The sequence below is a fragment of the Rothia sp. 27098_8_161 genome (genome assembly GCF_041432905.1).
Classification (GTDB): Bacteria; Actinomycetota; Actinomycetes; order Actinomycetales; family Micrococcaceae; genus Rothia.
In genome coordinates, this window is sequence record NZ_JAPWAL010000019.1 from 1 (window position 1) to 41,105 (window position 41,105).

Annotated in this window: 30 protein-coding genes, 1 tRNA gene, 1 rRNA gene and 1 pseudogene; 27 read left to right on the plus strand and 6 right to left on the minus strand. The window is 56.7% G+C overall.

The features are described from left to right. Positions 1-13: 13 nt before the first annotated feature. The 23 genes and pseudogenes from rrf to O3648_RS06975 all read left to right on the plus strand — a co-directional run bounded on the left by rrf (position 14) and on the right by O3648_RS06975 (position 26,539). Positions 14-130: ribosomal RNA gene (gene rrf, locus O3648_RS06865) — 5S ribosomal RNA — on the plus strand. Positions 131-387: 257 nt separating this feature from the next. Next, on the plus strand, positions 388-1,512 hold the full coding sequence (locus O3648_RS06870) for a hypothetical protein (RefSeq protein ID WP_279754718.1): 1,125 nt from the start codon (positions 388-390) through the stop codon (positions 1,510-1,512). Between the two features lie 188 nt (positions 1,513-1,700). After that, a complete protein-coding gene (locus O3648_RS06875) occupies positions 1,701-2,738 on the plus strand; it encodes an HAD-IIA family hydrolase (RefSeq protein ID WP_279754716.1) in 1,038 nt (345 codons plus the stop codon). Then, a complete protein-coding gene (locus O3648_RS06880; RefSeq protein ID WP_279754714.1) occupies positions 2,731-2,898 on the plus strand; it encodes a GTPase in 168 nt (55 codons plus the stop codon). The genes O3648_RS06875 and O3648_RS06880 overlap by 8 nt, the downstream gene beginning before the upstream one ends. 54 nt (positions 2,899-2,952) lie before the next feature. Next, positions 2,953-3,681 (plus strand): TlyA family RNA methyltransferase, encoded by a 729-nt coding sequence (locus O3648_RS06885; RefSeq protein WP_371569239.1) that lies wholly within the window; start codon positions 2,953-2,955, stop codon positions 3,679-3,681. Between the two features lie 217 nt (positions 3,682-3,898). Then, positions 3,899-4,219: pseudogene (gene merR, locus O3648_RS06890) on the plus strand (Hg(II)-responsive transcriptional regulator); the annotation flags it as partial. 35 nt (positions 4,220-4,254) lie between these two features. After that, positions 4,255-5,895 (plus strand): mercury(II) reductase, encoded by a 1,641-nt coding sequence (gene merA, locus O3648_RS06895; protein WP_371569242.1) that lies wholly within the window; start codon positions 4,255-4,257, stop codon positions 5,893-5,895. Between the two features lie 300 nt (positions 5,896-6,195). Continuing rightward, positions 6,196-7,218, plus strand: a complete 1,023-nt coding sequence (locus O3648_RS06900) for an NAD kinase (RefSeq protein WP_279754712.1) — start codon at positions 6,196-6,198, stop codon at positions 7,216-7,218. Between the two features lie 19 nt (positions 7,219-7,237). Further along, on the plus strand, positions 7,238-8,947 hold the full coding sequence (gene recN / locus O3648_RS06905) for a DNA repair protein RecN (protein ID WP_279788798.1): 1,710 nt from the start codon (positions 7,238-7,240) through the stop codon (positions 8,945-8,947). Positions 8,948-9,296: 349 nt separating this feature from the next. Continuing rightward, complete coding sequence (locus O3648_RS06910) at positions 9,297-10,991, plus strand: CTP synthase (protein ID WP_279754709.1); 1,695 nt, start codon at positions 9,297-9,299, stop codon at positions 10,989-10,991. A gap of 145 nt (positions 10,992-11,136) precedes the next feature. Next, positions 11,137-11,811, plus strand: a complete 675-nt coding sequence (locus tag O3648_RS06915) for an NUDIX hydrolase (protein ID WP_314078653.1) — start codon at positions 11,137-11,139, stop codon at positions 11,809-11,811. Positions 11,812-11,887: 76 nt separating this feature from the next. Continuing rightward, positions 11,888-13,192 carry a tyrosine recombinase gene (locus tag O3648_RS06920; RefSeq protein WP_371569246.1) on the plus strand — a complete coding sequence of 435 codons (1,305 nt, stop codon included), beginning with the start codon at positions 11,888-11,890 and terminating at the stop codon, positions 13,190-13,192. A gap of 94 nt (positions 13,193-13,286) precedes the next feature. Next, positions 13,287-14,147 (plus strand): ParA family protein, encoded by an 861-nt coding sequence (locus tag O3648_RS06925; protein WP_371569249.1) that lies wholly within the window; start codon positions 13,287-13,289, stop codon positions 14,145-14,147. 194 nt (positions 14,148-14,341) lie between these two features. Next, positions 14,342-15,337 carry a ScpA family protein gene (locus tag O3648_RS06930; protein ID WP_279754706.1) on the plus strand — a complete coding sequence of 332 codons (996 nt, stop codon included), beginning with the start codon at positions 14,342-14,344 and terminating at the stop codon, positions 15,335-15,337. Then, positions 15,330-16,307, plus strand: a complete 978-nt coding sequence (gene scpB / locus O3648_RS06935) for an SMC-Scp complex subunit ScpB (protein ID WP_279740388.1) — start codon at positions 15,330-15,332, stop codon at positions 16,305-16,307. Before O3648_RS06930 ends, scpB begins: the two co-directional genes overlap by 8 nt. A gap of 171 nt (positions 16,308-16,478) precedes the next feature. After that, positions 16,479-17,609 carry a pseudouridine synthase gene (locus tag O3648_RS06940; protein WP_371569252.1) on the plus strand — a complete coding sequence of 377 codons (1,131 nt, stop codon included), beginning with the start codon at positions 16,479-16,481 and terminating at the stop codon, positions 17,607-17,609. Between the two features lie 18 nt (positions 17,610-17,627). Beyond that, a complete protein-coding gene (locus O3648_RS06945) occupies positions 17,628-18,797 on the plus strand; it encodes a prephenate dehydrogenase (RefSeq protein ID WP_279740391.1) in 1,170 nt (389 codons plus the stop codon). A gap of 54 nt (positions 18,798-18,851) precedes the next feature. Further along, complete coding sequence (gene cmk / locus O3648_RS06950) at positions 18,852-19,544, plus strand: (d)CMP kinase (RefSeq protein WP_371569255.1); 693 nt, start codon at positions 18,852-18,854, stop codon at positions 19,542-19,544. Between the two features lie 111 nt (positions 19,545-19,655). Further along, entirely contained in the window at positions 19,656-21,236 is a 1,581-nt protein-coding gene (gene der / locus O3648_RS06955) for a ribosome biogenesis GTPase Der (protein WP_279754703.1), read from the plus strand. A gap of 199 nt (positions 21,237-21,435) precedes the next feature. Continuing rightward, positions 21,436-21,509 (plus strand) — tRNA-Pro (locus tag O3648_RS06960). Positions 21,510-22,041: 532 nt separating this feature from the next. Further along, positions 22,042-23,679, plus strand: a complete 1,638-nt coding sequence (locus tag O3648_RS06965; protein ID WP_279788784.1) for an L-lactate permease — start codon at positions 22,042-22,044, stop codon at positions 23,677-23,679. Positions 23,680-24,256: 577 nt separating this feature from the next. After that, positions 24,257-25,879, plus strand: coding sequence for an L-lactate permease (locus O3648_RS06970; RefSeq protein ID WP_371569259.1), 1,623 nt, complete (start codon positions 24,257-24,259; stop codon positions 25,877-25,879). Positions 25,880-26,149: 270 nt separating this feature from the next. After that, the gene (locus O3648_RS06975) at positions 26,150-26,539 is read left to right on the plus strand and encodes a DUF1304 domain-containing protein (RefSeq protein ID WP_279754699.1); all 390 of its coding nucleotides are present in this window, start codon (positions 26,150-26,152) and stop codon (positions 26,537-26,539) included. A gap of 142 nt (positions 26,540-26,681) precedes the next feature. Here the strand turns inward: O3648_RS06975 and O3648_RS06980 are convergent, their stop codons facing one another. From O3648_RS06980 to O3648_RS07000, 5 genes are all read right to left on the minus strand, one after another. Continuing rightward, positions 26,682-27,293, minus strand: a complete 612-nt coding sequence (locus O3648_RS06980) for a methylated-DNA--[protein]-cysteine S-methyltransferase (protein WP_371569261.1) — start codon at positions 27,291-27,293, stop codon at positions 26,682-26,684. A gap of 641 nt (positions 27,294-27,934) precedes the next feature. Continuing rightward, entirely contained in the window at positions 27,935-28,201 is a 267-nt protein-coding gene (locus tag O3648_RS06985) for an N-acyl-D-glutamate deacylase (RefSeq protein ID WP_279788781.1), read from the minus strand. A gap of 390 nt (positions 28,202-28,591) precedes the next feature. After that, a complete protein-coding gene (gene glpK, locus O3648_RS06990; RefSeq protein ID WP_371569264.1) occupies positions 28,592-30,148 on the minus strand; it encodes a glycerol kinase GlpK in 1,557 nt (518 codons plus the stop codon). A gap of 42 nt (positions 30,149-30,190) precedes the next feature. Continuing rightward, positions 30,191-30,988: an aquaporin family protein gene (locus tag O3648_RS06995; RefSeq protein WP_279754694.1), complete on the minus strand. Its 798-nt coding sequence runs from the start codon at positions 30,986-30,988 to the stop codon at positions 30,191-30,193. Positions 30,989-31,333: 345 nt separating this feature from the next. Then, a complete protein-coding gene (locus O3648_RS07000) occupies positions 31,334-33,079 on the minus strand; it encodes a glycerol-3-phosphate dehydrogenase/oxidase (RefSeq protein ID WP_279740409.1) in 1,746 nt (581 codons plus the stop codon). Between the two features lie 122 nt (positions 33,080-33,201). Here O3648_RS07000 and O3648_RS07005 point away from each other — a divergent pair, with 122 nt between their 5' ends. Both O3648_RS07005 and O3648_RS07010 read left to right on the plus strand, forming a co-directional pair. Further along, positions 33,202-34,149 (plus strand): sugar-binding transcriptional regulator, encoded by a 948-nt coding sequence (locus O3648_RS07005; RefSeq protein ID WP_279754692.1) that lies wholly within the window; start codon positions 33,202-33,204, stop codon positions 34,147-34,149. A 570-nt stretch (positions 34,150-34,719) separates the two neighbouring features. Then, on the plus strand, positions 34,720-34,905 hold the full coding sequence (locus tag O3648_RS07010; protein ID WP_371569267.1) for a hypothetical protein: 186 nt from the start codon (positions 34,720-34,722) through the stop codon (positions 34,903-34,905). Between the two features lie 187 nt (positions 34,906-35,092). On the opposite strand, the gene O3648_RS07015 is transcribed toward O3648_RS07010, so the two are convergent. Then, complete coding sequence (locus tag O3648_RS07015; protein ID WP_279740414.1) at positions 35,093-36,019, minus strand: LysR family transcriptional regulator; 927 nt, start codon at positions 36,017-36,019, stop codon at positions 35,093-35,095. Between the two features lie 515 nt (positions 36,020-36,534). Here O3648_RS07015 and O3648_RS07020 point away from each other — a divergent pair. Next, positions 36,535-40,026, plus strand: a complete 3,492-nt coding sequence (locus tag O3648_RS07020) for a bifunctional proline dehydrogenase/L-glutamate gamma-semialdehyde dehydrogenase (RefSeq protein WP_279740416.1) — start codon at positions 36,535-36,537, stop codon at positions 40,024-40,026. Between the two features lie 438 nt (positions 40,027-40,464). After that, a complete protein-coding gene (gene gcvH, locus O3648_RS07025) occupies positions 40,465-40,857 on the plus strand; it encodes a glycine cleavage system protein GcvH (RefSeq protein WP_279754690.1) in 393 nt (130 codons plus the stop codon). Positions 40,858-41,105: the final 248 nt, after the last annotated feature.

Here is a 41,105-nt window from a genome sequence, read left to right on the forward strand (position 1 = left end):
AATCCCGTAGGTTTGCGGTGATTATAGCGAGAGGGAAACGCCTGGTTCCATTCCGAACCCAGAAGCTAAGGCTCTTTGCGCCGATGGTACTGCACTTTTGAGGGTGTGGGAGAGTAGGTTATTGCCGCTTTATTGTTCAATAGCCCCGGCTTTGCCGGGGCTATTTTCGTTTGGGGAGGTCTAACGGCCTCCCCATTTGTCTTTAACATCCTATCGGTACGGGTGCACGGAAGGTGCTCTCTATACTAGAATGGTATGGCTTATGTTTAGGCATTAGCGGGTGTATCTAAAGCACCCCTCATAGAGTTGATGCCTCAGGCAGCGGTTCGCCCGAACCGACTGCATACCCTACCCGCCGACACTGGCGGATACCTCCCAAGGAGATTCATGTCTGAGACCCCCCGTCACGAGTCTAACGGCTCCGGCCCCCGCCATCACCGCAAGAACAGCGGAGGAAAGGACATCCGCTCCAAGAAGGGCGGCAAGAACTTTGGCGGTAAGGGCGGTTTCAAGCGTAATGACCGCGGAGGCAAAAAGTTTGACGGTCGTCGCTCCGATTCCCGATCCAAGGCACCTCGCTCCAACGGTCCCGAGGCTGAAGCACCTCGCGAAGAAGTACGCAGCATTGGTGGCCGTGCAGGCTACCGCCCCGCAAAGCCCAAGGCACCGGAAATTGACGATGACATCACCGGTCGCGAGCTGGACGGCGCAACCTTCCGTCAGCTGCGCGCCCTTGAGCCGCGCAACGCAGAAACCGTTGCAAAGCACCTCGCCATGGCAGGTCGCTACCTCGACATCGACCCCGAATTCGCACTAGAACACGCCGTTGCCGCATCCCGTAGCGCAGGCCGTATTGCCGCAGTACGCGAAGCTGTTGGTGTTGCCGCATACGTAGCAGAAGACTTCGAACTGGCACTGCGCGAACTGCGCACCCACCGCCGTATTAGCGGCTCCGTAGACCACCTGGCACTGCTGGTAGACTGCGAACGTGCGCTCGGCCGCCTACCCAAGGCAATGGAAATGATTGCAGAATCCGAGAAGGAAGAACTGCCCGCCAACGTGCGCGTAGAGCTCGCCATCGTTGAATCCGGCATCCTCAGCGATCAGGGCAAGAAGTCCGAGGCTGTCGTAGCACTGCAGATTCCTCAGCTGAACCCTAAGCGTGCCTTCGAATACAGCCCCCGCCTGTTCAGCGCGTACTCCGACGCGCTTGCTAACGCAGACCGTAACCAGGAAGCAGAACGCTGGGCACGCCTCTCATTCATGGCAGAAGCAGCATTGGGTCAGGGTAACTTCGCAGAACCCGAAATCTTCGACATGTTCGGTGAAGCAGGCCTCTTCGAAAAGGAAGAGAAGCCCGTAGAACTCACCGAGTCCGCAGGCGAAAAGTCCGAGGAGATCGCTGAAGCATCCGCAGAAAATGAAGCAAGCGAAGCTCAGGAAGAGGCAGTTGAGGACGAGAAGACCGAACTGCCCAAGACTGAAGAAGCAGAAGAAACCTCCGCAGAATAAGACTGCGGAGAATCTAAGAATTCTAAATACGCGACCTAAGTGTCAGCGTGAAACCGTTGGACGCCACACCCAAGCAGGGAAGAGCGTCCAGCGGTTTTCTATATAATCGCTCGAAGGTGCCAACGCTAGAGTGTCTAACAGGTACGATTAATAGCGACAACCGCCAGAGACCCCGAGAGGAACACTCTATGACCACGAACGCACTCCTATCCCGCTACGATGCCCTCCTCTCCGACCTGGACGGCGTAGTCTACGCAGGCCCCTTCGCCATCGAAGGTGCACCCGAAGCGCTCAACCGCGCTGAAGAAGAAATCAACGTACCGGTCATCTTCGTCACCAACAACGCATCGCGTTCCGTAGAATCCGTAGCAGAGCACCTGCGTGAACTGGGCGTGCACACCCGAGCAGGACGCGTCGTCAGCTCCGCACAGGCAGGCGCAGCACTGCTTGCACAGCATGTACCCGCAGGCTCCAAAGTACTCGTCACCGGCACCGAAGCACTTGCCGACTGTGTTCGTGCAGTAGGCCTCGAAACGGTACGCAAGGAAGAAGAAGGCCCTGTAGCCGTCATCCAGGGATTCGACCCCAAGATTGGCTGGGAAGACCTCGCGGAAGCCGCCTACACCCTCGCAAACCCCGACATCCTCTGGATTGCAACTAACACTGACCAGAGCATCCCCAAGGAACGAGGCCAGGCACCCGGTAACGGCACCCTCGTCGCAGCCGTAGCAACTGCCTCGCGCCGTACCCCGCTCGTCGCGGGTAAACCCGAAGCACCAATCTTCCACACCGCAGCGCAGGCAGTGAACTCCAGCCGCCCCGTCATCGTGGGCGACCGCCTGGACACCGACATTCTCGGAGCCAACAACGCAAAGATGGACGGCGCCCTCGTCCTTACCGGCGTACAGACCTACCAAGACGTCATCGAGGCCGTGCCGAACCAGCGTCCGACCTATATTCTGCGCGCCCTCGAGGACTTCTTCGCACCCTACCCCGAAATTGAAGTGCTCTACGAAGGTTACGAAGTCATCGCAACCGGCCCCACCTGGCAGGCACGAGTTCGCGGTGAAAACCTGAGCCTGACCGGCCCCGAGATTGAAGATACCGAAGCATTCGCGGGCAGCGAGAGCGAAGCCGAAGCATGGCGCGTAGCCTGCGCGGCATGGTGGGCAGCAAACCCCGAACAGGGCGCACGCCCCAACATCCAGGGGATCCCCGGTGCCTAAAGAACCGGACACTAACAGCACGGCTGAGGAAAGCTCTGAGCTTGACGCAGAATTCGAGCGCCAGCTGGCGGCGACCCTCGCCTTGGATCCCGTAGAGCGCGTCAAGCGCCTCGAAACGATGAGCGAGCAGCTGGAGAAAGACCTCGAAAACCTCTCCTAGTTCACCGGCACTAGATAACCCGTCACCAGACGAGAGAAAGAAGACAAGGACACTGTGCGCCTCGATAAATACCTGGTCGAAGCCGGATTCGTGATCTCCCGAACCCTCGCCGCAAAACTTATTGCGGCGGGAGACGTGCAAGTCAACGGCAAGGTTGCACGCAAAGCGTCCATGCTCGTGGGCCCGGAGGATACCCTCTACGTGCGCCAGAGCGAACTGACCGAATACGTCAGTCGCGCAGGCCACAAGCTCGCCGGTGCCCTCGACGCATTCCCCGATATTGAGGTGGAAGGTAAGCGCTGCCTGGACGCGGGAGCCTCCACCGGAGGCTTTACCGACGTGCTACTTCGTCGAGGAGCTGCCCACGTAGCCGCCGTTGATGTAGGACACGGGCAGCTTGTGGAAACACTACGCAAAGAACCGCGAGTTGGCGTGTACGAAGGACTCAATGTTCGTTACATGAAGCCCGAAGATATTCGCGGGCAGGTTGAGCTGACGGTTTCTGACCTCTCGTTCATCTCGCTGACCCTGGTCATGGAGTCGCTAGCGAACGCCACCGAAACCGGTGGCGACCTGGTGCTCATGGTCAAGCCGCAGTTCGAGGTTGGCAAACACCGCATCGGACGCGGGGGAGTGGTGCACGAAGAATCCGCCCGCCGTGAAGCAGTGGAAAAAGTCCAGGCATCTGCGGTAAGCCACGGATTGCGCGTGATGGGTATGGAACCCAGCCCGCTCCCCGGACAGGACGGCAATGTAGAGTACTTCCTATGGTGCAAAAAATAAAGGGTCTTCGGAATATATAGTGGAATTACTTTCTTAATAGTTTAAAAACAACTGGTGTTTAAATCGGATTTTCTGGTGGGATGTTAGGATAATCAATAGTATTATATAAAAGTATCAATCACATACGAGTGATACTTTGGGAAAAAAATAAAATAGTCCAATTTACTTGACCGTGTACTATGGTACATGGTTTATAATATTCAGGGGGTGAAATAAGATGATTTATCGCATTAGTGAGTTTGCAGATAAATGTGGAGTTAATAAAGAAGCGATCAGATATTACGAGCGAAAAAATTTATTACAAGAACCTCACCGAACGGAAGCTGGTTATCGGATATATTCATATGATGACGTTAAGCGTGTTGGGTTTATTAAACGAATACAGGAACTTGGTTTCTCTTTAAGTGAGATTTATAAATTACTTGGTGTTGTAGATAAAGATGAAGTTCGTTGTCAAGATATGTTCGAATTTGTTTCCAAAAAACAAAAGGAAGTGCAAAAACAAATAGAGGATTTAAAACGAATTGAAACTATGTTATAATAGAAACATTAACAAACGAAAGGAGCTTTTTTATGAATAAATTTAAGGTAAACATTTCAGGAATGACTTGTACGGGTTGTGAAAAACACGTAGAATCAGCACTTGAAAAGATAGGTGCTAAAAATATTGAGTCTAGTTATCGTCGTGGTGAAGCAGTATTTGAACTGCCCGATGATATTGAGGTTGAAAGTGCAATAAAGGCGATTGATGAAGCAAATTACCAAGCCGGAGAAATTGAAGAAGTATCATCACTAGAAAACGTGGCGTTAATTAATGAAGACAATTATGACCTTCTTATTATTGGTTCTGGTGCTGCTGCCTTTTCTTCGGCAATTAAAGCTATAGAATACGGTGCAAAAGTTGGAATGATTGAGCGTGGAACGGTTGGGGGAACCTGTGTGAATATTGGCTGTGTTCCGTCAAAAACTCTTCTTAGGGCAGGGGAAATCAATCATTTATCAAAAGACAATCCGTTTATAGGTTTACAAACATCCGCTGGAGAAGTGGATTTAGCTAGTTTAATCACGCAAAAGGATAAATTGGTGAGCGAACTTCGGAATCAAAAATATATGGATTTAATTGATGAATATAATTTTGATTTAATTAAAGGTGAAGCAAAATTCGTTGATGCTAGTACGGTTGAGGTCAATGGGACAAAGTTATCTGCAAAACGCTTTTTAATTGCAACAGGTGCATCGCCTTCGTTGCCCCAAATTTCAGGACTTGAAAAAATGGACTATTTAACTAGTACAACACTTCTTGAGTTAAAGAAAATACCAAAACGATTAACTGTAATTGGTTCAGGATACATTGGAATGGAGCTTGGACAACTATTTCATCATTTAGGTTCAGAAATAACGCTTATGCAAAGAAGTGAGCGACTTTTAAAGGAGTATGATTCTGAGATTTCAGAGTCAGTTGAAAAAGCGTTAATTGAACAGGGTATAAACCTTGTCAAAGGGGCAACTTTTGAGCGTGTTGAACAAAGTGGAGAGATAAAAAGGGTTTACGTAACAGTAAATGGCAGTAGAGAAGTCATTGAATCAGATCAGTTACTTGTTGCCACTGGAAGAAAACCAAATACGGATTCTTTAAATTTAAGTGCAGCAGGTGTTGAAACTGGAAAAAATAATGAAATCCTGATCAATGATTTTGGCCAAACAAGTAATGAAAAGATTTATGCAGCAGGAGATGTGACTTTAGGACCACAATTTGTATATGTAGCAGCCTATGAAGGTGGAATTATTACTGATAATGCTATTGGCGGATTAAACAAAAAAATAGATTTATCGGTAGTTCCTGCTGTTACGTTTACGAATCCGACGGTTGCAACGGTTGGTTTAACAGAAGAACAAGCAAAAGAGAAAGGGTATGATGTGAAGACATCTGTATTACCTTTAGATGCTGTTCCAAGAGCAATTGTAAACCGTGAAACAACCGGTGTATTTAAACTAGTAGCAGATGCAGAAACACTAAAAGTATTAGGGGTTCATATTGTATCTGAAAATGCAGGAGATGTCATCTATGCAGCATCATTAGCTGTTAAATTTGGCTTAACGATAGAAGATTTAACAGAAACCCTAGCACCATATTTAACAATGGCTGAAGGGCTAAAATTAGTTGCACTTACGTTCGATAAAGATATTTCGAAATTATCTTGTTGTGCAGGCTAAGGGAACTTTTTTACAACTCCCTATTCAACGGTGTCGAAAGTAAATTATAGTGCCGAAAATAAATAGTGCTAAGGCAGTCTGAGAAAAACCGCTCGATAACGCAGGACGCGTTGAGGGTAGGGCTTTCTCAGGCTGTCGCGCTATTCGCAGGTATTTTTTACGGGTATTTTAGAGATACCCCAGCTGCACGCTATTCGAAATAATTTTCTAAAAATATGGTGTTTTAGAAAATCTTCGAGAACATATTCGGTATGATAGGTGTAGATACACCATCTCAACACCCAATGGGAGAGAATCCTTATGGCAGAACACGAAAGCCACGCCCCGCAGGAAGCAACCACACAGGTGGCTGCTGTAGATGCGCGCGATGGTTCCGAACGTCGTGGTTCCGAAGACTCGGTGGAACAACGTCACCGTAAGATTCTCGTCTTCGCCCACGTGGGGCGCAAAGAAGCACGAGATGCCGCCCGACAGGCGTGCACTCAGCTCTACGAAGCGGGACTTGCACCCGTCATGACTCGCTCCGATCTGGAGACCCTGAGTGAAAACTGGGACGAGCCCATCCCCGTGCAGGTCGTCCACGAATCCGTGGCGCTCATTGATATTGAACTCGGCGTGGTGCTCGGCGGTGACGGCTCGATTCTTCGCGCCGCCGAAATGGTGCGCCGAACTAGCGTTCCGCTCATTGGCGTGAACCTGGGACACGTTGGCTTCCTTGCTGAATCCGAAGAGAGTGACCTGACTGAAACCGTTCGCTGCATCGTCAACAACGAATACACAGTTGAAGAACGCATGGCAATCGACGTGGAAGTCTGGAACGACGGCAAGCGAGTGCATAGCGATTGGGCACTGAATGAAGCTAGTGTCGAAAAGGGCAACCGCGAAAAAATGATTGAAGTTATTATCGAGGTGGATTGCCGCCCGCTCAGTAGCTTCGGCTGCGACGGCGTGGTCATGGGAACCCCCACCGGCTCGACTGCCTACGCTTTCTCCGGTGGCGGTCCGGTCGTCTGGCCCGAAGTTGAAGCAATTCTCATGGTGCCACTCTCGGCTCATGCGCTCTTTGCGCGCCCGCTGGTAGCAGCGCCGACCTCCACCTTGGCGGTAGAAATGATGCCAGGAAACGGTGCCTCCGGCGTGCTCTGGTGTGATGGCCGCCGAACCGTAGAGTTGGACCCCGGATCCCGTATTGAGGTGCGACGCTCCGAAAAATCGGTGCTGCTTGCCCGTATCCACCCGGCTCCCTTCTCGGAACGACTGGTGCGTAAATTTGAGCTTCCGATTCGTGGTTGGCGAGGTCCACAGGACGGCGAGAAGCGCTAAAGAAAAGGAATGAACGTTCGTGATTGAGGAAATCCATATTCGAGACCTCGGCATTATTACCGATGCAAGGCTCCCCCTCGAACCCGGATTCTCGGTGCTGACTGGCGAAACCGGCGCAGGTAAAACCATGGTCGTCACCGCCCTCGGCATGCTCCTGGGTGCCCGATCCGACGCATCCAGCGTGCGTAACGGTGCCAAGAGCGCCCTCGCCGAAGCAGTGATTCGCCTGCCCCCCGGACACCGTGCCCTTGAGCTTGCCGAAGAAGCCGGCGGCACTGCTGAAGACATCGACGAACAGACCTCCGAACTGCTTCTGGCACGCACCGTCAACGCTTCGGGGCGCTCCCGCGCCCACGTCGGCGGTTGTTCCGCACCCATCGGAACTCTGTCTCAGATTGGTCAGACTCTTGTTGCAGTCCACGGCCAGTCCGATCAGTTGCGCCTCAAATCAGTTGCAGAGCAGCGCCACTCCCTCGACCTGTACGCCGGTGAAGGGCTCGCCAACTTGCTTGAGAAGTACCGCGAAAACTACGAGCGATACCGTGCCGCCGCCGCAGAGCTCAAGGAGGTACGCGAAAACTCTCGCGCACGCGCCCTCGAAGCGCAGACCCTGCAGGGCGCCCTCGAAGAAATTAGCACGGTCAACCCGCAGGGTGGGGAAGAAGAAGAGCTCAAAGCCGAAATGGTGAAGCTCATGAACGTTGAAGCGCTACGCATTGCCTCGGCAACCGCCTCCACAGCGCTCAGTGGTAGTGAATACTCTACCGGCGATGAGCAGAGCGTCATGAGCCTGCTCGATGCAAGCCGCTCCGCGCTACAGTCGCAGGCGGACGCTGATGAAGAGCTTGCCTCCCTCGCGGCGCGCGTCAACGAACTGCTGATTCTTGCCACCGATATTTCCTCGGATCTGTCCTCCTACATGGCCTCCCTGGACGTTGAAGGTCCCGAACGTCTGGCACAGGTACAGACTCGCCGCGCCCAACTGGCAACCCTCACCCGCAAGTACGGCGCCGATATTGCCGAGGTGCTCGAATGGGCCGAAGAATCCCGTGCACGCCTTGAGACCCTGGTGGACGACCCCCAGCGACAGGAAACCCTGGAAACCGAACTGGTACAGCTACGCAAGGTGCTCGGTGCCCAGGCAGAAGAGCTAACTGCCCTGCGCCGTGCTGCCGCACAGAAACTGGCGGATGCCGTCAGCGAGGAGCTCACTGCTCTTGCCATGCCGAACGCATCCCTGGTCGTGGAGGTTGCCGAAGCTGAAAAGTTTTCTGTGCACGGTCGAGACACCGTCACCTTCATGTTGGCCCCGCACCGAACCGCCGTGCCGCGCCCGCTCGGTAAGGGTGCCTCCGGTGGTGAGCTCTCCCGCGTGATGCTCGCCTTGGAGGTGGTGCTTGCCGAGGTGGACCCCGTGCCCACCTTCATCTTCGATGAGGTGGACTCCGGCGTGGGTGGTAAGGCAGCTATCGAAATCGGTCGCCGCCTCGCCATGCTCGCCCGACACGTGCAGGTTCTGGTGGTCACCCACCTGCCGCAAGTTGCAGCCTTCGCGGACCAGCACATCCTCGTGCTGAAAAACGATGACGCGTCCCTCTCAAAGGTCAAGGTACTTTCCGAAGAGGAACGTGTGGTGGAGCTTGCGAGAATGCTCTCCGGACACGATCAATCAGAATCGGCGCGAGAGCACGCCCGAGAGCTGCTGGCAGCCGGTCGAGACGTGCCGTAGGGACGCTGAAAGTAACATGCAAACCTACCGGGAAAAGGATTGGAAAGGTGCTGGTAAAAGCGCCGAAAGGTGGCATCTTTCGCACTAAAGACCATCAAAGGGGCTGAAGCACGCGAGCGTGTCTCAGAAAGTTGTCGGCACAGCCCGTGCCGGTGACCAACAGCGGCGCATGGAGCCCAGAGGATGTGAGATACTCTGTGAATGCTCCTACACCTGCTTCTACACGGCGCGGCGGGAATAATAAATCCCCGGCTCCGTTTACAGTGGTGATAAGGATAAATAGGGGAGGGAAAGCCGCCTGAGAAATCTTCTCGCGGCAAAACCCTCTGCTTGGATAGCAGACAAGAAAATGGTAGGCTTGAATTCCGTGGTGAATGAAAAAAATAACGCTCTGAATGCGTCCTCTAACGACAAGGTAACCCGCCAGATTTTCGTGACCGGCGGCGTTGCATCTTCTCTAGGTAAGGGTCTGTCGGCCTCTTCCCTCGGTCAGCTTCTTCGCGCACGTGGCCTCTCTGTGACCATGCAGAAGTTCGACCCTTACCTGAACGTCGACCCCGGCACGATGAACCCCTTCCAGCACGGTGAAGTCTTTGTCACCGACGACGGTGCTGAAACCGACCTCGACATCGGACACTACGAGCGCTTCCTGGACGAAAACCTCGACCAGTCCGCTAACGTGACCACCGGCCAGGTCTACTCCTCCGTCATCGCGAAGGAGCGCCGCGGTGAATACCTTGGTGACACCGTCCAGGTCATCCCTCACATTACCGACGAAATCAAGGCCCGCATGCGTCACGCAGCGGAAATTGACGACGCGCCCGACATTATTATCACCGAAATCGGTGGTACCGTCGGCGATATCGAGTCCCTGCCCTTTATGGAAGCAGCACGCCAGGTACGCCGCGATGTTGGCCGCAAGAACGTCTTCTTCCTGCACGTCTCCCTGGTGCCGTTCATCGGCCCCTCTGGCGAGCTCAAGACCAAGCCGACCCAGCACTCCGTCGCAGCACTGCGCGGCCTGGGCATTCAGCCTGACGGTCTGATCCTGCGCTGTGAGCGTGAGGTTCCCGTATCGCACCGTACCAAGATTGGTAACGCATGCGACGTAGACAGCGACGCAGTTATCTCCTGCGCCGACGCACCCAGCATCTACGACATCCCCAAGACCCTGCACAGCCAGAAGCTCGACGACTACATCCTCGACTACTTCGGCATTGAGGCTTCCGCACCGGACTTCACCCAGTGGAACCGCCTGCTCGACGCAGTGCACCGCCCCGCGGCAGAGGTTAACGTTGGCCTGGTCGGTAAGTACATCGATCTGCCCGACGCATACCTGTCCGTCTCTGAGGCTCTGCGCGCCGGCGGCTTCGCAAACAACGTTAAGGTCAACATCAAGTGGGTTGCAGCCGACCTGTGCGCAACCGATGAAGATGCAGACCACCAGCTGCGCGACATGGACGCAATCCTCGTGCCCGGTGGCTTCGGCATCCGCGGCCTAGACGGCAAGATTGGTGCACTCAAGTACGCACGCGAGCACAAGATCCCGACCCTGGGTATCTGCCTCGGTCTGCAGTCCATGGTCATTGAGTACGCACGCAACGTACTGGGCCTGCGCGAAGCATCCTCCACCGAATTCGAGCCCGAAACCTCCGTACCGGTCATCGCAACTATCGAAGAGCAGAAGCAGTTCGTCGAAGGTGCAGGCGACCTGGGCGGCACCATGCGCCTGGGCCTGTACAAGGCAAACCTCGTTCCAGGCTCTCAGGTTGCTAAGGCATACGGTGCAACCGAGGTTGCAGAGCGTCACCGCCACCGTTACGAGGTGAACAACGAGTACCGCGAGCAGCTTGAAGAAGCAGGTCTGCACATCTCCGGTACCTCCCCGGACTCCTCGCTGGTCGAGTATGTGGAACTGCCCGCAGAGGCACACCCCTACTACGTGGCAACTCAGGCACACCCCGAGTACCGCTCGCGTCCGACCCGCCCGCACCCGCTCTTCGCTGGCCTGATTAAGGCTGCTCTGGAACGCCGCGGCGCCTAATATCTAGGCATAAACGTTCAGCATCCCGCTCACCCCGCGCAGGGGAGAGCGGGATGCTCTTGTGTAAACCTGAACGTGCTTTAAACCGTGGCCGTACCTGACGCGCCAAATGTAGCGGGGCTAAGAAGCCGCCTACAATGAAAGAATGAGCAACAACCAGCAGATTATTGATGCACCCTCCGAACGTACCATCCGCACCCGCACCGTGAAGTACAGCGGCTACGTCATCGAAACGACCGTCGAAGAGTACGAACTCAATGAAAACACTGCGCTGACCCGCGATGTCGTGGAAATGCCCGGCGCCGTCGCCGTGGCGGTTCTCAACGACAACAACGAACTGCTGATGCTCAACCAATACCGCCATCCGGTGCGTATGAACCTCTGGGAAGTGCCCGCCGGACTGCTCGACATCGACGGTGAAGATCCCCTGGGCGCCGCGCAGCGCGAACTTGCCGAAGAGGCAGACCTGAAAGCATCCACCTGGAACGCTCTGACCGACTACTTCAGCAGCCCCGGCGCAACTAGCGAAGCAGGCCGCGTCTACCTGGCGCGCAACCTCTCGGAACTGCCCGCCGAAGAACGTAGCGAACGCACCGATGAAGAATCCGAAATGACCTATCGCTGGGTACCCCTCGCCGACGCGGTGCAGCTGGTATTAGGCGGAAAGATTCACAACGCGCTCGCTATCCAAGCGGTACTCGCCACCTATGCGGCGGCGCAGAACAATTTTGAAGGCCTGCGCCCTGCCGAGGGTGGCTGGGAGTTCCACCCCTATATGGGGCAGCGCCGCGAAAAGCCGGAGAACTTCCGCAACCACTAAGAACGGAGCATTGGGCGGGGGAGTAGCTCCGCCTACGGCAAACCCACATATCAAGAGAACCGATAGAGGAGATAGCGTGAAGCAGGCAAAAAGTACGGCGAGCAAGACATTCTGCGGCGCGAGTCTGCTCGGCGTGTCCTCTTTTGCCGGTTCCTCCGTGCTGGGTTCTTCTACCTTGGGTTCTTCCCATCAGGAGGGGCAGACCCCGCTACAGAAAGCCATTGACCAGTACCTCATCCACCTGCGCGTGGAGAGAGGAGGCAGCGAACACACCATCGCCTCCTACGGGCGTGACCTGCGACGATACAGCGCCTACATGGCGACCCTCGGAGTCATCGACCCCGAACGCATCACCACCGCGCAGGTGCGTTCCTTCATGCGGGAACTCGCCGCCCCCACCGTGCCTCTTGCCGGATTCGAGGTGGGGGAGAAGAACACCCAAAACGCGCAGGAATCTCAGGAAGCACAGGAAGAAGCCGCAGAATCGCTGGCGCTGATGATTGCCTCCGAATCGGGGCGAGGTACAGGAAACGGGGGCGCTGGAAACGCACGTTCCGGGCAGCCGGAGAAAGCTGGGGCCCCTGAAAAAGAAATGCCAACCGCTGAAGGGGTGCCGAGCCTGCCCCTGCCGCTGGGACCGAACTCCATCGCCCGCACCATGGCGGCAGTCCGCGGAGTACATGCCTTCTGGGTCTCCGCGCTCATCGTGCCCACCGATCCGGCGGCACCGGTCACTCCGCCCAAGAACGTTAAGCGCCTACCCAAAGCAGTGAGTGTAGAAGACATTCAGCGGCTACTCGCCGTACCCGACTGCGAAACCGCCACCGGGCTACGCAACCGAGCCATACTCGAATTCCTCTACGCCACCGGCGCACGCGTGAGCGAAATGCTCAACGCCGATATTGACGACGTACACTTCGAGGGAACCCTCACAGACGAAGACAGCAACCAGATTATCCTGCCCGGCTATGTTCGACTCTTCGGCAAAGGAAACAAAGAACGGCTCGTACCTATCGGAAGTTACGCCCAAAAAGCAATCCAAGACTACCTGGTGCGTGCCCGCCCCACCTTCGTAGCGCACGGTAAAGGCACCGCCGCGCTCTTTGTCAATGGACGAGGCGGCAGACTCGGACGCCAAGGCGCTTGGCTCATCCTCAAAGAAGCCGCCGAAGCTGCCGGGCTCAGCTCAGACTTCTCACCGCACTCCATGCGCCACAGCTTCGCAACGCACCTACTGCAGGGTGGCGCCGATATTCGCGTGGTGCAAGAACTACTCGGGCACGCCTCCATCGCCACCACACAGGTGTACACCAAGGTCACACCCGAGGGGCTCATGGAGGTGTACCGCATGGCGCATCCGCGTGCCCACGAACGGGGATAAAACCCCGTCAAACCGCGGAACAGCCGCTCTTGAGGTAACCTTATAGACAACGCTTAAACTTTAAAACTTCGAATTCATTGATGAAGGTGAACCATTGACTGAAGCTCAGGCTCAAGAACTCGGCCCCACCGGTCGACCCCTGCGCGTATACCCCGACCCGGCTCCGCTGAGCAGCCACGGTCCCGCCCGAATTATCTCTATGGTGAATCAGAAGGGCGGCGTGGGTAAGACCACCTCCACCATTAACCTGGGCGCGGCACTGGCAGAATGCGGCCGTAAGGTGCTCCTGGTCGACTTCGACCCGCAGGGAGCACTTTCCGCCGGTTTCGGCGCGAACCCGCACGAACTGGACCTGACCGTCTACAACGTCATGATGGACCGTAAGGTCGACATCAGGGATGTCATCCTGCCCACCGGCATGGAGAACATCGACCTGCTGCCCGCGAACATTGACCTCTCCGCAGCTGAAGTTCAGCTGGTCAACGAAGTGGCTCGCGAGCAGGTTCTCGCCTCGGCATTGCGCAAGGTCCGCGACGAATACGATGTCATCCTCATCGACTGCCAACCCTCCCTGGGCCTGCTGACCGTCAACGCACTGACCGCCTCCGAAGGCGTCATCATTCCGCTGATTTGTGAGTTCTTCGCACTGCGCGCCGTTGCACTGCTGGTCGACTCCATCGAGAAGGTTCAGGACCGTCTGAACCCCGACCTCGAAATCTCCGGTGTACTTGCCACTATGTTCGATGCCCGCACTATCCACTCTAAGGAAGTTCTGGCGCGCATCGTGGACGCATTTGGCGACAAGGTCTTCGACACCGTCATCAAGCGCACCGTGAAGTTCCCGGACGCATCGGTGTCCGCTGAGCCGATTCTCAGCTACGCCTCCAGCCACCCCGGTGCGGAAGCATACCGCCAGGTGGCACGCGAACTGATCTATAAGGGCGGCGCACGCTAAAGCCCTCTGCGCACCTATACGCCCTCCGCTGAGGTGACTCTCATCCTTGAGTCACACCGGCAGAGGGCGTATAATTGTGTGGATTCTAAAGACCCCGCACACTGCTTACGCCGAAAAATAGGCGAAATAGAAGCCGCATCTGAGACGGCACCAATAAAGCCGGGGAGAATAAACCTAAGGAGAATAGGTCGTTTATGACCACGAACGTCGCTGCCGTGAGGGTACCGACACCGAACGCAGACACCGCCACGAACGCCCGGACTGAGGGCCGCGGCCTGCAGAATCCGGAACGCGGTTTCACCCTCACCCTCAGTAATTTTGAGGGTCCCTTTGATCTTCTACTGACCCTGATTTCGCGCCGCAAACTCGATATTACCGAGGTGGCGCTCGCAGAGGTTACCGACGAGTTCCTCGCATACTTGCACGCCCTCTACGCTGAAGGCACCGAACGTGCACTCGACGAAGCCAGCGAATTTCTGGTCACCGCCGCAACCCTGCTGGAACTCAAGACCGCACGCCTGCTCCCGCAGCATCGTGAACCCCTCGAAGAGGATGTTGCGCTGTTGGAGGCACGCGACCTGCTCTTTGCCCGTCTATTGCAATACCGCGCCTACCGCGAAGTCGCCGATATTTTTGCTGAACGCTGGGCGCAAGAAGCACAGCGTTTTCCCCGTGCGGTAGCCCTCGAAGAACGATTCGCCCAGGCGCTACCCGAGCTGGTCTTTACCGGAGGCGCCGAAGAGTTCGCCCGCATCGCCGCAGCAGCGCTGAGCCGAACCCCCAAAGAACCCGAACCGGAACCCGAAGAAATCGTTGAACAACTCAACGAGCACCTGCACGTTCCGCTCACCACCATCGCGGCTGAAGAACACTATATTCTGCACAGCCTGCTCGATACCGCGGCTCGGGAACTGAGCTTTGCCGAACTGGTTCAAGGATCCGGCGAACTAGAAATCGCGGTGGTTCGTTTTCTCGCCCTGCTTGAGCTCTACAAAGAAGGCGCCCTGCACGTAGAACAGGACGCACTACTCGGAGCCATTCGGGTACGTGCGAGCGCGAGCGCGGCACAGTTCGTAATTCGTGAAGAAACAGACACTCAGGATGCGCACGAAACCAGTGAAGCGCCTGAATCACCCGAAGTGAACGAATCTGAAGCTAACACGGAACCGGTAGAGGAGGATTATGAGTAATCACGGCTCACGCTTTGACCGTGAATTTACCCCTGACGACCTTGCCATCGTGAACATGGGCTACTGGGATCCGAACGCGGATGAGGGTTCGGAACAGGCTGACTCGGCGCCGGTAGAGGCTGAGAGCTCAAAGCCTGCTGGGGCGGACGCTGAGCCGGCTGAGCATGAGGTAGCTGCAACGCCTCTGAGTACTGAGGTTGCCGAAGAAGCTGAGGCCGCTGAAACGGTAGAGGACTCCGACAGCTCTGAGGAATCGCAGGAAACTGCGCCCCGCGAGTCGAAGAAACCGGAAGCGAAACCGGTAAAGATTCCGGAGGGAGGCCCCTCCACCGCACCCAGTGTAGCGGTCGATGCCGAAGCCGAATTCTCCAAGGTCGAGGTAATCCCAGGCGGCGTCAAAAGCGCCATCGAAGCAATCCTCGCCGTTGCCGAAGCACCCGTGAGCGTCAAAGAACTCTCCGCCGCTCTCATCGTTAGCGAACGAGCTGTTGAGCACGCGCTCGACCAGCTGTACAGCGAGTACAACGGCGAAGAAAGCGGCTACGGAGAAGAGGGGGTGGCACCGGAACCGCGCGGATTCCAGTTGCGGAACATCGCAGGAGGCTGGAAGCTCTACGCCCGCGACGACTTCGCCCCCTGGGTGGCACGCTTCGTGACCCGTTCCAAGAGCGCGACGCTGAGCAATCCCGCCTACGAGACACTGGCCGTGATTGCCTACCAGCAGCCGGTGACCAGGGCGAGGGTGGCCTCCATTCGAGGCGTGAATGCGGACGCAGCAATCCGTCAGCTACTCCAACGGCAGCTGATTCGTGAGGCTGGTCGCGAAGCCGGAAGCGGCGCGACCCTCTACGAAACCACGGAGTTGCTACTGACAAAGCTCGGGTTGAACTCCCTGAAGGAGCTGCCGGCGCTTGCGCCCTTCCTCCCCGATGATACGGAGGCGGCGGTCCTCGCCGAAGGTAACGACTAACCCGCCCGCTACAGCCGTTACGGCAATAACGAAACTTTCAACGGTTCTGCTGAAAACCTGCTGCAGAACTACCCCGGATAAGCGCCCCTGGCGCTGATATAAACACCACACATTCGGTGCTGGGGCACAAAGACTAACAAATACTACAACGATAGAAAAGAGAAGAATACCATGGCATATGGAAACTCCTCCCGCGGCGGCCGCTCTGCATCCGGTCGCGCCCAGAACTCCCGCGGTGGCCGTCCCGGCGCCGGTCGTCCCGGTCAGGGTGGTAAGCCCGGCGCTAAGGGTGCATCCGCACGCGGCGGTCGTCCCGGTGCACCGAAGAGCGGCGCTGGTAAGGGCGGCGCAAAGGGCTTCGGCGAGAAGAAGTTCGGCGCAGGCCGCGCAGGTTCCGGCCGAGGCCGCGGCACCGAACTGCCCAAGCGCGAACGCCGCGCACCGGGCCGCCCCTACCGCTCCGGCGAAGCCTTCGCGAACGAGCGCGGTGAATACCGCGTCAGCAACTACGCTGGCCCTCACCGTCCCCGCCGCCCACGTAACGCCCCGGTAGACCACTACGAGTTCTACGACCACGACGGTGTGCGCCTGCAGAAGCTGCTGGCTCAGGCCGGGGTGGCATCCCGTCGCGTCTGCGAAGAAATGATTACTGAAGGTCGCGTCACCGTCAACGGTGAGGTCGTGACCGAGCTGGGTGTACGCGTGGACCCCTCCAAGGTGACCGTGCAGGTGGACGGCATGACCGTTCAAACCAACGACAAGCTCGTCTACATGGCATTCAACAAGCCCGCCGGCGTGGTCTCCACCATGGAAGACCCCGAGGGTCGCCCCTGCATCTCTGACTTCCTGCGTTCCTCCATGGGCGAGCGTGTGTTCCACGTGGGCCGCCTGGATGTTGAAACTGAGGGTCTGCTGCTGCTGACCAACGACGGTGAACTGGCGAACCGACTCACCCACCCCTCCTACGAGGTGCCCAAGACCTATCTGGTGCAGGTTCCCGGCCCGATGGAGCCCGGTGTCGGCGCAGCCATGAAGAAGGGCATTCGCCTGGAAGACGGCGTGACTCGTGTGGACGAGTTTAAGCTGGTGGATTCTACCCCCGGCCATGTGCTCGTTGAGGTGACCATCCACTCCGGTAAGAACCGTATTGTGCGCCGCCTCTTCGACGCTGTCGGATACCCGGTTGAGCGCCTGGTTCGCGTTGAGATGGGGCCGATCCGTATTGGTTCGCAGAAGCAGGGCACTGTCCGTAACCTCTCGAAGGTCGAGATTGGTCATCTGCTCGCTTCGGTGGATATGTAATAACGCTAAGGAGTTGTCATGAGCTCGCCCGCTGAGCTTTCCGCATCTGAGCTGCACATGGACTCAACGCTGACCGGGCCGGTACTCATTATCGGCTCGGGTCTGCTGGGCGCCTCCATTGGTTTGGGATTGCGCGCGGAAGGATGCGAGGACGTGTACGTCCAAGATATTTCACCCACCGCCGAGGCTGTGGCGCAGGATATCGGTGCTGGTACAAGCTTCTCCACCCTGTCGGAGCAGGAGCGTGCCTCCCTCGCCCCGCAGCTGGTGGTGGTGGCTGCGCCTCCGGATAGTGCCGGTGCCGTGTGCGCTCGCGCGCTGAACACCTATGCACCTCGGCCGGAGGTAGGATACCCAGGCGCCGTGGTGACGGATGTTGCCTCCGTGAAGGTGCAACCGCTAGCTGATGTGCTTGCCTCGGGTGCGGATGCGTCCCGTTATGTGGGTTCGCATCCGATGGCTGGGCGTGAGAAGTCCGGCCCGGTGGCTGCACGCGGTGAGCTGTTCCAAGCGCGTCCGTGGATTATCTGCGAGCACGATTCGGTTCGTCCCGAGTGTGTGCGTCTGGTGCGTTCTGTGGCGGTTGAGCTGGGCGCGATTGTGACTTCTCTGAGCATTGAGGAGCATGATCAGACGGTTGCTCTGATCTCTCATGTACCGCAGGCGATGAGTTCGCTTCTGGCTTCGCGTCTGCAGGACACTCCGCTGTATGCGCTGTCCCTGGCGGGTCAGGGTTTGCGCGATACGGTGCGTATTGCGGCTTCGGACCCGACGCTGTGGGTACAGATTTTTGCAGCAAACGCTGACCCGATTGTGAAGACCCTCTACGGGGTGCGTGATGACCTGAATCGCCTCATCGCAACGCTGGAGAACCCGACGGCCTCCGGTGCTCGCCTGGATTTGGCGCAGCTGATGAGCGAAGGCAACGCGGGCGTTAACCGTATTCCGGGTAAGCACGGTACGGCCCCCGCCGCGTTCGCAAAGATGACGGTGCTGGTGGATGACACCCCCGGCACGCTGGCTCGTTTGCTTGCCGAGATTGGTGAGCTGGGCGCGAACCTTGAGGATTTGCGTCTGGAGCACTCGACGGGCGCCCCGGTGGGTATGGCTGAAATCTCGGTCAATCCGTCTATTCATGAGGCGTTGGTCCGCGATTTGTCGGCTCGCGGTTGGCGTGTTGTGAAGTAGAGTTAAAGCTATATTTTCCGGCATAAAGTTTGAGACGAATTTGAAGGAGTGCTGATGCACGAGAACCCTAAACTGACGATTGCTATTGACGGTCCCTCCGGTTCCGGTAAGTCGTCTGTATCTAAGGAAGTTGCACGCCACTTTGGTCTGGCGTACCTGGACACCGGTGCAATGTACCGTGCCGCAACCTACCGTGTGCTGGAACTTGGCATTGACCTGAACGACACTGAGGCGATAGCGAAGGCTGTTGAAGAGATGCCCCTGGTGTTCGGTACGAACATTAAGGAAGAAGAGATTCTGATGGGCTCGACCGATATCCGTGAGGAGATTCGTAGCGAGCGCATTTCTTCGGCCGTTTCTGCTGTGGCTTCGGTTCCGGCGGTTCGTGAGCACCTGATTGGCCTGCAGCGTTGGATGATTGACCACGCTATTAACGGCATGGTCGCTGAGGGCCGTGACATCACCACCGTGGTCGCGCCCGACGCTGATGCGCGCATCCTGCTGACTGCTTCTGAAGAGGTGCGCATGGCGCGCCGCGGCCTGGAAAACGCGGAGAAGTCCGGCGCTTCGGGTGACTTGAGCAAGCAGATCGCTGAGCGTGATGCGAAGGATTCGAAGGTCAATAACTTTATGGAAGCTGCCGAAGGCGTGACCCGGGTGGACAGCTCGGATCTTGATTTTAATGCGACGGTCTCTGCAGTGATTAACGCTGTGAATGACCAGTTGAAGGCGAAGCGCGCGGGTTAGGCCCGCCGAAACGCTGGGGGAGTGGCGTATCCGCTCCTGAGAAGACGTTGAGCCGCGCTCGCGCGCTGACCATTGGGTTGGGCGCGGGGGCGGGTAGAGAAAGGAATGCGCATGGCTGAGGACGCTATCCGCGACGATTACGAAGATAAGTACCTGGGCGGTGGCGAGGACGACGTTACCGAGCGCCTCGCTGAGATTGATGATGAGACCGCTGAACAGCGTGCTCAGGCTCTGCTTGAAGGTCTTGAGGACTATGACCTGGATGAAGAGGACCGCGCCCTGCTGGGTGCCTGGGGCTTCGACATTGAGGAAGAAGAAGAGCAGCTCGCTGATCCGGTAGTGGCGATTGTTGGCCGCCCGAATGTGGGTAAGTCGACCATTATTAACCGTATTCTGGGCCGCCGTGAAGCGGTGGTTGAGGATAAGCCGGGTGTGACTCGTGACCGCGTGTCCTATAAAGCCGAGTGGCTGGGTAAGAGCTTCACCCTGGTTGATACCGGTGGTTGGGAGTCTGACGCCCGCGGTATTGATGCTCAGGTGGCTGAGCAGGCTGAGATTGCTGTGGAGCAGGCCGATGTTGTGGTCCTGGTGGTGGATGCCCGTGTGGGTGTGACCGCTTCGGACGAGCAGATTGTTCGTATGCTGCGCCGTGTGAAGAAGCCGATCATTCTGATCGCTAATAAGATTGATGACGCTCACCTTGAGCCGGAGATTTATAACCTCTGGTCGCTGGGTATGGGTCAGCCGTTCCCGGTGTCGGGTCTGCACGGCCGTGGCCTGGCGGATGCTCTGGACGAGATTCTTGAGGTCATGCCGGAGCACTCGCAGTTTGCTCAGCCGGAGGCGCTGGGCGGCCCGCGTCGTGTGGCTCTGGTGGGTCGCCCGAACGTGGGTAAGTCGTCGCTGCTGAACAAGTTGGCTGGTTCTGAGCGTGCCGTGGTGAACGACCTGGCTGGTACGACTCGTGACCCGATTGATGAGATTATTGAGCTGGGCGGCTACCCCTGGCGTTTTGTGGATACCGCGGGCATTCGCCGTCGTCAGCACATGGCTAAGGGCGCGGAGTTCTACTCTTCGCTGCGTACTCAGACTGCTCTGGAGCGTTCTGAGGTTGCCGTGGTGCTGCTGGATGTTTCCGAGCCGATCTCTGAGCAGGATGTGCGTATCGTACAGACTGTGATTGATTCGGGCCGTGCGATGGTTCTGGCATTCAATAAGTGGGATACCCTCGATGAGGATCGCCGCGACATGCTCGAGCGAGAGATTGAGCGCGACCTGGCGCACGTGCAGTGGGCACCTCGCGTGAACATTTCGGCGAAGACCGGCTGGCACAAGGACAAATTGGTTCCCGCTCTGGAGTACTCGCTGGAGTCGTGGGATTCGCGCATTCCGACCGGTCGTCTGAACGCGTTCCTGGGCGAGATTGTGGCCGCGCATCCGCACCCGCTGCGTGGCGGTAAGCAGCCGCGTATTCTTTTTGGTACTCAGGTATCTTCGCGTCCGCCGAAGTTCGTGCTGTTTACTACCGGTTTCTTGGATCCGGGCTACCGCCGCTTCATTATGCGTCGTCTGCGTGAGACTTTTGATTTCACGGGTACTCCGATTGAGATTTCGATGCGTGTGCGTGAGCGCCGCTCTCTGGGTGAGCGTCAGAGCGCGAAGGCTAAGAAGGGCAAGGGCAGCCGCCGCTAGTAGCGGGACATATCTGCTTGATGCTGTGTTGCGGGGCTCGGCCCCCACGCGCTGGATTCTGTGCAGAAAATCTGCGCGAAAAAGATTTTTAAGATTTTTTCTAAAAACGGGGATTCTGGCTTGCGTGGGGGTTGAAAGCCCGGTATAGTTATTCGAGTGTTCGAGGGAAACCTTGAAAATAATATCGTGAATAACGAATCGGGTTGTGGCGCAGCTTGGTAGCGCACTTGACTGGGGGTCAAGGGGTCGCAGGTTCAAATCCTGTCAACCCGACAGATAAAGCTCCGGAAGGTTTTTCCTTCCGGAGCTTTTTGTGTTGTCTGTTGTTTTGGTGTCTATATATCAATTCAATGGTTTCTTGAATCTTCAGTGGATGTGAAGGATGGATGTAGAGATGGCGCGGGGTAGTAGAGTTTAGGTTAGCGTGCAATTATGAGCTTCGATTTAAATGTTGGAATATGACCGAATTGGTGGGGGACGGGTGGTACATTTGTAATCGAGGAACTGTGTTTTAGGAATCAGAAGCGTCGACTTTGGTACTGATTTTTTCTTTGACAAATCAAGGAATAATTAGGTTTCTATGACTAAAACACAGCTTCAAGCACACCAAATTTCATAGTCGTAAAATCAACACGAACCCAAGTAAAGGTAAATATTCCCGTGGGGTAGCCTCCCCAACGCATAAAGCAACGAGAAAATATACCTGAAGCATGCGGCATACACATGGCTACGCGCACCATTGGGCAGGCTTTACGGCACAACACAATCCCGTCCTTCATGGGCGCGGAAAGGAACACAAAACATCATGTGGCAGCAAGTCTACGACCCGCTACACTCGAGCGCTCTCTCCGCACTCGTGGCGGCAGTCCCGATTATTTTCTTCCTTCTGGGCCTCACCGTCCTGAAGCTCAGCGGTATTAAATCTGCCGTCATCTCTCTGGTGCTTGCACTCGTTATCGGTTGCGGTATCTTCGGCATGCCCGTCACCGCAGGTGCAGGCTCGATCATCTACGGTTTTCTCTCGGGTCTGTGGCCCATTGGCTGGATTGTCCTCATGGCAGTGTGGCTCTACCGCATTTCCGTGCGTTCCGGTGGTTTCGAAATCGTTCGCTCCTCCATCTCCTCCATCTCTACCGACCAGCGCGTCCAGATGCTGCTGATTGCCTTCTGCTTCGGTGGCTTCCTTGAAGGTGCTGCCGGCTTCGGTATCCCGATCGCTATCTGTGCTGCACTGCTCGTGTCCCTGGGCTTCAACCCGCTCAAGGCAGCAATGTTTGCGCTGATCGCTAACGCGAGCTCCGGTGCATACGGTGCTATCGGTATCCCTGTGACTACCGCAGCAACCCGCGGTGGCGTGGACCTGCACGGCCTGTCCACCGAGCTGGTTCTGGTGATTCAGATTATCGCAGCTCTCATCCCCGTTCTGCTCGTTGCTATTCAGGACGGTCTGCGCGGTATCCGCGAAGTCGGTCTGGTAGCACTGATTGTTGGTCTGATTTACTCTGGTGGCCAGTCTGTCCTGCTGGCAGGCCTCGGCAACCCTGAGCTCGTCGACATCATCCCGCCGCTGCTGGCACTGGTCGCTCTGGCACTCATCATGCAGAAGTGGCAGCCCAAGCACATCTTCCGTGAGCCTACCGCTCCCAGCCTCGAAGAAGTTCAGGCTCAGCAGAGCATCAAGCACACCAGTGGTGAAATCCTCAAGGCATGGAGCCCCTTCGTCTACCTGTCCGTCGTGATTCTGCTCTGGTCGACTGCTTTCAAGCCGCTCTTCGCTAAGGGGGGTCTGCTGGCCTTCAGCAACATTACCTTCCCCGTTCCGTGGCTGCACCAGACCATCCAGCAGGCGGCACCGATTGTTGCAACCCCCAAGGCTATTGACGTGAACTACACCTGGAGCATCATTGGTGCTTCCGGTACTGCAATTCTGGTGGCAGCACTTATTACCATCTTGACCTCCTCCATTAGCTGGGGTGAGGCTATTGAGGAACTCGGCGCAACCTGGAAGCAGCTGCAGACCCCGATTATCATGATCTGCCTGGTCATGTCCGTTGCTAACGTCATGAACTACGCAGGTATGATTACCTCCATCGCGCTGGCTGTTGCTGCTGTGGGTGCAATCTTCCCGCTGCTGTCCCCGATTATCGGTTGGATTGGCGTGTTCGTGACCGGCTCGGTGGTGAACAACAACATCCTCTTCGCTGGCCTGCAGGCTACCACCGCACAGCAGATTGGCGTCAGCCCGACCTTGCTAGTTGCATCGAACACCGCCGGTGGTGTGATGGCGAAGATTGTTTCTCCGCAGTCCATCGCAATTGCAGCTGCTGCTGTGAACAGCTCTGGTCAGGAATCCAAGATTACCTCCATGGCTATCAAATACAGTGCAGCACTGTTGGCTATCACCTGTGTTTGGGTTTACGTCCTGTCCCTGGTTGTTTCCTAAACAGCGTAAAGCTCCGATGCGCGTCACCTACCTTCTCTGAAAGGTGAGGTACCCGCGAGGCGGTTTACCAAAAGCCCCCTTCTACTTCGGTAGGAGGGGGCTTTCGCATTATGCACCAATATGTAACTTATCGGCTTGAAATAGTGCTAGAAGTGGGAATATCAGGACAGCTGCTGGTGCCGATAGGGAGTGCATCATAATGACTCTTAACTGTTGTTTCACACTGTAAAAACACTCAATGCAGGATAAAAGATTCATAAAGTGTAGTGATAAAATTCTCAGCGGGCATTGGCGCCGTAGGTGAGAGCACGAGCTTAAGGATTTTTAGCTTCTAGGCCTCCAACGAGAGAACCAACGCCCCGCACCGTGGAAACATCCTTCCCGCGCTCCTGCCTTCAGCCAAGGCTCCAACATATATTCATGATGTTGCTACGCCTTTCACGTTCAGAGATTCTTAGCGATAGAGGCGTCGTGAGGCTACGCCTCGTGCTACCCCATAGGGCAGGCGGACGCACCCTACAGCGGCATCCAAACCGCTGTAGGTACACCCTGCTGCGGGGAAGGACAAACTACTCTCATGTGGTCGCAAACCTACGATCCCCTTAACGCCTCAGTACTTTCTGCACTTGTCGCGGTATCCCCTATAATTCTTTTTCTGCTCTGTCTCACGGTTTTCAAGCTCAGCGGTATTAAATCAGCGCTGATTACCCTGGTCCTTACCCTGGCTATTGCAATGGGCGTCTTCCACTTGCCGTGGACGGCAGCAGCCGGGTCCATTCTCTACGGATTCCTCTCAGCGCTCTGGCCTATTGCATGGATTGTGCTCATGGCAGTGTGGCTCTACCGCATCGCGGTACGTAGTGGAAAATTTGCCATCGTGAGGGCCTCTGTCTCATCTATCTCTGCCGATCAGCGTATCCAGGTGCTACTCATCGCTCTCTGCTTTGCCGGCTTCATTGAGGGTGCGGCGGGCTTCGGCATTCCGATTGCTATTTCCGTGGCGTTACTTGCTGCCCTAGGCTTCAACCCGCTCAAAGCTGCGATGCTTTCACTGGTTGCTAACGCCACCGTGGGCGCATACGGTGCGGTCGGTATCCCCGTGACCACTGGTGCTGCTATTGGTAACGTAGATTTGGGCCATCTATCCAATCAGATGGTGTGGGTTCTACAGATTTTTGCAGCGCTAGTACCTGTTCTCGTGGTCGCTATTCAGGATGGCCTGCGCGGTATCCGCGAAGTTGGTCTGGTGGCTCTAGCTACCGGTATCGTGATTTCTGGTCTGCAGAGCATCATGCTGTGGGTTTTGCAAACCCCTGAGCTGATTGGTATTTTGCCTCCGCTGGTTGGCTTAGTATTCCTGGCCGTTGTTATGCGTTTCTGGCAGCCGAAGACTATCTACCGTGAACCCACTGCCCCCACGCTGGAGGAGCTGGCAGAGCAAGAAGAACCGACGTACAGCCTGCGTGAAATCGCGGATGCCTGGAGCCCCTTTATCTTCCTCTCCATCACCATTTTGCTCTGGTCTACTGTACTGCACCCTGTTTTTGATGTTGACGGACCGCTGGGCTTTATGAATTTGAGTTTCCACGTGCCTGGTATACACCACCAGATTGGTGACGGTGAAGGTTTGGCTATTCATGCGGTCTTCAATTGGAATATTCTGGGTGCTGCCGGTACAGCTATTCTGGTTGCTGCTCTGCTCTCGGCCGTGACCTCGAAGATTACTGCGCGTGCGGCTCTTGAGGAGCTCAACGGTGCGTGGCAACAGCTGAAGAAGCCCATTTATATGATTTGCCTGGTGATGTCTGTTGCAAACCTCATGAACTATGCAGGTATGACCTCGTCTATTGCTTTGGCAGTGGCTACGGCTGGTGCGCTCTTCCCGCTCTTCTCGCCCATCATTGGCTGGATTGGTGTGTTTGTGACCGGTTCGGTGACCAACAACAATGTGCTCTTTGCGGGGCTGCAGGCAAGCACTGCGCACCAGATTGGTGTGGATCCGGCGATGCTAGTGGCTGCCAATACTTCCGGTGGCGTGATGGGTAAGATCGTCTCCCCGCAGTCGATTGCGGTGGCGGTTGCCGCTGTTAATGAGGCGGGTCAGGAATCGAAGGTTACCTCTATGGCAATCAAGTACAGCCTCTTCTTGCTGGTGTTGCTGTGCATTTGGACGTATATGCTCACGCTTATCGTGCACTAGCTGTTTTCGCCTAGTTGCTTTCCTTATTGGGGGAAGAAACAAACAGATGTGTTGAACGCTCGTTGCGATGTCTTGTTGTGACGAGCGTTCAACCTATCTGCGGTATCCAACGTTATACGATGCGGATAATCCACGGGGCTGGAGTAGAATTAGTGTTTGTTCCCACACGCCGGATACGTAGATAGGAGAGGCTATCCGGCTGCTACTCGTGTGTTGCCGGCTGACCTGTGCCACACAGCTAACGGATGACCTACTACTCAAGGAGAAACAATGCAGACGCTCGCAACGGTCACCACCGTTTTTGCCTTTGTAGCAATCGCTATTCATGTGTACATCTGGATTATCGAGTCGTTCCTCTGGACTAAGCCTAGAGGCCGCGAAACCTTCGGAATGACCGAAGAGTTTGCCGAGTCCACCAAGGAAATGGCTGCAAACCAGGGCCTGTACAACCTGATGCTCGCCTGGATTGCCGCAACCGGTCTGCTCGCATTCTGGTTCGGCTCCCCGCAGGTGGGCGTGGCGCTCCTATTCGCAGGCCTGGGCTCCATGGCGGTTGCCGGTGCCTACCTGTTCCTCACCTCCCCGGATAAGCGCAAGCCGGCGCTGATTCAGCTGACCCCGCCGCTGCTGGCGCTAATTTTCCTCTTTGCGACGATTTAATTCAGATTGGAACCTCTCAACGTATAGAAGCCGCGTGTTACTTCTACGAAGTAGCACGCGGCTTTTCTCTGCCCGGGCACACCTTCGCGCCAGAGGCTCAAAGGCTTAGCTGAAAAGACCCGAACAGCCTCGCCTGTAGGCGCTAGAAGAGCCGCGCCTCCCGCACCTCTTCCGGCTCCTCCAAGTCAAGGAGGAACTGCTTACGATCAACCCCGCCAGCGTAGCCGGTCAAGCTACCGTCAGCACCAATAACACGGTGGCACGGAATCATAATAGAAACCTTATTACGGCCGACCGCCTGACCCACAGCCTGTGCCGGAGCGCCGGGACCAACCGCACGCGAAATATCGCCGTAAGTGGTGGTGTACCCGGCAGGAACAGTCTTCAAATGCTCCCACACAATCAGCTGAAAATCGGTACCCTCAGGATCTAACGGCAGTGTAAAAGAAGTGCGCTTGCGCGCAAAGTACTCAGACAGCTGCACCGTAGCCAGCTCAAGAAGCTGCGCCGCCGCATACTCGCCGGCAGGCTCATCATCTTCCGGCGTGCCGTGGTCCCGCAGGTAAGCCCCGGGATTCTCAACCAGTCCACCAAGCTCATGGGGGAGCGGAAAATGCGCCTGATCCTCGTACCAGATGCCAACAATCGCATTCGCTCGGGCAGCAATATAGAGCACGCCGACGGGACTCGAATAGCGAGTGTACCAGCGCGTAAGTGCTTCCGGTGGCTGCGGCGAATCGGTCGCTTTGGTCATGCTCTTCCTCATTGGCTCGTGGGCGTGTACTGCAGATGGTATTAGGTGCAAATATTCCTTTCAACCATCATAGGGGAGGGGCACCTCCGTACCGTACCCGCAGCTGGTTTTTTCTATAACTGACCACTATGTATGAGATGTATATGCACCGTCGTTGAAATATTTCAGGATGCCCGGCAATTTTGATTGAGCCCGAAGAGCTGGCATTCTGTGAAGTACACACCGATACATCGCAATTCAATACTCCGGCTTCTCCACTTTATAGTGATGCCTTCCATAGTGGTACCAATCCTTCTGCTGTGGGAGCTCATAGCGCTGAGCACCTCAGACCACACCCGCGACCCGAGAGCCCTTATCTACCTGATTCCTATTGTTCTCATTACAGCGGTGCTCCTTCTGGGTAGGATGGCTTGTTGAACGACCCCCCCCAGCTGGAAATATAACGCTTTTGTAGTCCATGAGAACACAAAGGCAGAACTAGCCAGAGCCGAAGCACGTCAAAGTACTGGTTCAAACTGTTGAGAAATGGTTGCAGAACCGGGCTCTGAACCACGATTTAATATAAATGTGCCGCCTCACTGACACCGGTGAGGCGGCACATTTTATATTGTCTAGGGGAAAAGAAGCCCACTACTTAGCAACTACTCCGTCAGTGTTGCCCCCCCCGTGTGGTGCAGATGCGGCAGGCGGGTTGAGTGCAGGTCGTGGCCGAGTACATCGTGCGCATCCGGGTCCTCGTTCGGGAGCACATGCGAGTACTTGGAGTAGTCGCGGTACAGCGCGTAGGCACCAATTACGGTCAGTACGATAGCAATACCCAGAGCCCACGGCACAGCGGCGGCTGAATACAGGATAGAGAAGAGCACCAACAACCAGGAAAGAGCAGCAGCAAGAATTGAAATGTTCATAGCAATAATTGCATGCCTGCGGAGACGGACATCAACCATAATCGGTGCGGGATAACCCGCTTCCTCTTTCCGGGAGCGTATGCTCTGGTCTCATGCAAACCAGTAGGTGCTAGAGGCGTAACCAACCACCATCTGCGGCGGCCAGAATAGAATCAATAAGCCTATATATCTATGATATGGCGCGTGAAATAGAGATAAAAGGCGTATATACGCCATAAGAGTAATCCCACATAACAGATGAATTGTTATCTCAACAAGAAGCATGAAATGAGTGCTTTTTACAGTAAGAACTGCCGCAAAAAGCCACGGCTGCTTCAACCCCATAGCGGGGGAGAAGTAGCCGGGGCTTCGTTAGTACGCGGGCCGTGCCGTCAGGCAACGGTGCTGCGATTAGGCGGTCGGAACGTCCTCGTCGACCCACTCGAGGGTGCGCGAGACAGCCTTCTTCCAGAGGCGGTACTGGCGGTCAACCTCTGCGGGTTCCATGGAGGGCAGCCAGCGCTTGTCCTCAACCCAGTTGTCCACAACGTCCTGCTCCCCGGCCCAGAAACCAACAGCGATACCTGCAGCGTATGCTGCGCCCAGAGCGGTGGTCTCAACAACCTTCGGGCGGATCACAGGGACACCGAGGATGTCAGCCTGGAATTGCATGAGGAACTCGTTAGCGGTCATGCCGCCGTCCACGCGCAGCTCGGAGAGCTTAACACCGGAGTCAGCGTTCATTGCGTCCAGAACCTCGCGGGTCTGGAATGCGGTTGCTTCCAGTGCCGCACGCACGATGTGTGCACGGTTCACGTAGCGGGTCAGGCCAACGATGACGCCACGAGCGTCGGAACGCCAGTGAGGTGCGAACAGGCCGGAGAATGCGGGAACAACGTAGCAGCCACCGGAATCCTTGACGGAGGTAGCCAGTTCCTCAGACTCTGCAGCGTGCTCAATCATGCGCAGGTTGTCGCGCAGCCACTGGATCAGGGAGCCGCTCATTGCAACCGAGCCTTCCAGAGCGTAGACGGGAGCTGCGTCGCCAATCTTGTAGGCGACGGTGGTCAGCAGACCGTTGTCGGAGAAGACAGGCTCGTTGCCGGTGTTCATGAGCATGAAGTTACCGGTACCGTAGGTGTTCTTCGCCATGCCCTTCTCGAAGCAAGCCTGGCCGAAGGTTGCAGCCTGCTGGTCGCCCAGGATACCCGCAATGGGGGTGCCTGCGAGCAGGCCGGTTGCGCGGCCGAAGCCGTACACCTCGGAGGAGGACTTGATTTCGGGCAGCATGCTCATGGGGATGCCCATGTCTGCAGCGATCTGCGGATCCCATTCGAGGGTGCGGATGTTCATTAGCAGGGTACGGGATGCGTTGGTTACGTCGGTGACGTGAACGCCGCCCTCAACACCACCGGTCAGGTTCCAGACCAGCCAGGTGTCGGTGTTGCCGAAGAGCAGGTCGCCGCGCTCTGCGCGCTCGCGTGCGCCTTCAACATTGTCCAGGATCCACTTGATCTTGGGGCCGGAGAAGTAGGTAGAGAGGTTCAGGCCGACGATGTCGTGGTACTTGCCAACGCCCTCTTCGCCTGCGAGCTCTTCAACGATTTCCTGGGTGCGGGTGTCCTGCCAGACGATTGCGTTGTAGACGGGCTCACCGGTGTTTTTGTCCCACACGACGGTGGTTTCACGCTGGTTGGTGATGCCGACTGCAGCGATTTCGTGGTGGTTGACTTCGCCGTTTGCCATTGCGGTTGCTACAACCTTACGGACGTTATGCCAAATCTCGGTTGCGTCGTGCTCGACCCAGCCTGCCTTGGGGAAGATCTGCTCGTGCTCGAGCTGACCGTGCGCTACGTTCTCGCCTGCCTTGTTGAACAGGATCGCGCGGGAGCTGGTGGTGCCCTGGTCGATGGAGAGGATGTACTTGCGCTTGGTGTCGAGGGTCGCGGAGTGCAGAGAAGTCGTCATTGATTTTTCCTTAGAACTAAAACGACGGGGTTTTTGAGAGGTTTAGAGGGGCAGAACTGCTGGAATGATCAGGCCAGCGAGGATAGCGCCGATGATCGGGCCAACAACCGGAACCCATGCGTAAGACCAGTTGGAACCGGTCTTACCGGGAATGGGAAGCAGAGTGTAGGCGATACGGGGGCCGAGGTCACGAGCAGGGTTGATAGCGTAACCGGTTGCGCCACCGAGGCTCATACCGATAGAAACAACTACCAGGGCAACAGCCAGGGGGCCGAGCTCGCTAGGGGTCTTACCGGATGCGATGATCCAGCCAATCAAGACGAAGGTACCGAAGACCTCGGTGATCACGTTCCAGCCGTAGGACTTGATGGCGGGGCCAGTGGAGAAGATGCCGAGGCGGTCGCCCGGGTCCTCATCGAAGTGCTTCTTGTAGGTGAGGTACGCACCGGTTGCGCCGGCCATTGCACCGAGCATCTGAGCGACGATGTACAGAGCGATGTTGCCTGCGGTTGCGGGAACTCCGGCTGCCAGATCGCGGCCAGCGGTTGCCAGGCCTGCGGTCACTGCGGGGTTCAGGTGTGCACCGGAGAGGAAGGAGAGGTACACGGCGGTGAACACTGCCAGACCCCAGCCGAAGGTGATAACGACCCAACCTGCGTCCTTAGCGTAGGACTTCTTGAGGGTCACTGCGGCACATACGCCGGCACCGAGCAGAATCAGGATGAAGGTGCCGAAGAATTCGGAAGCGAAGATTCCAAGGGGGGTGGGGGCACCGGATGCATCCACGAGTGCGGGTGAACCGGCTACAAGTACAGTTCCTACGGATGCAAGAAGAGACATTGATGCTCCTTGAAGACGAAGCGTCTGGAAGGCAAGCGAGCCGATGCTTGTTTGTTCCTGTGCCGTCCTCCCCGCAATGCGGTTTTTGGGCACAACGCTGTGCTGAAATGTGTAGCGGTTGCCACGAAAAATGTTGGTTGAATGTCTGGGTGAGAAGCAGATTGCCCTGTGGGCTAAGCCCGTATTTAGCACTCTGCTTCTTGTGCAGGGGATTATCGTAAATGGTTATTTAACCGTCCGTCCACCCCTCACCGGCAAGTATGAGATAGCCCATAACCGGTGAGGGGCGAACCTAAGGTCCGTACCAAATAATTGGTTGCGAAAGGTAGATGGAATCTCTAAGGATTAGAGCTTCACGCGAGGTGCCACGGGGGTAACAGCCTCAATCTTTGCTGACGCTTCAGCGTCAGTGGAGGTGGACTCTGCCTCGCGCATTGCTGCAACGCGTGCTGCGTAGAGGTTGAGTTCTTCCTTGACCTTCTTGTCATCCCAGCCGAGCTCGGCACGCATGATGTCGAGGATCTCGTCTGCTGCCGCCAGGCCGCGGTCACGCTGCTCGAGGTCGAGGCGTACACGGCGGACCAGAACGTCCTCCAGGTGTAGGGCACCTTCGTAGCGGATAGCGAAGACGACGTCTGCACGCAGGAACTGGGGTGCCTTAGCCAGGGGAGTGCCGAGGGAGGGGTCAGCGTCGATGAGAGCGCCGAGGTCCTCAATCTGTGCGCCGTAACGCTCCAGCAGGTGGGTGATGCGGTCCTCATCCCAGCCGTAACGCTCTGCGTAGCGTGCACGGTTAGCAGCGATTGCGTGGTAGCCGTCTGCACCGACCAGACCGATAGTTGCGGTCACGGAGGGGTTCTGCTTAGCCTGCTCACCCAGTGCGAAGTCGACAGCGTCTGCAGCCATGACACGGTAGGTGGTGAGCTTGCCGCCTGCGATTGCGCTCATGCCGGGTGCAACCTCGGTCACGGTGTGCTCGCGGGAAACCTTGGTGGATGCTGCGCCGTCCTTGACCTTGGGCTGCAGTAGCGGGCGCAGACCGGTGTAGGTGCCGATGATATCCTCGCGAGTCAGCGGGTTAGCGATCAGCTTGTTAGCCTGCATCAGGACGTAGTCGATGTCCTTACTGGTTGCGACGGGGCGCTCGCGGTCCTCGGCGTAGGGGGTGTCGGTGGTGCCGATAATCCAGTAACGCTGCCAGGGAATGATGAAGAGAACGGATTTCTCGGTCTTGGTGAAGATACCGCTGGTTGCGTTGATACGGTCGCGGGGAACAACGATGTGGATACCCTTGGAAGCCAGAACCTCCAGGCCAGCATTGGGGTTAGCCAGGGACTCGGACTCTTCGGTCCACACGCCGGTTGCGTTGATGACGTGCTTTGCACGGACGTTCAGGCGCTCGCCGGTCTCCAGGTCGGCCAGCTCTGCGCCGATGACGCGGCCGGATGCGTCCTTGGTGAAGCCGACAACCTGGGTGCGGGATGCAGCCAGTGCACCGTAGCCTGCAGCGGTGCGGATGACGTCGATGACGAGGCGTGCATCGTCAACACGTGCATCGTAGAACTGGATTGCGCCGCTGAACGCGGAGTCCTTGATGTCGGGGAAGACGGTCTTGGTGCCGGTCTTGGAGAAGTGACGCTGGGAGGGGACGCCCTTGTTTCCGCGGGAGCCGAGGAATGCGAGGGTGTCGTACATGCCGATGCCGATTGCCGAGTATGCACGCTCAATGACAGGCATCTTCAGCGGCCATAGGAAGGGCTGTGCGTGCACCAGGTGGGGTGCAATCTTGTTCAGCAGCAGGCCACGCTCGGTCAGTGCTTCAGTCACGAGCTTGAAGTCGAGGTTGTAGAGGTAACGCAGACCGCCGTGGACGAGCTTGGAGGACCATGCGCTGGTGCCTGCAGCCCAGTCACCTGCTTCGACGATGCCGGTGCGCAGACCGCGGGTCGCTGCGTCGAGGGCAATGCCTGCGCCGGTAATGCCGCCGCCTACAACCAGGATGTCAAGTTCTTCATTGACCATGCTCTTGAGTGCCTGGGTGCGGGATTCGGCAGTCAGCTGAGACTGCTGTGCAAAGTGTTGGGAGCTCATGTAGCGCTCTTTCTGCTCGTGCCGCGTGTGCGGCATGGGGTTTCATCTTGCATTTAGTAAAACCCAATGGTGAAATAATAACCAAGTAGCATGAACGGATTTTCACTAGGGGTCTGTAGTCAATGAACGAACGCACTAATCACACCTATGAAGCGGCGCAGCTTTACTACATCCACAACATGACAATGGACGCTATCGCGGCCCGTCTAGGGGTTTCGCGCGCCACTGTCTCACGCCTGCTTAAAAGCGCTCGCGAGAGCGGAATGGTGCAGATTCGTCTGGACGAGTCCTTCCGTACCCGTAGTGAGCTGGAGCGACGTATTGGTGAGCGCTATAAGGTGCGTGTCACCCTCGTGAATGTGCGACCCGATGCAACCCCCATTGCCCGCATGAGCCAGGTATCTCGCACTGCGGCGGCGCTACTTGATTCCCTGGTTGACAACGGAACGAGTCTGGGTGTGGCGTGGGGTTCAACCATGACTGAGATTTCTCGCCACCTACCTCGCCGCCCGCTTACCGGTGTGACTGTGGTTCAGCTGAACGGCGCGGGTAACGCCCACCATTCCGGTATTCCGTACCTGGGTTCTCTGCTGGGGCATCTGGTGAACGCTTACGATGCGCACACGATTCACTTCCCGGTTCCTGCGTTCTTTGACTATGCGGACACCAAGACCGCCATGTGGCGTGAGCGTAGCGTGCAGAAGAACCTGCATGCCCAGCACAATGTTGACCTCGCCATTTTTGGTGTGGGTGCTTTTGGTGGCCCTATTCCGTCTCACGTGTATTCGGGTGGTTATTTTGAGGCGCAGGAGCAGCGTCACTTGCGGGAGCTGGGTGTTGTGGGGGATATGTGCACGATTCTTTTGCGTGAGGACGGCTCTTGGGCTGATTTGGAGCTGAATAAGCGTGCATCCGGTCCGACTCCGAAGGAGCTGGCTCGTATTCCGCGTCGTATTTGCGTTGCGTCCGGTACTCACCGTGTGCGTGCTTTGCGTGGTGCCTTGCGTACCGGCGCGATTACTGATTTGGTTCTTGATGATGCGTTGGCAAAGGCGCTCATGGAGAAGTAGCTAAAAATAATCGCCGCGGGAATGAGGGTCCGTGGTTATGGGCTAAAAAGGTACCTTGAATCTGAAAGGGTAGCGCTGAGAGCTTTCCACGTGAACCTCTCAATCGCCGCCTGAACAATGTTTCAAGGCGCCGTTTAGTATCGTCAAAAACTGCACCGATAATGGCGTGAAGGTCGGTAGCGCCGGCCTGTTTACTACCGGTACCTCTGGCACTGAGAATTCCATATGGGTGGGGGTAACACGATGGTTGGTGTGAGCACCTACGGCTACCCCTACCCGAGGTACCCGGAGGGTGCCGTGCCGGTCCGTCGGTTCCTGAGAACACGCTTTTTGCTCCCGGTATGGAGCATTGGGATATGACTGGCCGCGGCCTACGTAAGATTTGGGACCGTAACGATGTGTACTCTTCGGCTGTTATTCGCTATTGCTCCGCTGATGGCCTGATGTACACGCTGTGAGCGTTGCCGCGCTTCGGCTTTGGTAGCTCCTGTGGGTGCTCTGAATCTCGATGCGCTGCGCCGTTGCGCGCAGACCGGTTAGGCTGGTACTGGCGACGAGAATGTTCTGGAGTTGAGTACCGCTATTCCTCGCGGTCATCGTCTGGATATTCAGCTGAATTATCAGGTGGCTTCGGGTGTTACCGGTTCTGCGTTGAAGCAGGTTCATGTGAGCGCTGTGCTGGATATGACGGCGGCTGGTTTGTCCTCTTCGTGCTACGAGGTGCAGAGCCGGACTGTGGTTGCTTCGCTGAACTAGCAGTTGAGCTGGCCCCGTGACGGATGTGCACGGGGGGGGGTGGAGTGGCTCCACTGTTGCGTGCTTTTATAGCTCTACATATAGGCGCCTGTTGAAAAAGACATATTGAAAGGTCGAGGCCGTTTGTGGGAACGGCCCCGACCTTTGCGTTGGTCGGCTTATCGAGATGGGCGGCAACCAATTTTTCCTATGCGGTTTCGGTCTTGTTGTGTTCACTGAATGCCACCTGCACGGCGTGGTGTAGCGCTTGACGCACCATGGCAATGGCGGGGTTGGCGGCGGACTCTCGGCGTACCGCGGTAAAGATTTTGCGGGAGGGTTTACCGGGGAGCTCTACGATGCGTAGTCCCTCGGTGGTGGAAAGAGAGGAAAGGATGAAACCGGGCACGATGGTGACGGCGAATCCTGCTTTGACGAGGTTGGAGTTCGTGATCATGTCGTTGGCGCTGTAGCGGATGACCGGCTCGAATCCTGCGGTGCGGCACTGGTTGAGTGCCCAGCTGCGGGAGGTGTTCTGCTCCATTTCGAGGACCCAGGGCAGTGCGTGCGCCTCCTCGATTGAGGTGATGGTGGAGGTACTGGGCACGATGAGGCTGAGCGGGTCTTCGGTGAGTAGCTCGGAATGCAGTTCGGGGTATTCGGGGATGTGGTGGTGCGGGTAGGCTTCGGAGAGCACCATGTCGTATTCGCGGCTTCGGGTCAGGGAGGTGCCGGTTTCGGGGTCGATTTGCAGTACCTGCAGGGTGAGCGAGGGGGCATGCTCGGCAAGGTAGGTGAGGGTTTCCGGTAGCAGCGCGAAGGCCGCGGACTGGAAGATGGCGAGGCGGACCATGCCTGCCGGTTCGCCGGTGAGGTTGGCGACGGAGGTTTGCATGCGGTCGAGTTCACGCAGGATGCTTCGGGCGCTGTCGACGATGATGAGTCCGGCGCTGGTGAGCTGTACGCGCCTGCCGATGCGCTGCAGCAAGGGGGTGCCGGTTTCTTTTTCGAGGGTGGCAATCTGCTGGGAGACGGCGGAGGGGGTGAGACTGAGTGCTTCAGCGGCGGCGATGACGGTGCCGCGTTCTTGGATTTCAAGGAGCATTTGCATGCGTCGGATGTCGTAGATTGACACGTTTTTCCTCCCTGGTGCACTCGGTTATTCGGGTAGGCTGCGCTTCCGAACTCTTCCGTGGTGTGTCTCTTATCGTGGACCCTTATCTATGGTACCGTGCGGGCTTCTGGCCGGTTCTTTTTGAGGCGCATGAAGTGGGGTGATGGCATGTTGGCTTGTGTAGCGAGTATTTTCGCGTTGATGGGACGATTCTTGGGTGTGAAGACTCCTCTGGGAATGGTTTTGAGGTGTTCGTTTGTTACGAAATTAGTTCGATATTTGCGCGCTGAAAGTGCTAGCCTGAGAGAGATGAATAGCGATGTCGCTACAAACCTTACCTTATGTCTCTTCGAACAGTAGGTTCGGAGGGGGCGCAGGGTGAAAACCTCACCACGCAATCATTAAGAAAATCTAAATGAGTTTTGGAAAAAACATTCAGTTTTTCTAATGAGGTATTTATTACCCTTTTGTGGTGAAATAGAGACATCGCCAAACGTGGTGTGCGCCGCACACAGTAAGATAGTTAGGAGTCAAGGATGACCCATCCTTTCGCATCTGAGCACTACCAGAAGATGGCTCTGGAAGCTCGTCAGCTTGTTCGTCAGTGGGTAAACGAGTCCCAGTCGATCAAGCCCACCTTCGCAGCTGAGCAGCTCGCCGGTGTTCTGAAGGACCCCAATGGTCTTCCCTTCACCGTCGGCTTTGTTGATGGCGTTATTCGCCCCGAAGACGACAACGTCTCCGGCCGCAACCTCTCCCGCATTTCCGGTCTGGCACCTTCCTTCCTGCCCTGGTACATGAAGTCCGCTGTTGGCTTCGGTGGCAAGCTAGCTGGCAAGGTTGCGTGGCCCACCGTTCCCGTTGCACGCCGCGTGTTGCGCGAGATGGTCGGTCACCTGATCGTTGACGCTTCTGAAGAGAAGCTGGGCGACGCTATCGCAGAGCTGACCAAGACCGGTAACCGCCTGAACGTTAACCTGCTCGGTGAAGCAGTTCTGGGTGACAAGGAGGCAGAGCACCGCCTGGCTGAGACCAAGCGCCTGCTGGCACGTGACGACGTTGACTACGTCTCCATCAAGGTGTCCGCTGTTTCCGGACCCCACCAGCACTGGGCATTCGACGAGGTCGTTGAGACCGCTGTTCGCCGCCTGACCCCCCTGTATGAGCTGGCTGCATCCACCTCCCCCAAGAAGTTCATCAACCTGGACATGGAGGAGTACAAGGATCTGGACCTCACCATTGAGGTATTCACCAAGATCCTGGACCAGCCCCACCTGAAGGACCTGGAAGCAGGCATCGTGCTCCAGGCATACCTGCCCGATACTCTGGCTGCAATGCAGCACCTGCAGGAATGGTCCGCAAAGCGCGTTGCTGCTGGCGGCGCAGGCATCAAGGTCCGCCTGGTTAAGGGTGCAAACCTCTCCATGGAAATCGTGGAAGCTGTTATGCACGGCTGGCCGCTGACCACCTGGGACACCAAGCAGGCTGCTGACACCAACTACAAGCGCGTTCTGGACTACGCACTGCGTCCCGAGCACGTGAAGAACGTTCGCCTCGGTATTGCAGGCCACAACCTCTTCGACGTTGCTTTCGCTCTGCTGCTGTCCGAGGACCGCGGTGTTAAGGACCGCGTCGAGTTCGAGATGCTGATCGGTATGGCTGAGCAGCAGGCTGAGATTATCCGCCGCCGCGTTGGTCACCTGCTCCTGTACGTGCCCGTCGTGAACCCCAAGGAATTCGACGTTGCAATCGCATACCTGATTCGTCGTCTCGAGGAGAACGCATCCTCCGAGAACTTCATGTCCGGTATCTTCGACCTGGCAACCGACGAGTCTATCTTCAAGCGTGAAGAGGACCGCTTCATGCGTGCACTGAACTCCGTCACCGACGAGGTTCCCGCATCCAAGCGCACCCAGAACCGTCTGACCGAGAATGAGGACGACGTCTTCGTACCGGCTGGCCGTTTCGAGAACACCCCCGACACCGACCCCGCACTGGCTGGTAACCGTGAGTGGGGCCGCGCAATCCTTGAGCGCTCCAAGACCACTAAGCTGGGTATCGACACCCTCAAGGCTAACGAGCTGACCAGCGAGGCTGAGGCTGAGAAGCTGATCAAGGAAACCGAGGAAGCTGGCAAGGCTTGGGGCAAGCTCTCCGGTCACGAGCGTGCAGAGATTCTGCGCAAGGTCGGTAAGGCTATTGCACTGCGCCGCGGTGACCTGCTGGAGGTTATGGCAGCTGAGGCTGGCAAGACCCTGGAGCAGGGCGACACCGAGGTCTCCGAGGCGATTGACTTCGCATACTACTACGCAATGCTGGCTGAGGACCTCGAGAAGATCGACGGCGCAAAGCCCAAGTCTGTTGACCTGACCCTGGTTGTTCCCCCGTGGAACTTCCCGACCGCTATCCCCGCCGGTGGTGTTCTGGCTGGTCTGGCAGCAGGTTCTGCTGTCATCTTCAAGCCCGCAACCATTACCGCACGTACCGGTGCCCTGATCGCAGAGATTATGTGGGATGCAGGCGTCCCCAAGGAAGTTCTGAAGCTCGTCAAGGTTGTTGACCGCGCTGCAGGCAAGTTGCTCATCTCGCACCCCGAGGTTGACCGCCTGATTCTGACCGGTGGTTACGAGACTGCTGAGCTCTTCCGCTCATGGCGTGATGACCTGCCCCTGTTCGGTGAGACCTCGGGTAAGAACTCGATTATTGTCACCCCGAACGCTGACATCGACCTTGCCGTCAAGGATGTTGTTTACTCGGCATTCGGTCACGCAGGTCAGAAGTGCTCCGCTGGTTCGACCGTTATCCTGGTTGGCTCCGTGGCACAGTCCGAGCGTTTCCGCCGTCAGCTGATTGACTCCGTCAGCTCGCTGCACGTAGCACACCCGCAGGACATTGAGTCCGAGATGGGCCCCGTTGTTCAGAAACCGGAAGAGAAGCTGTTGCGCGGTCTGACCACCCTCGGCCCGGGCGAGCGTTGGCTTATCCAGCCGAAGGAACTGGACGAGACGGGCCGCCTGTGGAGCCCCGGTGTTCGTGAAGGTGTCAAGCCCGGTTCCGAGTACCACATGACTGAGTACTTCGGCCCCATCCTGGGCATCATGACCGCTGACACCCTGGAAGAAGCAATCGAGCTGCAGAACGCACCCGATTACGGCCTGACCGCAGGTCTGCACTCGCTGGATGCTGACGAGCTCGAGCTGTGGCTCTCCAAGGTCCAGGCAGGTAACCTGTACGTCAACCGTGCAATTACCGGTGCAATCGTTCAGCGTCAGCCCTTCGGTGGTTGGAAGAAGTCCACCGTGGGTTCCGGTACCAAGGCTGGTGGCCCCAGCTACCTGATTGCTCTGTCCGATTGGGAGCCCGCACAGGCAACCGCAACCGCTGTCACCCAGTCCGTGACCGTCCGCGAGACCCTGGCCACCATCGAGAACTCCGAGCTGGGTAAGCGTGAGGACTTCGGCTTCATCAAGCGCGGTGTCTCCTCTGACGCACACGCTTGGGATACCGAGTTCGGCTTCGGTCACGATCCCTCGAAGCTGGGCGTGGAGCGCAACATTCTGCGCTACGTACCCACCCAGGTTCTGGTTCGTGCTGACGAGTCCGCATCCGCAGCAGAGACCCTGCGTGTTGTGCTCGCCGGTCTGGCAGCTAACGCACCGGTCGCTCTGTCCGTCGGTAAGGACCTGCCGGTCGACGTCCGTGGTGTCCTCGAGAACAAGGGTATCAAGTACGAAGTCAAGTCGGACGCTCAGTTCCGTGAGTACCTGGCTTCGAACGCTAAGACCCCGGTTCGCGCACTGGCTGGTACCCCGCTGGAAGGCACCCGTATCCGCTATATCGGTAACGATGAGAAGTCCATCTACTCGGCACTGGGTGGTCGCCCGGACGTTGCAGTGTATTTCGCACCCGTCACCGAGGCTGGCCGTATCGAGATGCTGCCCTTCCTCCGCGAGCAGGCTGTTTCGATTACCGCACACCGTTTCGGTAACCCGAACCGCTTCTCCGAGCGCGTCATTTCTTCCCGCTAAGGCGCTGTGAGAGTTTAGCTCTCTAGTCTTAGGCTCAGGGCCCTACACCTTTATGGTGTGGGGTCCTGAGCCTTTTTGCGTACCCTGCACCTTTTACGCACTGTGCTGTACCCCTTTGTATACGCTGTATCCATTCCGTAGGTTCCATAACCTACGGGAGGTGCCCGGTAATCGGGGGAGTGGCTTGTAGAGTATGCGCGGCGGGGTGATTGATAAATAGTGGGACTATTCGGCTCTTGAGAATGGTTGGAGGGGGTGGGCACAGTATAGTAGATGAAAAATAGTGTCTTAGAAGTAGTACGGGAGTGTTTAGGCATGCCCCGCATTACTTCTTATGTGATAATTGGTGTAGGACGTTTCGCTATCCCACACGCGGAACGACACCGTGCGCGGGATAGTCCGCGCTACGCAAAATCACACTGAAAGGACACCGCTGCTATGAGCAACGTTCCCGCAGAACTCTCGTACACTTCTGAGCATGAGTGGGTTTCCGCTCTCACCGCTGAGGGCACTGTCCGTGTTGGTATTACCGACCACGCTCAGGATGCACTGGGTGATGTCGTCTACGTCGATCTTCCCTCTGTCGGCGACTCTGTAGTTGCTGAGGATAGCTTCGGAGAGATTGAGTCCACCAAGTCCGTCTCTGATCTTTTCGCTCCTATTGCCGGCGAGATTGTTGCAGTGAACGAGGGTCTGGAAGATGATCCCGCACTGGTTAACTCGGACCCCTACGGAGAGGGCTGGATTGTTGAGATTCGCCCCGAGAACGCTGATGATCTGGCAAACCTGCTGGATGCAGAGGCATACAAGGCTGAGCTAGGTAAGCTCTAAGTCGGATAGATTCTAAGACCTTCTATAGGCCTCAGATAAGAGGTATGTAGTGGTGAAACGGCGAGACCTATTGGTCTCGCCGTTTTTCTTTTAAAATGCACACAAACGCAAGTAGCGGGGTGCATTTAAGGTTCTTCTTGAGGGTGTCTAAACCTGCTGAAGAGGCTTGAAAGATAGCTAAACCCTAAGTGGGAATTTCTTTCAAGTTAAATGTGATGAAAACTTCTACTACCGAGAGAAGATAAAAT

Excerpts from the sequence above, each read along its gene's own strand:
- gcvH (WP_279754690.1), top strand. The coding sequence starts at position 40,465 with ATGAGCAACGTTCCCGCAGAACTCTCGTACACTTCTGAGCATGAGTGG.
- der (WP_279754703.1), top strand. The coding sequence starts at position 19,656 with ATGGCTGAGGACGCTATCCGCGACGATTACGAAGATAAGTACCTGGGC.
- O3648_RS06930 (WP_279754706.1), top strand. The coding sequence starts at position 14,342 with ATGACCACGAACGTCGCTGCCGTGAGGGTACCGACACCGAACGCAGAC.
- O3648_RS06900 (WP_279754712.1), top strand. The coding sequence starts at position 6,196 with ATGGCAGAACACGAAAGCCACGCCCCGCAGGAAGCAACCACACAGGTG.
- O3648_RS06910 (WP_279754709.1), top strand. The coding sequence starts at position 9,297 with ATGGTAGGCTTGAATTCCGTGGTGAATGAAAAAAATAACGCTCTGAAT.
- O3648_RS06975 (WP_279754699.1), top strand. The coding sequence starts at position 26,150 with ATGCAGACGCTCGCAACGGTCACCACCGTTTTTGCCTTTGTAGCAATC.
- O3648_RS06875 (WP_279754716.1), top strand. The coding sequence starts at position 1,701 with ATGACCACGAACGCACTCCTATCCCGCTACGATGCCCTCCTCTCCGAC.
- O3648_RS07005 (WP_279754692.1), top strand. The coding sequence starts at position 33,202 with ATGAACGAACGCACTAATCACACCTATGAAGCGGCGCAGCTTTACTAC.
- O3648_RS06945 (WP_279740391.1), top strand. The coding sequence starts at position 17,628 with ATGAGCTCGCCCGCTGAGCTTTCCGCATCTGAGCTGCACATGGACTCA.
- O3648_RS07000 (WP_279740409.1), bottom strand. The coding sequence starts at position 33,079 with ATGAGCTCCCAACACTTTGCACAGCAGTCTCAGCTGACTGCCGAATCC.
- glpK (WP_371569264.1), bottom strand. The coding sequence starts at position 30,148 with ATGACGACTTCTCTGCACTCCGCGACCCTCGACACCAAGCGCAAGTAC.
- O3648_RS06965 (WP_279788784.1), top strand. The coding sequence starts at position 22,042 with ATGTGGCAGCAAGTCTACGACCCGCTACACTCGAGCGCTCTCTCCGCA.
- scpB (WP_279740388.1), top strand. The coding sequence starts at position 15,330 with ATGAGTAATCACGGCTCACGCTTTGACCGTGAATTTACCCCTGACGAC.
- O3648_RS06915 (WP_314078653.1), top strand. The coding sequence starts at position 11,137 with ATGAGCAACAACCAGCAGATTATTGATGCACCCTCCGAACGTACCATC.
- merA (WP_371569242.1), top strand. The coding sequence starts at position 4,255 with ATGAATAAATTTAAGGTAAACATTTCAGGAATGACTTGTACGGGTTGT.
- O3648_RS06870 (WP_279754718.1), top strand. The coding sequence starts at position 388 with ATGTCTGAGACCCCCCGTCACGAGTCTAACGGCTCCGGCCCCCGCCAT.
- O3648_RS06940 (WP_371569252.1), top strand. The coding sequence starts at position 16,479 with ATGGCATATGGAAACTCCTCCCGCGGCGGCCGCTCTGCATCCGGTCGC.
- O3648_RS06980 (WP_371569261.1), bottom strand. The coding sequence starts at position 27,293 with ATGACCAAAGCGACCGATTCGCCGCAGCCACCGGAAGCACTTACGCGC.
- O3648_RS06970 (WP_371569259.1), top strand. The coding sequence starts at position 24,257 with ATGTGGTCGCAAACCTACGATCCCCTTAACGCCTCAGTACTTTCTGCA.
- O3648_RS06995 (WP_279754694.1), bottom strand. The coding sequence starts at position 30,988 with ATGTCTCTTCTTGCATCCGTAGGAACTGTACTTGTAGCCGGTTCACCC.
- O3648_RS06985 (WP_279788781.1), bottom strand. The coding sequence starts at position 28,201 with ATGAACATTTCAATTCTTGCTGCTGCTCTTTCCTGGTTGTTGGTGCTC.
- cmk (WP_371569255.1), top strand. The coding sequence starts at position 18,852 with ATGCACGAGAACCCTAAACTGACGATTGCTATTGACGGTCCCTCCGGT.
- O3648_RS07020 (WP_279740416.1), top strand. The coding sequence starts at position 36,535 with ATGACCCATCCTTTCGCATCTGAGCACTACCAGAAGATGGCTCTGGAA.